Raw genomic sequence first — 55,103 nt, forward strand, 5'->3', positions numbered from 1 at the left:
GCAAGTCGAGGTTATGGGGCCTCGCCGCGTTGTTTCTTTTCCAGGACTTCCCAGCGCTCCAGCCTGTCGAGCAGGCCCAGCTCGATCGTGGCGATTCTTTCCTGCCAACTGGCGGCCTGTTTGGGGTCGTCGCGGTAGATTTGCGGGTCGAGCAGCTTTTGTTGCAGCGCGGCTTGTTCCTGCTCGAGTGCTTCGATCTCGCCGGGCAGCCGTTCGAGTTCGCGTGTTTCATTGAAGCTCAGTTTGACCGTGCGGTTGCCGCGCGAGGCCGAGGTCGGGGCCGGGGTGGCCGGTTTGGCGGCCGGGGCCTTGTCCTGGGCGGTTTTTTCCTGGGACAGCATGCGGGCGCGGGCGTTTTGCCAGTCGTCGTAGCCGCCCGGATTCTCATAAAGCCGGCCATCGCCTTCAAACACGATCACCTGGGTGACCACGTTGTCGAGGAAAGCCCGGTCGTGGCTGACCAGGAAGACCGTGCCTTCGTATTTTTCCAGCAGTTCCTCGAGCAGTTCGAGGGTTTCGATATCGAGGTCGTTGGTCGGCTCGTCCAGCACCAGCACATTGGCCGGCTGGGTAAACAGTCGTGCCAGCAGCAGGCGGGCCCGTTCGCCGCCCGAGAGCGAGCGGACCGGGCTGCGGGCGCGTTCGGACGGGAACAGGAAGTCCTCGAGATAGCTGATCACATGCTTGCGCTCGTTGCCCAGCGTCACATAGTCGCTGCCGGGGCTGATCACGTCGCAGATCGGCATTTCTTCATCGAGTGCTTCGCGGAACTGGTCGAAATAGGCCACCTGCTGCTTGCTGCCGCAGCGCACCGTGCCCTGGTCGGGGGTGATTTCGCCAAGGATCAGCTTGAGCAGGGTGGTCTTGCCGGCGCCATTGGGGCCGATCAGGCCGATCTTGTCGCCTCTGAGGATACGGGTGGTGAAGTCGCGGATCAGCGTGCGGCCGTCGTAGCCCTTGCTGACGTGTTCGAGTTCGGCCACCAGCTTGCCCGACTTGTCGCCGGCGTCGAGCGAGAACTGGACATTGCCGACCCGATCGCGCCGGGCCGCCCGCTCCTGGCGCAGCCGGGCCAGCCGTTCGATCCGGGCCTGGGCGCGGGTGCGGCGGGCTTCGACGCCCTTGCGGATCCAGACCTCTTCCTGCGCCAGCAGGCGGTCGGCCTTGCGGTTGATCACCGCTTCCATTTCCAGCATTTCGGCCTTGCGGGTCTGGTAGGCGCTGAAATTGCCCGGGAAACTTTGCAGATGGCCCCGATCGAGTTCGACGATCCGGGTGGCGACGTTATCGAGGAAGCGGCGGTCGTGGGTAATCAGCAGCACGGCGCCCGGGAAGGCGCGGATCAAGCCTTCGAGCCATTCGATGGCGCTGAAGTCGAGGTGGTTGGTGGGTTCGTCGAGCAGCAGCACATCGGGTTCGGCCACCAGGGCGCGAGCCAGCGCCACCCGCTTTTTCCAGCCGCCCGACAATTCGGCGATCTTCTTGTCGGCCGGCAGGCCCAGATGCGACAGGGTAGAGGCAATCAGCGAGTCAAAGCGCCAGCCATCGCGGGCTTCGAGTTCATGCTGCAAGGCGTTGAGCTGCTCGAGGGCCGCGGCGTCGCCCGTGCCGGCGGCCAGGGCGGCGGCGTGGTAGTCGGTCAGGAGTTGCTTCAGCTCGCCCAGCCCTTCGGCGACGGCGGCAAACACGGTTGATTCGGGGTCAAACGGTGGCTCTTGCGGCACATAGGCAATCCGGCCGCCGTGGGCGATGCGGATTTCCCCGTCGTCGAGCCGGGCTGCGCCGGCGATGGCCTTGAGCAGCGAGGACTTGCCGGCGCCGTTGCGGCCGATCAAGCCGACCCGCTCACCGGGTTCGAGCGACAGATCGGCATGGTCGAGCAGGGCGACATGACCAAAGGCGAGGCAGGCGTTTTCTACGGTAAGGACAGGCATGGGGATCGCTGCGGGGGGAAACGGAAGCGGCGATTATACCGCTTTGCCTCGGACGACCAGCCGGGCGGGGTGGGAAAAACAGCCAAACTGGCAAGCCGGATGGTGGCAATCGATACTAAAACCAAAGCGCGGCCGTGTCGGAACGTTCATCGGTCGCTATCGGTCCCATTTGGACTGCTTCTATTGCGGTATATCGGCTCAGGAAGGAGGTCATGGTGATCCGCTCGATCCATTCCTTGCAGCGGCTGCCTGCCGGCTTGGCCGGGCGGCGCTTTCACTGTCGCTCCCTGGCCTGCCCGGCCTGTCAGGCACTGCCTTGCTGCCGTCGTTTCCGGGCCGCTACCCCAGCCCCGTCGCCTCGCCGTTGGCGCGCCCCGATGGGGCGGCAATGGCGGCTTCATCCCGTCCATCTCTATATTCGTCCCGGCCCGATGGTCATGGCCCGCCTGGGTCTGCTCTATGGCCATCCGGGGACCACCGATCTGCGCGAACGCTGGCTGGTGGTGCCGATGCCCTTCGACCCCGATGGCGTGCTGACCGCCTTGCAGCAGCAGATCGGCTGGGGCTATCTCGACCGTGCCCTGACCCAGGCCGCGGTGCCTACGCTGACCAGCGGTTTCAGCTATGGCGAAGGTCGGCGCTTTGCCTGTCAGATCCGCTCGATCTTCGATCCGGTCCAGGTCTAGCGGTCCCCCGAGTCATGAAAAGTGACCCGGATCGGCGCATCGTTCTGCGCCCATCCTCTCTGGCGCCGAGCACGGACGCGTCGAAGGCAAGCGGGTCGTCCCGGACCTGAGACCAAGAGCCAGCGTCAAGCGCCTCAAGCCGCCTGGAACAGCAACTGCGGGCTGGTGGCGACTTCCTCATCGAGCGCGAGCTGGCGGCCGCTGTTGTCCCCCCAGGCCCAGACGCTGCGGGCGGCGGCCGCGAGGACGTGGGCCTGGCCGGCGGCGATCCTGACCACCCGGTCGATATCGGGCACCCGGGTCGGTGTGCGCACATCATGACGATGGGCCAGTCCCAGCTGACCCCGACTATTGCAACCCCAGGCGTAGACCCGGCCGCTGACTGACAGCGCCAGCGAGAAGAACATGCCGGCTGCCACCGCTGTCACGGGCTCGGGCAGCTTGAGCCGGACCGGGCGCACGCCAAAGGCAATCGAGGCTTGACCCAGCTGACCGTGATTATTGCTGCCCCAGGCCCAGACCTCGCCGTTGCGGTCGACGGCCAGCGAATGGCTGACGCCGGCATCGACGGTGGCAAAGCGCTGGGCACCGGCGACCTGGACCGGCACATAGGCATCGCGCAGCTCGCCATTGCCAAGCTGACCAGCGGCATTGGCGCCCCAGGCCCATAGATGGCCGTCGTCGTCGAGGGCCAGGGCATGGCCGCGTCCGGCGCTGATCGACACGATGCCGTGCAGGGTACGGATGGTATCGGGGCCGTCGTCGAGTGTGGCGCTGGGGCGACCGAGCGCGCCTTCGCCATTGAGACCCCAGGAATAGACCTGTCCCTGGCCATCGAGCGCCAGACTGAAGCATTCGCTGGCGGCGAGCTGGGTGATGTCCTTGAGCATCTCGATGGGTTGCGGCCGGTCGGGCGTGAGCGGGCGGGACAGACCGCCGGTACGATGCGTTCCCCACACATGCACCCGACCCAGTTCGATCAGCCCCAGGCTGATGCCGTAGCCGGCGGCAATCCGCACGAAGGGCTGTTCGATGCGGACATAGACGCCCTGACGGTTGCGGCCGCATGGTTCGGCCCGCAGGCTCGGGTCGCCGCCCCAACCTACGGCCTGGCCGTCGGCCAGCAGGATCAGGCTATGGTCGCGGCCGCAGGCAATATCGACGATCTGGTTCGATGACATGGTGATCTTCCTGGCATAAGACGCCCCCGCTGCGGCCGCTGGCGGCAGCAAGGAGAAGGCTGAAACGGGTGGGGCAGGGCGACCGTGGCTAGGAGGGCACGGTCCGGAGAGCGCGTGGCGGCCAGCGCTTATCCAGAGCCGGCGGGAGGGCAGGAACATGGCGGATGATTGGGCTCATGGGCTACCTCCCGATCAGGAAATTGGACACGCCGGATGGTTGGACTGCACTGCAATGACGATAGTCGATCGTTCCGGCAAAAGCGAAATTTTCCGTGGCCGGCGGTCGGGCTCGATGGTGACGGGGGTCTGGTATGATCGGAACCGAGCCCATTTCGCCCTATCCTATTTCTTATGCTTTATGTCGATCTACATAGCCATTCCAACGTCTCCGACGGCATGCTGCCGCCGCGCGAAGTGGTGGCGCGTGCTGCCGAACGCGGCTGCCGGCTGTTTGCCCTGACCGACCACGACGACCTGCGTGGTCTGGCCGCCGCCGCCGAGGAAGCCCGGGCGCGCGGCCTGCGCTTTGTCAATGGCGTCGAGATCTCCGTGTCCTGGCGCAAACACACCCTGCATATCGTCGGCCTCGATATCGACCCGGACAATCCTGTGCTCAATGCAGGTCTGGCCAGCCTGCGCGAAGGCCGTGACGGCCGGGCCGTGCGGATGGCCGAGGCGCTGGCCGAGGCCGGCATCCCCGATACCCTGGCCGGGGCACGTCGCTTTGCTGATAACCCGGAAATGATCGGTCGTGCCCATTTCGCCCGTCATCTGATCGAGCGCGGCGTTGCCAAGGATATGAAAGCGGTATTCAAGCGCTATCTGGCGCGTGGCAAGCCCGGTTATGTGGCCCACGACTGGGCCAGCCTGGCCGATGCCGTCGGCTGGATACGCGCAGCCGGTGGTATTGCCGTGATTGCCCATCCGGGCCGTTATGAATTCGGCAAGCAGACGATGTTGGAGCTGATTGCGGAATTCAAGGCTGCCGGTGGCCAGGGGATCGAAGTGGTCTCGGGCAGCCACGGGCCCGACGACTACGCCCGTTTCGCTCAACTGGCACGGGAACATGGCTTGCTGGCCTCGGTAGGATCGGACTACCACGCTACCGGCGAAGGCGCCCGCGAGCCTGGTGTGATGCCCGATCTGCCCCATGGTTGTGACCCGGTCTGGCGTGACTGGCAGGCGGTGGCCGAACTAGGCGGGCCGGCCTGAGCGTCCCGGGGCGGAAAATTCCGCGCGATTGGTATAAGCTCGCGCCCGCCCCGCTTCCGAGAACCCGATCATGGCCCAGTATTTCCTGATCCACCCCGACAATCCGCAAGCCCGTCTGATCCGGCAAGCGGTCGAGATCATCCGCGATGGCGGTGTGCTGGTCTATCCGACCGACTCCTGCTACGCCATCGGCTGCCAGCTTGGCAACAAGGAGGCGCTGGAGCGCGTCCGGCGTATCCGCCAGGTGGACGACAACCACCATTTCACCCTGGTGTGCCGCGACCTCAAGGAACTCGCCACCTATGCCCGGGTGGACAACCGCCAGTTCCGCTATCTCAAAAGCGCCACACCGGGCCGCTATACCGTGATCCTCACCGCCACCCGGGAAACCCCGCGCCGGGTGATGCACCCCAAACGCAATACCATCGGCCTGCGCGTGCCCGACCATCCGGTCGTGGCCGCGCTGCTCGAAGAGCTCGGCGAGCCGCTGCTGTCGGCCACCTTGCTGTTGCCGGGCGAGGAATGGCCGCTGACCGAAGGCTGGGAAATCCGCGAGCGGCTCGAACACGAGGTTGACCTGATCCTCGATGCAGGCAGTTGCTCGGTCGAGCCGACCACGGTGATCGATCTGACCGACGACGACCCGGTCCTGCTGCGCCGTGGTGCTGGCGATCCGGCGCTGTTTGGTCTGCAAGAATAAGCGCCATCGACAACTGGAAATAAATCGGACAATCCTCTGCAAGAAGAGGATTTTCTGATAAAGAAAAAATAAATATATGCGTCAACACTCGACCAGACTCTCCGATTTGCCGGGCACCACTCCCAACTGATCCCGACCATGGCCTTATGCGCCGGAAAGCCTTTTGCTGCCCATGCAGGAAATTCTTGAAGTCATCACCCTCTATACCCTGCCAGTGATTTTCGCCCTGACCTTCACCCAGGCCGCCCAGGCCATGGTGGCCGACCGGCTGGGCGACACCACCGCCCGCTCGATGGGGCGGCTGACCTGGAACCCGTCGGCGCATATCGACCCGCTCGGTACCATCCTGCTGCCGCTTGGCATGATCGCGCTGGCCAAGCTGTCCGGCGGCATGGTGCCGCCGATCCTGATCGGCTGGGCCAAGCCGATTCCGACCGATTACCGCATGCTGCGCAATCCACGGCGCGATATGCGCTGGATTGCCGCCGCCGTGCCCCTGACCAATCTGGCGATGGTGCTGTTCTGGGCGGTGCTGTTCAAACTGGGCGCCTGGAATCCGGACAGCTATGTGGCCGAGCCGCTGCAAAGGATGTCCTTGATCGGGGTGGTGCTGAATGCCTCGTTTGCCGTGCTGATGTGCCTGCCCATCCTGCCGTTCCCGGGCGGCATGATCACCCTGAGCCTGTTGCCGCCGCGTCTGGCCGAGCGCTATGCCCGTCATCAGCCCTGGGGCATGCTGATTCTGGTGGTGCTGTTCCTGACCGGGATACTGGGCTTTGTGATGCTGCCGTTCATCCATGCGCTGCTGGCGGTGGTATTCCTGCTGTTTGGCATTGCACCCTGACGAGCCTGCATCGGCCTTGTGTCCGACCCACTGACAAAAGCCCGCATAAGCGGGCTTTTGTTTTGCTGTCGTCAAGCTGTCCTGAGTCGGCTGGGCGTAGGCTCAGACGCTCGCGCACGCCTGGTTGGATCCGAGCCAAACGTCAGGGCGATAAAGCTGAGCGGCCGGGCCTGCTTCAGCGAGCACCTCGGTGGCCGAATCGACGGACAGGCAGGGTGCCTTAGCGCTTTTCCCCTGAAATCGGCGTCGCAGCAAGTCTGGTTGAGCGCAGGCAGCCGGCGCTTTGAGGGCCGGACACCTTGACTCCGAATCGACTGGAAATGCGCTAGCTGCAAAGCGGCGTCACCCACCATGTTTTCCGTCATGTGCGGTCGCTTGATCCTCAGCGAGAACCAAGGCAAGGGTGCGTTACGACCTTCGGTCTGGCGCACCCCTGTATGCTCGTATCCCGTAGGAGCGTTCCCTGCCGAGCCAAGACCAAATGCCGGATGCACCCGGCCAGACGCTGTGTTTTCACGCCGTTTTGGATGAGGTCTTCCCATTTCGCTGCGCTGAGCTGTCTAAGCCCGGGTTTTCCGGAAATGCATCGCCCATCACTGGCTGAGTGCTACAAAGAAAATTTCAGGAAAAACAAGCGCTAGCATTGTTGCATTCTACGAATAGAAAAAACAAAAACCCGCCGAAGCGGGTTTTTGTTGTCGATCGAGCGTGGCGGTCTCAGACAGCTTCGACCCCGGTCTCGCCGGTGCGGATCCGCACCACTTGCTCGACGGCGGTGACGAAGATCTTGCCGTCGCCGATCTTGCCGGTCCGGGCCGCCTTGACGATGGCGTCGATGGCGGCTTCGACCTTGTCGGCGGCCAGCACCACCTCGATTTTCACCTTGGGCAGGAAATCCACCACATACTCGGCGCCCCGGTACAGCTCGGTATGGCCTTTCTGACGGCCGAAGCCCTTGACCTCGGTGACGGTCAGGCCGCTGATGCCGACTTCCGCGAGCGCCTCGCGCACTTCGTCGAGTTTGAACGGCTTGATGATGGCTTCGATTTTCTTCATGTCCATCGGACGTCTCCCGGCGTAGGGCGGCGGGGCTGGCCCGCCTGACGATTACTCGATCTTGGCCTTGGCCTTCAGATCGCTGATCATCTTCTCGATTTGCTTGCCCTGGGCTTGCTGTTGCAGCTGGGGCTTCATTTCCTCGAACGACGGGCCTTGCACATCACGCATGTCTTCGAGCTTGATGATGTGGTAGCCGAACTGGGTCTTGACCGGCTCTTGCGTGATCTGGCCCTTCTTCAGCTTGCTCATGGCCTGGCCGAATTCCGGCACGAAGCTGTCAGGCACGCTCCAGCCCAGATCGCCGCCCTTGTCCTTGCTGCCCGGATCCTTGGACTTTTCCTTGGCCAGGTCTTCGAACTTCTTGCCCTTCTTCAGCGCAGCCAAGATGGCCTTGGCCTCGTCTTCCTTCTCGACCAGGATATGGCGGGCCTGGTATTCCTTGGGCGGCATCTGCGACTTCATCTTGTCGAACTCGGCCTTGAGTTCGGCGTCGGGCATCGGGTTGTTCTTTTGATAATGGGCCACGAAGGCGTTCAGCAGAGCGTTCTGCTTGGAGATTTCCATCTCCATCTGGGTATCGGCCTGCTTGTCGACACCTTGCTTCACGGCTTCCTGGGTCAGGACTTCCTTCAGCACCAGGTCATCGCGAATCTTCTGGCGCAGGTCCGGGCTGTCCTTGGCGCCGCGTTCGGCCAGCTTCTTCAGGATGAAATCCATCTTGGCCTGGGGGATGGCCACACCGTTCACGGTGGCGACCGGCTTGTCGGCAGCGAAGGCAGCGCCGGCGACCAGCGCGGCGATCAGGGTCAGGGCGAGGCGGGATTGGGTGCGCATCGATAAGTCCTTGTGGCGATTCGTTTGGTTTGGTTTGGAAATCAACACGCGGCCGGAAAGGCTGCGCTATGGGTGTTCCGTCGGTGTACGGGCATCGATGGCCAAGGCGTGGATTTCGCGCCTCATCATCTCGCCCAGGGCGTCGTACACCATACGGTGACGCGCCACACGCGACTGGCCGGCAAAGCGTTCGGAGACGATCGTCAAGAGATAGTGTCCGCCACCGCTTGCCGCACCGGCATGGCCGATATGGCGGGCGCCGTCGTCATGGAGTTCCAGGACGGTCGGCGCCAAAACCGCGAGTTTCGCACGGATTCGTTCGCTTGTGCTTGGCTCTTTCGCGTCGTTCATGCCGGTAGAACCTTCTTGAAGGGTTTGACTTCGACCTCGGCGTATACCCCGGCCGTGACATAGGGGTCGGCGTCGGCCCAGGCGCGGGCGGCGGCCAGATCGGCGAATTCCGCCACGATCAGGCTGCCGCTGAAACCGGCCGGGCCGGGGTCGGGGCTGTCGATGGCCGGGCAGGGGCCGGCCAGCAACAGCCGGCCCTGGTCTTGCAGCGCTTGCAGCCGGGCCAGATGGTCGGGCCGCGCTGCCAGTCGGCGCGCCAGGCTGTCGGGCGCGTCGCGGCCGAGAATCAGGTAGTACATCTCAGGACTCCTTATGCTGGCCGCTCTGTTCGGCCTTGTCGTCGGCCGGCAGATGGCGCGACAGATAGAGGGCCTGGAGCAGGATAAACACCGGGGTGATCACGATCACGCAGATCAACTTGAAATTGACCCAGGTGGCTTCGGGCAGACTGAACGCCACCGCCAGATTGACCACGCCCATCAGAACAAAGAACGCTGCCCATATCCACAACAAACGATCCCAGACCGGTTCGGGCAGGCTGAGTTCCTTGCCCATCACCGCTTTGAGCGGATGTTTGCCGTAGACATAGCGGCTGATGACAAAGGCCACCGCGCCTATCCAGTAGAGCACCGTGGGTTTCCAGTAAATGAATACCTGGTCATGCAAGGCGATGGTGGCACCGCCGAGCACACCGATGCTGATCAGGGCCATCCACTGCATCAGCTCGATTTTGCGGCCGCGCAGCTTGAGGTAGGCGATCTGCCCCACGGTCACCACGATCGCCAGAGCCGTGGCGAATTCGATCGGCTTATTGAGATGGAGGGCCGGCACGGTCAGGCCGGAATGAAAGCCGATAAAGAACAGCGCAATCGGCAGCAGGTCGAAGAGGAGTTTCATGGTCGCGCGATTATGCCGTCATCGTGACGACGGCACAACGCCAGCAAGTGCACTGAGGCCCGCGACAGTTGTATGAAAGTTTTGTGTCAAAAAATATTGACAGCGATAGGATGAACGCCGCACCCAATCTTGCACATATTTAAATAAATAAAAATTTGTGCCCGGATGGTATTTTTTCTCCGCCATCGATCAGGCGGCCAGGGCAGCCTGGCCCCGGGCGAGACCATGCTGCCGTCGCATCAACCCGCTTCGCCGATCGCCATCTGCCACTGGCCATCGCCGCCGCGCCACAGCGCAAGCGGCCAGCCATAGACGGCGCTGAGCCGCTCGCGCGTCAGCACCTCGGCGGCCCGGCCGCAGCCCAGCAGCCGGCCGTCACCCAGCAACGCCACCTGATCCGCCCAGCGCGCCGCCTGTGGCAGGTCGTGCAGCACTGCCACGATGGTGCGGCCGCGGTCGGCTTCCTGGCGGAGCCGGCGTAACAGCAGCGCCTGATGTTTGAGGTCGAGGTGGTTGGTCGGCTCGTCCAGCAGCCAGATCGGCGCAGCCTGGGCCAGCAGGCGGGCAAAGCCCGCGCGCTGACGCTCGCCACCTGAAAGCCGTGCCCACGGCCGCTCGGCGAGTGCGGTCAGTTCGCAGTCATCGATGGCGCTGGTCACCGCGGCCAGATCGTCTGCATCGGGTCGGCCGAACTGGCCCAGCGCCGGACGGCGGCCAAGCAGCACATAGTCATGCAGGGTGAAGGGCAGCGCAGTCGGGGCGAATTGCCCGAGCCAGCCAAGCCGACGCGCCCGTTCGCGGTCGGGGTAGCTGGAGAGCGTCTGACCGTCGAGCAATACCTGACCGGCCGAGGGCTGCGCCAGACCTGCCAGCAGCCGCAACAGGCTGGTCTTGCCCGCCCCGTTGGGCCCGACCAGCGCGGTCAGGCTGCCGGCGGGCAGGGCCAAGTCGATGCCTTCGAGCAGGACCCGGCCATGGCGATAGAGCGCGGCAGCCTGGGTACTCAGTACCGCGTTCATCGCTCACCTCGCCGGCGCAGAAACAGCCATAGAAAGAATGGCGGCCCGACCAGGGCAGCCAGCAGGCCGACCGGCAGGTCAACCGGGTAGACCGCGCCGCGCGCCAGCGTGTCCATACCCAACAAGAAGACCGCCCCGACCACGGCCGAGATGCCGATCAGCCGGCGTCGGCTACCTCCCAGCCACAGCGCGCAGGCATTGGGCACCATCATGCCGACAAAGCCGACCAGTCCGGCCAGCGTCACCGCACCGCCGACGGCCAGTGCGGCGCCCAGCGCCGTCCAGCGCCGCAGTGCGGGCAGATCGATGCCCAGGCTGATCGCCTCGTCCTCGCCCAGCAACAGACAGTCGAGATCGCGGCCTTGCCACCACAGGATCAGTAGACCGGCAATCGACACGGGTGCCGCCAGCCAGAGCGGTGCGGCGGCGGAATTGCCCAGATGGCCCGACAGCCAGGTGGTGGCGCCGCGCAGTGTCAAATCATCCGAGAGAAACAGCACCAGACCGCATACCGCACTGGCAAAGCTGCCGATGACCAGACCCAGCACCAGCAGGCCCAGTTCGCCGCCGTCGAGCAGCCGGTTGAACAGCAAGAGCAGCCAGGTAACGGCGAGGCCGCCGACAAAGGCGGCAAAGGGCATTCCCATGCTGTCCCAGCCCAGCGCCATCACGCCGATGGCCCCCAGCATCGCACCGCTCGAAGTTCCGATCATGCCGGGGTCTACCAGGGGATTGCGAAACAGCGCCTGGAGCGCGGCACCGGCGCCGGCCAGCGCCGCGCCGACCAGCAGGGCTGACAGAAGACGCGGCAGGCGCAGGCCGTTGAACAGCGGATCGTTCAGATCGGGCCATTGCCAGCCGTCGCCGTGAAAGCCGAAGGCAAAGCCGATCAGGCCAAGACCTGCCAGCAGCATCAGCCATGGGCCGCTGCCGGAGAACACTTGATAGACCGGTGGACGGGTCAGGCGCGGCGCTGCGGTCACGACGCCCCCAGTTCGCGCAGCCGCTTCACCACCGCCGGACTGTTCAGATTGATATTGAACAGTTCATGCACCGGCCATTCATAGACGCGGCCACGGCGGCCAGCCGGGGTGGCGGCGATATCGGGGCGGACACGCAATTGCTCCAGACTGCCGTAGACCGCCCGATTATGGCCGGCCACCAGGATCAGGTCGGGGGCGAGCCGGGCGATGGCCTCAGGTTCGAGCGGCTTGTGGCCCTCGACCTCTGCTGCGACATTGATGGCGCCCGCTGCCCGGATCAGCAGATCGGACGGCGTATCGCGCCCGGCCACCGTGCGGCCTTCGTAGCTGATCAGGATGCGGCGACCGCTGGCGGCCGCCGGGGTCATGCCTTGTTGCCATTGCTGCGCCAGCCGGTCGGCGGCCGGCGTGGCGCCCAGCAGAGAGCCGACGGTGCGGATCGCTTCGGCGTAGTCGCGGCCGTCGCCATGGGCCGACACCTGGACGGCACGGATGCCGACGCGGCGGAACTGTTCCCAGATGCTCGATGGCTGGGCGGCGGCGCTGCCCAGCACCAGGGTCGGTTGCAGCCGCGCCACCGGTTCGACCGAGAGCGCGCGCGACAGGCCGATCACCTTGGCGTGGCTGAGTTCGGGCTGGCGCGCCATCTGGTCGCGCCCGATCACGTCGCTGGCGCGGCCGAGCGCCACGGCAATCTCGGCCACATCGGCCGTCAAGGCGACCACACGCTCGGCTGCGCCTGCCGGCACGAACAGGCTCAGCGCCAGCAGGGGACTAAGCCAGCGTCGCATCGTCCGCCTCCGCATTGGCCAGTTCATGGGCCAGCCGAGTCCAGGCTGCCAGTTCCGGCTTGCCCGGCTTGCGGGCACCGAAGAACTGCACGATCAGTTCGCCCGCTTCATCGAAGCATTCGAGCGAAGTCACCATGCCGTCGCTGGTGGGCTTGCTGACCACCCAGACCCGGGCGAACAGGTCCATGCGCAGATGCAGATTAAAGCCCGGATCGAGCACATTGAGCCACGGCCCCATCGGCTCGATCCGCTTGACCGGGCCGGTATGGATCTGGATGCAGCCGGGGCTGCCGACAAAGGCCATGATGGGCAGGCCAGTATGGGCGGCTTCGCGCAGCATGGTTTCGACCGCGTCGGTACCGACCGGCCGCGCCAGCCCGTCGGGCGCCAGCCGCAGCGCCTGTTCGCGGGCAACACCAAAGCGGCGCAGCAGTGGGAAGAACTCGTGGGTGTCCTGTAGGGCAAGCCAACCGGCACGGAAGCCTGCCACATCGATTTCCGCATCGCGCACCACACTGGGCTGCGGCCGTTCGCGGTCGGGACTCAACGCTGCCGGCTGGCTGGCGTAATGGGCGACCAGCTGCTCGAACGCGGCCTGATCGCTGTCGCCGGTCAGAAACACCTTATGCACGGCGTCGCCGAAGCGGTCGAAGAACTGCAAGGAACAGCGCTCGCCGCGCAAGGCAAAGCCATAGCGCCACTGGCTGAGGAAAAAGCGCAGGTCGATCTCGTCGTTGAGGGCAAGTCCGATATGGCCGTCGATGCTGACATTGCCGTAGATGCCGGTCTTTTCGTGGACCGCGGCTTCGTTGCGGGTCAGGGTCATCACCGGGCCGAGCGGTTCGAGTGCACCCAGCAGTTCGGCGAATTTGGGAAACAGCGTCACTGCCAGCGGGTCGGCAGCGACCAGTTCGGCTTCGCTCACCCCGAGTTCACGGGCGGCGTCACGGGCACGCAGGCGTGGCTGATGGCGCTTGAGCGCTTGATAGGATTGCCACAGATCGGTCGCGTTCATCGCTTCTCCTGAGGGGAAAGTGCGCGTTTAGAAGCGCAGTTCGAGATTCGCCGCCACATTGCGGCCCGGTTGGCTATAGCGGTCGAGCGGCGCGCCGGTGGCGGCCAGGCCACGGGTATCGCTCCACAGCCAGTGCTTGCGGTCGCCCAGGTTGTAGACGCCGATATGCAGGCTGCCGGCGCGACCGAAACGCCATTCGGCGGTCAGGTCTAGCGTGCCCCAGCCCGGGGTGCGGAAGCCGTCAGGACGGCTGACCCGTTTCTTGCGCGCAGCGCCACGGGCAAGCAGGCCCACCTGCCACTGTTCGAAACGGTAATCGGCGCGCAGATGGCCGCTCAGCGGGTCGACGCTGTCGAGCGGCACTTGGTCGCTAGTGATATCGCCGCGAGCGATCGCCAGGGCGCCGCTCAGGGTCAGACGGGGCAGGGCCAGCCAGGCCGCCTTGAGTTCCAGTCCGCTGATGCGCACGCGGTCGAGGTTCTGGGCCTGGTATTCGAGCGCCACGCCGTTGTGGTTGGTGTCGCGCGGCGAGACCAGCACCTGCTCGATAAAGTCGCGGTAACGGTTGTGGTAGGCCGTGGCTGACCATTCGAAACCCTGGCTGCGGTAGCGGGTGCCGAGTTCGAGACTGCGGCTCTTTTCCGCCTTCAGCTGGGGGTTGGGCAGCACTTCGTAGCCGAACAGCGGGTTGGCGAACACCAGCATGGCGTCGTCAAAGCCCGGGGTGCGAAAACCGCTGCCGAGCTGGGCAAAACCGGTCCAGCCGCTGCCCAGCGGCAGGCTCAGTGCGAGACGGGGCGACCAGGCCGAGTCGCTGTAGTCGCTGACCAGATGATTGAACGGGTTGCTCAGCGCGAACAGGGCATCGGGGCTGGGATTCAGCTCGTAGTGGTCGTAGCGCAGCGAAGGCGTCACGGTCATCCCCGAGGCCCAGGCCAGCTCATCCTGTACAAACAGGCCCCAGCGGGTATTGCGGTTATCGGGGAAGGTCTTGTGCGGGAACTGTTCGCCGCCGACGCGCTTATTGGGCGGGATGCCGGGACGGTATTCGGTGCGGTCGCGCCAGCGTTCGGTCTGGCTGCGGGTGTATTCGCCGCCCCAGACGATGCTGTGGACCAGGTCGCCGCCGTCGAGCCGGTGGGTGAGCTGGGCATCGAAGGCATCGAGCTCCTGGTCGAAACGACCTTCGCTGACCCGGCGCACGGCGCCCGGGCGCCATTCGTCAACCAGCTCGCTCGAATCGAGGGTCTGGTGCGACCAGCTCAGGCGGGCGGCGCTAAACGGGCCGCTGCCACGGTAGTCGTAGGCCAGCGTGCTGCGGCGACGCTGGCTCTGGTCGTGGCTGTCCTGGGCCAGCACACTGGCGCTCAGATTGGACAGCAGACGGCCATCGACTTCGCGCTCGAATTGTTCGTGCGTGAGGCTGAGCCGCTGGTCCGGGAGCAACTGCCATTCGAGCTTGGCCAGTGCGTTATGGCTGTTCCAGTCAAGCGGGTTGGGGGTGGTGCGGCTGGCACCGATCGAGTCGTTGCTGCCCTGGTTATCCAGATTGTGCCCCCGGCGTGCGGTCAGGCTCAGCAGCGCGGCGAAGTTGCCGCTGCGCAGGGCCATCTGGCCGCCGAGCTTGCTGCTTTCATCGGCACCATGATAGGCCAGGCTGGCGCGGCCGCCGAAACGGGCGTTCGGTTCGAGCAGATCCTGCGGCGACAGTGTGCGATAGGCGACCACCCCGCCGATGGCGTCGGCGCCATAGAGGCCGGAGTAGGGGCCTTTGACGATCTCGACCGCCGCCAGGCTGTCGAGCTCGACCAGATCGCGACTGGAAATGGCGGCGCCGCCGCCTTGATACAGATCGGGCAGACGCACGCCGTCCACGGTCATCAGGAGCCGGTTGCCATCGATGCCACGGATGGTAAAGCCGGCATTTCCGCGCCGGTTCGGGTCACGGGCGACCGAGACGCCGGGCTCATCGGCCACCAGCGATTGGATATCGCGCACACGCGAGCGGTCGGTGCCTTCAGGCGCGAGGACGGCGACATTGGGGGCGGTCTCTTCGGTTTTCTTTTCCAGGCGGCTTGCCGTCACCGACACGGTGGGCAGGGCGGCGGCAGCGGCGGTCGGGGTATCGGCGAAGGCCGGCAGCACCGGCAAGGTGGCCAGCAAGGCGGCCAAGGGACGCAGGCGTGCGCCAGTCATAACGGGAAAGCTCCAAGCAGATCGGTCAGGCGCGGCAGCGCCACAGGACGGCAAAAAAATCGCCCCGAGCGGCGACACCGCTTCGGCCGTCGCTCGGGGCAAGGGCTTGGCTGGCTATCCCGACCGCACGAACCCTGCGAGGAAGGCGCGGCTAACGGAACTGGCTGGCTACATCGTCATGGATCGGGTGAATCCACCCGGCCACCCTCACTTGGTGAGAATGAGCTTTCCGTTGCGGGTCATCCGCAGGCGGTACAGCTCGCCCTGGTGGGTGATCAGCAACTCCGGCTGACCTCGCAACAGGGTGCGCGCTTCAATGATCGTTGGGAGCGGGCGGGCAGGTTTGGGGGGGTGGGCGGCATTCATGTTGCGAATGATAATGATTCTCGTTTTTTATGGCAAGCGTCCAGTTGAGAGAAAAAGGAGGAGGATCAATCCAGCGGAGGACGGGTGAGTCAGGCAGAAGAAGGCACGACGTAGCGATCGGTTACTGCGCCTTGGGATTCTGGCGCAGCAACCGGACGATAAGCTTGACTCACCGCTCCGGCGCCCGCCCAAAAAACGGCAGGGCCCGCTGCGGTGGGGCGGAGAAGTGCAGCGTGGTAGGCTGGGTCAGCCATTCGTCGCGCCAGATCACCACCACCCGGCCGTTTTTCGGGTCGACCGCAAGCGGTGTGCGCCGACCTGCGCTCTCCAGCTCAGCACGCGCGCCAGTCGGCAGCACGAACACGGCGCCTTCTTCCTGACTGAACAGATTGGACAGCTTCATCCAGGCCCGCTGATACCAGGGCGTCATCGACTTGAGTTGCGCGGCCGAGCGGTTGAGCGCGGCGCGTAGCGTGGTGGCGGGCAGTTCGGTCTGGGGCAGGTTGAGCCAGAACGAGGCCAGCAGCACCAATTCGCCCGGCGCCCGGTTGCTGTGCAGCTCAGCCTTGTCGGCCAACGCGGCGGGGCGCAGCGGGATGTCGATTTCGCCATGCGGGCCGATCGGGATCGCCTCCTGAAACGTCGGCCCGAGCAGATAGAGCCTGACTCCGACCAGATTGCCGTCCGGCCGTGCCGGCAATAGACGCATCTCCAGCCGCAGCGGACCGGCTTCGCGCTGAAAGCGGCTCAGCCATTCATAGGTCTTGGCATAAGGCAGAAAGCCGGGATCGCGTTGCAAGCCTTGTTGGGCGGCGATCGCCGTGACGGGCCGGGTCGGCGCCGGTGCGGGATTGGCCAGCACGGTGCAAGTCAGCAGCAAAGGCAGGCAGAGGCGGGCGAAACGGGGCAAGGCGGTCTCCTGATAAACGGTCGGTCGGATTATAGGGGAGGGCAGACGCTTGCCCGCAGCGCCAGGCCGGCCTAGCATCGCTGGATCGTCTGCGGAGTCCCACCATGTTGAAGATCGGCGAACTTGCCCAACGCACCGGCTGCCAGGTCGAAACCGTGCGTTACTACGAACGCGAAGGTCTGCTGCCGCCGCCCGGCCGCAGCCAGGGCAACTACCGGATGTATGGCGAGAGCCATGTCGAGCGTCTGCAATTCATCCGCCATTGCCGTGCACTCGATATGACCCTCGATGAAATCCGGGTACTGCTGGCCAGCCGCGACGCTCCCGACCAGAGCTGCGCCGAAGCCAATGCGCTGCTCGATGCCCATATCGGCCATGTGGCTGCCCGTATCGAAGAACTACGCCGGCTCGAAGCCCAACTGCTCGATCTGCGCCACCGCTGCGGCGCCGCCCAGGCCGCGCGCGACTGCGGCATTCTGCGCGAACTGGCCGAACCCGGGCCGTTGCCGATCCGTGAAGAAGGCTGCCGGGTCGGCGGTACGCACAAGCACTGAGCCGGCTGCCGTCAAGACCGGCGTTTCATGCACAGGGCCGCGATGGCCTCGGACGCACTGTGTCCGGGAAAAGATCGGCGAAAAACCTCTTGCCGCCTTGATGGCGCTCACTGAGCGTCGGACCCGACCGAACCTGCTCGGGATGCTCTCAAAGATCCGGCAGTTCGAGGCGCTAGAGCATTTCCAGCCAATGCGGAGTCAGCGTGGCCGGACCTCAAAGCGCAGGCTCAACCAGGCTTGGTGGTGATGCCGACTTAAACGAAAATGCGCCAGCGGTCGTTTCCGGTAGACAGGGAAACAAGTGCTCAACCCATTTCCGTCTGTTAAATATACAATTACCTGCCATTTACATATAAGTCAGATGCCATTTATATGGGCATTCTCTATGTGAATGGAAAAATTTCTGCACCATCAATATAAAGTCGCCCGGTAGAATGGCGACTTCGTCAATGCCTGGGTATCCAAGCCCGGGCATTCGTTTCCGTGCTGTATTGATTTGTCCGGGAGTCCCATGTCTATCGCGCCGCCGCCTGTTTCCCTTGACCAGCCGATCTATGCCCTGGCGCTGCCCTTGCTCGCCGAGGCGCTCGAAAGTGCCGCGCGGCTGTTGCGCAAAGCGGCAGCGGCGCCGGCCGGTCAGGCAGCGGCGGATTTGCTGCGTCAGCGTCTGGCACCCGATATGTTCTGTCTGGCCCATCAGGTCGTGGTGCTGACTGACAGCCTGGAAGGCGCAGCGGCGCTGCTGGCGGGCGAGACGGACGAGCCCTTGGCCAGTCTGATCTTCAATCGCGGCGATGAAACGGCACTGGGGGAAATCGACCAGCAGCTCGAACAGAGCCTGGCCCGGCTCGAACGTGCCCGCGCCCGGCTGGCGGCCTTGCCGCGCGGCACTTACCGGCTGCGGCCCGGCGAAGTGGTGACGGTGGCGCGGCCCGGCCATGTGCGGCGCTTTGAAGCGCTCGATTTTGTCTGGCGTTATCTGCTGCCCAACGCCTATTTCCATGTCTCGATGATTTACGCCTTGCTGCGACAGGCTGGCGTGGAAGTCGGCAAGGCGGATTTTCAGGGGCCGGCACCCTATTCGATCGTTTAGTGTCTTGCCCGATAGTCGGACCTCAAAGCGCAGGCAGGCTCGGCAGCGACTCCGATTTGAACGGACATGCCGCAGGGCGCCGGACGCCCAAAGCGGCCCGGACAACGCAGCCGCTCTGGTCCGATACGACCGCGCCGGTCGAAACCGGCGCGGCAAGCGCTTAACACATATGTTGACCGCCGTTGATGGCGATATTGGCGCCGGTGATGAAGCCGGCGTTTTCACTGGCCAGGAAGACCACCAGCTCGGCCACTTCCTCGGGGCTGCCGAGTCGGCCGACCGGGATACCGGCGATGATGGCGTGACGAACTTCTTCCTTGACCGCCATCACCATCTCAGTCGCGATATAACCCGGGCTGATGGTGTTGACGGTGACGCCTTTTTTCGCGACTTCCTGGGCCAGCGACTTGGTAAAGCCGTGCATGCCGGCTTTGGCGGCCGAGTAGTTGGTCTGGCCGAACTGGCCTTTCTGGCCGTTGATCGACGAGATATTGATGATCCGGCCGAAGTTGCGGTCCATCATCAGCTCGACAAACGGTTTGGTGACATTGAAGACCGAATCGAGGTCGGTGCGCAGTACCAGATCCCAGTCGAGCTTACTCATCTTGCGGAAGGTGGTGTCCTTGGTGATACCAGCGTTGTTGACCAGGATATCCACCTCTCCCACATCGCGGCGCACCTGCTCTGCCATCGCCTGACAGGCATCGAAATCGGCGACGTCGCACTGATAGGCATGAAAGGCATAGCCCTGTTCCTGCTGGTCGGCCAGCCATTGTTGCTCCCGGCCCGGCCGGCTGTAGGTCGTGACCACGGTGTAGCCCGCTTTGGCGAGACGCTGGCAGATGGCGGTGCCGATGCCTCCCATGCCCCCGGTCACTAGTGCGATTCTGGCCATGTTGCTGACTCCTTTGTTGTGTCGAATGAGAGACTCAGTATGGTCGCTTGTGCAGGTTTCTTTGTTATGGCGACGCGACCGCCAATATAGACCACTGCGGCGCTGGTAATAAACTGTAGCAAAACTACGAAATGACTGACGGTCGCCACGGCGCAACAGAGCCGGCAGCAAGGCAAGGGGCAGGTATAATCGGCGGGCCTTTGCTACCGCCATTTGCCATGTCCCAACACGCCTTTACCGCCCATATCCAGCCTGGAACCCCGCCGCGCCACTGGTATGACGAAGCGCTGTGCCAGCCCGGTTTCCAGCGCGATCCTGCCCAGGCGCTGGCCATCGACCATTTGCAGCGACTCTACGACGAGCTGGTCGAATTCAAACGCAAGCGCGACCGGCTGTTCGGCCGCAGCCTGCTGCCCAGCCCGCCGGTGCCGCGCGGTCTGTATTTCTGGGGCGGGGTCGGCCGGGGCAAAAGTTTTCTGATGGATGGCTTCTTTGCCTGCGTCCCCTACAAGCGCAAGCGGCGGCTGCATTTCCACCACTTTATGCGCGAGGTCCACAATGGTCTGCGCCGCCATCAGCGCGAAGCCGACCCGCTGGCCGAAGTCGCAGCCGAGATCGCCCGGGCCGCCCGCTTGTTGTGTTTCGATGAATTCCATGTGTCCGATATCGCCGATGCCATGATCCTCGGCCGCCTGCTGGAGCGGCTGTTCGAGGCAGGCGTGGTGCTGGTCGCGACCTCGAACTACGAGCCGGACGGGCTCTACCCCAACGGTCTGCAACGCGCCAATTTCCTGCCCACCATCGCCCTGATCAAGTCGCGGCTCGACGTGGTCAATATCGATGGCGGCAACGACTACCGGATGCGCACGCTCGAAAACGCCGGCACCTATCTTTGCCCGATCACTACCGATACAGACGAGCGACTCGACCGGATTTTCTCCCAATTGGCCACCGGCCCCGATCTGTCGTCCGAGCTGATCGTCGAAGACCGTCCCTTGCAGGCACGCCGCCATGCTGCCGGGGTGGTCTGGTTCGACTTTCCCGAACTGTGCATGGGGCCACGTTCGCAGAACGACTATCTGAGCCTGGCCCAGCAGTATCACAGCGTGATCGTGTCCAATCTGCCCAGGCTCGCCTCGCGCCAATCGGCCGAGGCCCGGCGGCTGACCTGGCTGGTCGATGTGTTCTACGACCATCGGGTCAATCTGATCATTTCGGCCGAGGCGCCGGTGGAGGAGATCTACACCGAAGGCACCTTTGCCAATGAATTCTTCCGTACCGCCAGCCGGCTGACTGAAATGCAGTCGCGCGAATACCTGGCCCTGGCGCACCAGTCTGCCCCGACCAAAGATCCAGCCATGACGATGGCTTTGACCTAATAGATTCATTTATAAATTATTGGCGCTCTGCTTCTTGCAGTGTTTTTGCCGTTTATTTGATTCACTGCCTGAAGGAGCGTGTTGTGCATTGGATTTACCTATTGATCGCCGGGGCGATGGAAGTGGCGTGGATGGTCGGCATGAAATACAGCGCCGGCTTCAGCCGTCCGGGCTGGAGCGCCTTTACCCTGGCGGCGATGGGCGTGAGCTTTTTCTGTCTGGCCAAGGCGATCAAGGTATTGCCGCTTGGCACGGCCTATGCGATCTGGACCGGCATCGGCGCAGTCGGCGGGGTAGTGGTGGGCGTGGTGCTGTTCAACGAGCCGCGCGATTGGCCACGGCTGCTGTGCGTCAGTCTGGTGGTGATAGGCATTGTCGGGCTGAAGCTGACCCACGCCGACTAGAACATCTCCAGACAGTTGGGAGCCAGCGTGTCCGGACTGCAAGGCGCAGGTCGTGACATTCAACCAGGCTTGGTGATGATTTCGCCTTAAACGGAAAGACGCTGGGCGTCCATTGCACGAGGAGGACACGATGAACACGATGCATGGCTGGCAGCAGACCGGCCCAGGTGGCACCGATACCCTGTTCTGGGGCGAACTGCCCCGGCCGCGCCCAGGACGGGGCGAGTTGCTGGTCCGGGTCAAGGCTGCCGGGATCAACCGGGCCGATATCGTCCAGCGCGAGGGACGCTACCCGGCGCCCGCCGGTGTCACGCCGGTGCTGGGGCTCGAAGTCGCCGGCGAGGTGGTGGAGGTCGGCGAGGGTGCCGGTACCTGGCAGGTGGGCGATGCGGTGTTCGGGCTGGTGGCAGGTGGGGCGTATGCCGAGTACGTCCTGCTTGAGGCCGAACTGGCGCTTGCCAAGCCCGAATCGCTCGATTGGGCCGAAGCGGCCAGCCTGCCCGAAGCCTGGATGACCGCCTGGCTCAATCTGGTCGTGCTGGGCGGCCTGACGGCGGGAACCCGGCTATTGATCCACGCTGGCGCCAGCGGCGTCGGCGCGGCGGCGATCCAGCTTGGTCGGCTGTTCGGCGCCGAAGCGGTCTATGCCACGGCCGGTGGGCCGCATAAAACCGACTTCTGCAGGCAACTGGGCGCCACGCTCGCCCTCGACTACCGTACCGAGCCGGATTTCGGTGCCCGCCTCAAGGCGCTGGGTGGGGTCGACCTGATCCTTGACCCTGTCGGTGCCGACTATCTCGAGCGCAATCTGAGCGCTCTGCGGCCTGACGGCCGACTGGTGCTGATCGGCCTGATGGGTGGCGCCAACAGCACCATTTCGCTTGGGACAATGCTGGTCAAGCGGCTGTCGCTGCTCGGATCGACCCTGCGCGCCCTGCCAGTCGAGCGCAAGATGCCGCTGGCCCAGGCGCTGCGCGAGCGGGTGCTGCCCTGGCTGCTGGCCGGACAAGCCAGACTGACCATCGATCGCCGCTTCGGCTTCGGCGAGCTGGCCGCAGCCCATCGATACATGGAAGACAACGCCAATCTGGGCAAGCTGGTGCTGGTGGCGCCGTAGAAGGCACCTCATCCGGCTGTCCTATCCCTCTGCGCCGGACTGCTCGCTAGTCCGGCGCGCTGGAGCCTTTCCGACCAAGTCGGCGTCGGCGCGTCCGGACCTCAGTAACCCTCATGGCGACGCCGGGTTGAACGGACAGGCTGTCACGACCCGACTTCAAGGCGGATCTTTCCTCATCGCCTGACAAATCAATCGCTTGCCGCGCAGGCCGTGGCAGCCGCTTGCCCGAGCCTTGGCGCTGTCATTACCATGCGCAAGCGCCATGGCCGAGCTGAGCGTCATGGTGGATTTCCGATTTGTTACCTGGGGCCGATGCGACGGCCCGGAAAGAACCGTCGATGAGTGTTGGTCGATTCGTCGCCGTGGTGGTTGCGTTGAGCGCGCTGACTGCCGGGGCGGCGCCCAGCGATCCGTTCTATCCACAGCAATGGGCCTTGCATGATCCGCTGGTCGGCATCCGGGCCGAGCAAGCCTGGACCATGGCCACGGGTCGCGGAGTGCGGGTCGCGGTGCTCGATACCGGAACCCGGCCCCATGCGGAACTGGTGGGCAAGCTGCTGCCGGGCTACGACTTTCTCGACGCCAAGAGCAGCGGCGATGGTGACGGTCCCGACCGCGATGCGACCGATATGGGCGACGGCGACAGCCGTGAATGTCTGGTCAAGCGCATCCGTCTCAGCACCTGGCATGGCACCAAGGTCGCCGGCGTTATCGCTGCCAGCCGCGACGATGGCCTGGGATTGGTCGGGGCAGCGCCCGATGCGGCCATCGTCCCGGTCCGGGTACTTGGCCGCTGCGGCGGCGACCTCGATCAGATTCTCCATGGCATGTTATGGGCCGCAGGCGTGCATCCGACCGTGCCCAATCCGTATCCGGCCCGGGTGCTCAATCTGAGTTTCGGCGAGAACCATGCGCCGTGTGCCGGTACGGCTTACGGCCGGCGCTATCAGGCAGTGCTCGACCGGCTCAAGTCGGCCGGGGTGGTGGTGGTGGCGGCGGCAATGAATTATGGCCAGCCGGTGGAACAGGTCAGCCCGGCCAGTTGCCGTGGCGTGATTGCGGTAGGGGCGGTACGGCGTGATGGCAGCAGGCCCGGTTATTCCGACTATGGCCGCGCAGTCGCCCTGTCGGCGCCGGGCGGTGAAACCGGGCAGTGGAATGGCCGTGGCGTCGACCCGGCGGCCGGGCTGTGGCTGCTGAGCGACCGCGGTGGCAGCTATCCGGCCGGCGACGGTTATCTGAGCGACGAAGGTACCAGTTTCGCTGCCCCGCTGGTGGCGGCGACAGTGGCCATGATGCTGGAGCTCAAACCCGAGCTGCGGCCAGGTCAGGTACGTCATGTTTTGCTGAAAACGGCCCGACCTTTCCCACAGCCGTGCCAGGGTTGTGGCGCAGGAATGCTAGATGCCGAGGCGGCGTTAAAAAGGGTACTTGACCCGACGCCGATTCCGGAGGACGCTTTCTGAGTCACGACCTGCCGGTCGTGACTCCGTTGAGGGGAGATTGCCGCCCGCCTAGTCGGGCGGTTTTTTCTGCCCCGGTCGAAGTTCTCGCAAAGGATGGTTTATGCGCGCTTACTTGCTGTTGGGGCTGTTGTTGCTCTGCCCCGGTTGCGCGGTGGTCTCGGTCGCCACCACGGCGGTCGGAGTGGGGGTAACAGCCGTGGGTGTCGGCGTCGATGTGGCGGTCGGCGCCGGCAAAGCCGCCGTCAAAGTCGGCGGCGCCGTGGTCGATGCAGTCAGCGACGATGACGAGGACGAGGAAAAACCCGCCAAAGGCAAATAAGCCGGTCAGGTTTTCGCAAGCAGTGTCTCCGGACACTGCTTTTTTGTTGCCAAGTAAAATATCCTGCAAACTATATGCAAGACTAGACGTGGAAAAAATAGAAAAATAAATATTTTATCTAAGAATTTCCTCTAGTCGAGAGCGCCTGGGCATCGAGCCTGTAGCGTGTTTCCATTTTCTGCCTGAAAGGTATTTCCATGCGCCCATCCACTCAATCGAGCGGCAACGACGCCTTGGCTTTGCTCAATCCGCCCGGCCTGTACGATCCGGCCCCCAACGGCTATTCCCACCTTGCCCTGATCGCCGCCGGCTCACGGCTGGTCTTCGTCGCCGGCCAGGGCGGCGAGAGCGAGGACGGCCAGCTGTCGCCCGACTTTGCAACCCAGGTGCGGCAGGCATTTGCCAATCTGCGCATCGCGCTGACGGCCGCTGGTGCCGACGTCGGCGATGTGGCCAAGCTGACTGTCCTGATCGTCGATCATCGTGAAGAACGGCTTGCGGTACTCAGCAACGAGGTCAAGCGGGTATGGGAAGGCCGGATGGCACCGACCTGCTCCTTGATCCCGGTTCCACGGCTTGCGCTGGACGCGATGTTGTTTGAGGTCGAGGCCGTGGCAGTGCTGCCGGCTTAAGCCGTGCAGGACGGTCCGTTGCCACCTTGCAACGGGCTGTCTTTTCCTCGGTCAGGCAGGGGGCGCAATAGCCAGCGTGGCAGATCATAAAATTGAAATCGTCCAGTTGTACCTGTCGGATGAGGACAGCTGATCGATCCTAGGCACTGAACCCCAAATGCAATAGCCAGCGCTGCCCATCGGCGCTGACGATGGCGAAATCCTGCCAGTGGCTGTCATACCAGATCGGTGGGGTGACGAATATCTCGTGCAATTCGCACGGGCCGAAGCAGTCGAGCAGCCGTTCGATAAAGCGGGTGACGACCAGGGCCTGGCCGTTGCTGTGCTGGATAGGCAGTGGCGAGAAGTGCTGTTCGAAGAACCAGTGTTTGAGGATGGGCCGCAGGATATTGGGCCAGTTGCGATCGAGCGCGCTATGGCGGATATGCCAGGATACCTCGAGCGAGGCCGCTTCGGTACCTGGATGGCGAGCGGCGAAATATTGCTTTAGGGCCAGCCGCAGATCGAGCGCCGGGGGCAGGGGCTCGACCCGGTAATTCGAGCGATGGCCGCTGGCATCGTTGAGCAGGGCCAGGGCGTCCAGAAAACCGTTGAGGCCCTCAAGAAGAGGCGGGGTCGGTGCATCCAACATACTGGCTCCGCGACAGGGGAAACGGGACAGCTGGTCAGTCGACCGGCCGCTGATTCAGTACCAGCCAATAGAAGCCGGCATGGCGGGCCAGTTCGGTCAGATCGTCGAACTCGACCGGCTTGACCACATAGCTGTTCACGCCAAGGTCGTAGCTTCTCACCATATCCTGCTCTTCATGCGATGAAGTCATCACCACCACCGGAATGCGCCGGGTCGATTCGTTGGCTTTGAGCTGGGTCAGCACTTCCATGCCATCGACGCGCGGCATTTTCAGATCGAGCAGGATCACTCCGGGGTCCGGACCATCGCGGTCGGCATAGCTGCCGCGCCGCAGCAGATAGTCGAGTGCCAGATCGCCGTCGTTGAGCCAGATCACCTTGTTGCAGACCTTGGCACTCTCCAGGCCGCGCATGGTCAGCTCGGCGTCGAGCGGGTTGTCCTCGACCAGCAGAATCTCGACATGCTTAAGTTGTTCCATTCTGAGTTTCCCTAGGCAGCGTGAAATAGAAGGTGGCGCCCTGGTCTAGCGCGCCTTCGGCCCATACCCGGCCACCATGCCGGGTGATGATGCGGTGGACCAGAGCAAGCCCCACTCCGGTACCGCCGAATTCGGTGCTGTCATGCAGACGCTGAAATACGCCAAACAGTTTCATCTTGTAGCGGGCGTCGAAACCGGCGCCGTTGTCGCGCACAAAGTAGACATGCTCGTGTTCGTCGCTGATCGCCCCGATCTCGATCAGGGGCTGTTCGCGCCGTGCGCTGAATTTGAAGGCGTTGGACAGCAGATTGGTCCAGACCTGAGTAATCAGCGCCCGATCGCCATGGGCAACCGGCAAGGTGCCCAGCCGGATTTCGGGGGTGGGGCCATTGTGCTGGGCCAAGAGTGCCTGACAGGACAGATCGACCAATTCGCGCATATCGAGCCGGACCGGCTGCAAGGCCTTGCGCCCGAGCCGTGAGAAGGCCAGCAGATCGTCGATCAGCGTGCCCATGCGCAGCGCTTCGCTCTGGATGATGTCGAGCTGCCGCATCGCATTGGGCGGCAGGCTCGCGCCGTGATCCTGGGCCAGCAAGCGGGCAAAGCCGACCACTGCCCGCACCGGGGCCCGCAGATCGTGCGATACCGAATAGCTGAAGCTCTCCAGCTCCTTGTTGGCTTCCTCGAGCTGGGTGGTGCGCTCGGCAACGCGCCGCTCCAGCTCGGTGGCCAGCGTCCGCACCGATTCCTCGGCCCGGCGGCGGTCGTCGATATCGGTGATCGAACCGATCCATTCGATGACTTCGCCGCTCTGTTCATCGAGCAGCGGCAAGGCTTTGAGGCTGACATAGCGGTAGGATTCGCTGGCGGCATGCCAGAGCCGCAATTCCAGCTCGAATGGCGCCGAGTTGCCGATGCCGCCGGCCCAGGCCAGGCCCAGGCGCGGCTGGTCGTCCGGGTGGAAGACATCGCGCCAGCCCAGACCGTGACTTGCCGAGTCGTGCTGGCCGGTATAGCGCTCCCAGGCTGGCGCGGGCTCGATAAACGCGCCCTTGGTGTCGGCCACCCACAGCACGGCGGCCATGGCCGATACCAGGGTACGGTTGCGCCGTTCGCTGATCTGGAGCGCCTTCTGCACGCTGGCCCGCTCGGCTGCCTCATGGGCCAGCGAGCGGTTGCTGGCCTCGACCTCCTCGCTGCGCCGGCCCAGCTCGGCCAGCATGCTGTTGAAGGCATCGACCAGATAACCGACCTCGTCATGGCTGGTCTTGTTGGCGCGCAGGCTGAAATCGCGCTCGGTCATCACCCGCTGGGCCACTTCGGTGATCGACAGCAAGGGCCGGGTCAGGGCGCGCTGCAACCAGCTCGACAGAAAGAAAGCCACCAGAAGGCTCAGCACCGTGACCGCGCTCAGCAGCGCCAGATAATCGATCAGGCGCTGCGACGGGTCGTAGCTGGCGCGCAGATGGATGGTGCCGAGAATGCCACGCTGGTCGATCACCCGCTTGAACAACACCATATGGCCGCCGCTGGTGTGCACACCGTCGAGTTCGGGCAGCGCCGGCAATTCGGCCCGTGTTGTGCCGCGTCGGTAGGTGGCAAACAGCTCGCCGCGGGCAGTGTAGAGCGCGGCGGCTTCGATGCTGGGCTTGGCCTTGAGCAGCAGCAGGGTTTCCTGGGCGGCCTTGGGGTCGTTGAAGTCGAGCGCGGCCGACGAGGCGAGGCCGACGATATCGGCCTGGGTGGTCAGCTCGGCCGCCAGTGCCGCCCGGTAGTCACGCAGATCATTGAACAGCAGCGCCACCCCGGCCACGATCAGCGCCGACAGGGTAGTGACTAACACTACCAGCAGAATCTGACGGCGGATCGAGTGACGGACCCAGTCGAGCGTCATGGCGCCGATCCCGTCTGCACCTGGCGCGCCACCGACAGCAGGCGCGAGCTGATCTTGAGATGACGTTGTTCGGCCGCCGGCAGCGAGATCTCGAAGCGGACATGCTGCTCGGCCAGCACGAAATTGATCACGCTGCCCTGGGTCAGTGCACCTTCGGTTTCGGTGACGACCAGGACCGGCTGGCCTCGCACATTGTCGATCCAGGTCTTGAGCGCTGCGCCAGTGCTCTGGCCGACAAACAGCATCTGGACGCCGTTGGGGCTGTCGCCGGTCTTCAGCCGGCGCACCACCAGCGGCCGCCGGCCGATATGCCGCCCAGGTGCCAGCAGCTGTAGGGCGGCGGCGATCTGGTCCGATTCGACGATTCCCACCACAAAGGGCGCTTCGCTTTGCCCGGCGTCGGGCCACTCGACATAGGTGGCGAATTTATAAAGGAAAGCGGCCTTGACCCGGGCTTCCAGGTTGGGGTCGGTAATGGCGGCGGCGTTGCAGGCCAGCAGGGCCAGCAGCAGCCAGCGGATCGTCGGAGCAAGAAGGGAGTGAAAGCGTGGCTGCATCAGAACTCCGCACTCAGCTTGAGATCGATACCGCGTCGTGCGACACGCACGCCGTTGCCGTTGAATTCGCGGTAGCGGCGGTCAAGCAGATTGGTGCTGCTCAGGGCAAGTTCGAGGCCAGGTCTTGGCCGCCAGCCCAGCCGCAGGTCGAGTGCGCCATAGCCCGGCACGGCCGGCTGCGGCAGGCGGCCGACCTGGCGCCAGGCCAGATCGAGTTCGAGCCCGGCCGCCAGATTGTGCGAAGAGCGCAACTGGGCCTGATAGCTCGGATCGTTGCCGAGTATCGAAGGCGAGCGGAAGCTGTCCGGGTCGGCCCGGTAGTGCTGATGCAGCCGCAGCGTGCCCAGGCCCAGCCGCCAGCCCGGGCTTACCCGATAGTTGCCCCAGGCTTCCATGCCCCAGGTGCGGCCATGGATGCCGTTATCGATCACAAAGTAGCGCGGGCCGAGCTGCTTGATGGTGCGCAGGTCGCGGTAGCGCTGGTGGAACAGCGTGACCGAGTAACTGAAGTCCTGACCGCCGCCGCGAAAGCCCAATTCGGCCGAGCGCGAGATTTCGGAATCGAAATCCGGCCCGCCCTGGAGCTGGGCATTGACCCCGGGTGAGTGGAAATCGCGGTCGATCCGGCTGGGCGACCGTACCGAGCGCGACAGCGCTGCCCACCAGGTACTGTTGTCGTCGGTCCTGCCGCTCAGTCTGAGCGTGGGCAGGAATTCCCAGCCGGTATAGCTGTTGCGCTCGAGCCGGGCGCCCAGGGTCAGGTCGAGCTGGCGGGTCAGGGTGATTTCGTCCTCGATATACAGATTGATCCATTGCAGATCACGGTGGGCCGGCAGAAAGGCCAGGGTGCTGCTGCTGCCCACCCGGTCGCGCGCCAGCCGGTAACCGCCGCCCCAGGCGACACGGTGTTGTTCGCTGAGCGGCAGGCTGTGTTGCAGATCGAGATCGATCAGATCGAGCCGTTCCGAATAGGCATTGGGGAAGTTGCGTTTGGTGCGGTCGTAATAGCCATGCAGCCGCAGCAGACCGCCGTTGCTCAGATGCTGGGTCCAGCGCGCCAGCAGATTGGCGCCGGCGATCTGTGCCCGTCCCGGGCCGGTCTGTTCGAGACTGCCGTCGTACAGGTCGCCCTGGAGTTGCAGCGGTGTGCCGCGTCCACCGCCATCGAAGCGGAACCCTGCCTGGAGCTTGCGCCAGGCATCGCGTACTGGGGCGCCGTCCAGGCGCTCGCCACCGAGATAGCCATCCCATTTGAGATAGGTCCGGTAGGCACCCAGCTCGCCGAGCCGGTTGCTATAACGCAGGCTGCCATAGCGCTGCTGGTCGCCGCCGCCCGCTGTCAGGCGCAGGCCACGGCTGCTGCCGGCAGCACGGGTGATCACATTGATCACGCCATTGACGGCATTGCTGCCCCAAAGCGTGCTGCCTGGGCCGCTGATCACTTCGATATGCTCGACTTCTTCGAGCGGCACATCCTGGGCATCCCAGAATACGCCCGAATAGAGCGGGGTATAGACGGTGCGGCCGTCGAGCAGGACCAGCAGTTTATTGGCAGTGGTGGAGTTGAAGCCGCGTGCGGTGATGGCGTACTGCATGGTGCTGAGTCGCGCCACCTGGAGGTTGGGCGCGAGCCGCAAGGCTTCAGGCAGGGTACGCACGCCTGCGCGGCGAATATCTTCGGCGCCGATCACATAGATCGAGGCCGCCGCGTCGGCCAGTCGCTCGCTATGTTTCGAGACCGAGGTGATCAGGATATCGCCAAGCTGTTCCAGACTCAGATCTGCGAGCCCATCGTCACCCGCTTCGGCATCGGCGCCAGCACCGGAAGCCAGCACGGGCAGGGTCAGCGCCAGGGCCAACAGGGCGCACAGAGAACGGCGAGGGGAACGTAGCCCGGCCGGGATGGGGGCGGCACAGCGCGACATGGACACTCCTCTGGGTGACCGCGCTCTGAGGCGGGTCACTTCTTCTCGGTGACGGGACAGTAGATGTTTTCTGGCTTACCCAGTCTGTATAGCAAGGCCACATCAGGCTACGAAACGCGGTAGCGGCGACGGTTGGGCAAAGCGCCCGAAGTTCTTACTAATAGAAAATATTAGGAAATAACGTCGCAAGCTACAAAGCGGCCTGCGAGAAAAATAGAATAAAATATTTTATTTATTGCGGGAATGCCTGGACCAGTGCTCACGAGGCGGATACGGCAGGGCGGTGGCAGGCCGGACGGTCGGGTATAAAAACGCAACGGCAAGCCGCTGGGCGCCACTTTGCTTTATTTAGACTATCGTAATTTTTACACCAATTGTCAGTTTAAATAACACATTCGACGCGACCAGGCCATGTTCCTCCGCTATTTCTCTGCACGCTGGCGCCGTTGCTTGCTGGGCGGCGCGGTACTGCTGGTGCTGCTGTCGCTGCTGGGCTATCGCGCCTGGCAGGCACGGCAGCGGCTGGCCGAGCCGATTGCGGTGGAGCTGGTCGAGATCGCACCGATCCGGCTTGCCCGTCCGGACGCGCTGCTGGTCTCGGTCAGTCCACGCGATCTGCCGCGCGATGTGCGGCGGGTAGCGCTGCTCAAGGCCGTGCTGAGCGAGGATTTTCTATTCCCTGCCGAAGACCCTGACCGGCTCGGCCTGCTGGGCAGCCTGCGCCGGATCGCGTACGAGCATCAGCTCGATTTCGCCGACCGGGCACTGGCCTGGGTGCTCGATGCGCCGTTCGACATGGCGCTGTGGCGCGGCGAGGATGGCCGGCTGGAACACTGGCTGATCAATGCCCGTCGCAGCGGCACGCGCCAGTTGATCGAATGGGCGGCGCGCGTGGCGCTGAACGACCGCCAGTTGCGCCAGGTAGGCGAGCTGCCGCTTTCCGACGGCGGCACCACGCCGCTATACGAATTCCACTATCGCCGTGATGCGCGGCTGTTCTTTGCCGGGGCTGGCGACAAGCTGGTGCTGTTTTCCGATCCGACACTGTGGCGCGACACCGGCGAGCCGGCTCAGCGGGTATGGCAGGCGCTGCTCGATCCGCGCTGGACGGCCAGCCCCCTGCGGCGACGTTTTGGCTTGGAAAACTTCAGCGGCCGCCATGCCTTGGTGGTCGAGGCGGGCGTGCTGTCGTTTGGCTATCAACGGTTCTTTCCGACCCTGGAAGCGCTGCGTTTCGATTTCGACGGCCGCACCTGGCGCAACTATGTGCGGCTCGCTCCCGACCTCAACAGCGAAACCCGGTTCGACAGCCAGGCACTGTGGCGCGCCGTGCCGGCAGCGGCCAGCCTGTGCGCCGCGCTGCCGGTCGATTGGCGCACGCTGGCGCCGGTCTTTGCGCGTCTGCCCTCGGCCGATCCGGCCTTGCTGGCGCGATTGCGGGCGCCGGCGGCTGTATGCTGGTATCCCGATGGGGGGCTGCATGCGCCGCTTTTATTGGCCGGGGTGGCGCAGGAGCCGCCACCTGATGCGATGCTGGAGCGGCTGTTTGCCGTCAGTGTCGGCAAGCGCGCCGGTCCGATCCGCGCCGAGCGTCGTGGCAGCAGCCGGCTATGGCGTTTGCCGATCGATACCGGATTCGGCCGCTATGGCGTCACCTTGGCCTATCACGATGACTGGGTGCTGTTCTCGGTCGATGGCCGGCTGGTGGAAAACGGTCTGGCCGTGCTGGCGCGCAACCGGCCGGCGCTGGCCGACAGCCTGCCTGGCGATCAGCGCTATATCGCTGCCGTCCTGACACCGCGTACCCTGGCCCAACTGCTATTGCGCTCGATCCACGCCGATCTGCCACGCGAACGTGAGCCGGTGCTGCGCGATGCGGCTGACCGTCATCTGTTGCCCCGTCTCCAGGCGCTGGCAGCCTTTCCGTCCTATGCGCTGCTGCTGCCCGACCCGCTCTACACCGAACAACGCGCCTGGCAGCCCGTGCGCTGGCAAGCATTGGCCGATGTGCCTTGAGAGAAGGGGACGGCTCTGTGTCCTTGTGCTGAAGGCGCAGTCGGAGGGACAGGGCGGAGCAGCTATCTTGTTTGGATTCTCTTTAGGAAAGGCAATGACAAAGTGTCAGTTCCGCTGCCTTGTGATGGGTTGTTTTTATCCTTTCCTATTGTCAAGGACGCACTGTTCTATGGACGGAATTGGTGGATTTTGGACGGCAAATTGAAAGAGAATTCCACTGAATCAAGGTTCAGGTAGCCAACCGGCAGCAAGGTGCAAACGGGAGCAGATGGTGAGGCTGAGCACGCAGCGGCAATCCGAACTCCGTCGCCGGGCGACGGTACTGCTTTTCGTGCTGCTGGGGCTGTTGACGACGGTCTTCGGTGCCGAACCGGCCTGGCCGCCCAGCCGTTATCAGCCGCTCTATGGCCAGCCGTTTCTGCTGTTCAGTGAAGGCGGATTTTCCAGCCGTGACGAGGCGCGGGTGCAGCTTGAAAGCGTGGCTGACGACCTGCTTGCTTACCAGGGCGTCGATATTGCGCTCTATCGGATAGCCAAACCGCTCGATTTTCTGCGGCAACAGCCCGATCCGCACCGTCCGCAGCTCGACGGCGACTACCAGGGCGAAGGGCTGAGCAATGCCCTGAGTTTTCTGTGGGATAAGGCATTCAAGAAGTCGCGTCAGCTATTGCAGCGGATTTTCACGGTCGAGGCCCGCCGTTCGGTGGTCGAAACCGCGCCTGAACTGAAACAGAAGCCGGCGGCGCAACGGCCGCTCAATCTGGAACAGCCGCCGCAATACCGGCCGCTTGCCGGGTTCGAGCTGGTGCGGCGTTTCCGCTATCCGGCCCATCTGCTGCAAGCCGCACCACGGGTCGAGAGCAATGGTGAGGTGCGGCCGGCGCGCTGGCCTATTCCGCTTGGGCGCTTGCGACCCGGGCTTTATCTGGTCGAAGTGATGCTGGGCGCCCAGCGGGCGCTGGCCCTGGTGTTTGTGTCCGACAGCCTGGCGGTCAGCAAGCTGTCGGCAGGCGAGCTATCGGTCTGGACCGCCAGTCGCCAGCAGGGCCGGCCGGTGGCCGAGGTGGCGCTGCTGTGGAGCGACGGCCGGGGTGTGGTAAAGCAGGCGGAGAGCGACCGCGACGGTTTTGCTGTGCTGAAGCATGCGTCGCCCGAAAAAAGCTATCTGTTCGGTCAGGACCGCCAGGGTGGGGTGTTTGTCTCGGAGAACTTCTACGATGCCCGCGCACGCCAGCCCAACCGGCTCTATCTGTTCACCGACCGGCTGCACTATCGGCCCGGCGAATGGCTGCATTTCAAGGTCTTCAGCCGGCCTGTGGCCGACCTGCCGGCGTCGCCAGGACCGAGTACCCTGTCCTTGCTCGATCCGGCGGGACGGACCCTGGTGAGCATGCCGCTGACGCTGCACCCGCTCGAAGGCGGCGATGGCAGCCTACCGCTGCCCGAAGGGGCGCCGGCAGGGGAATATGGGTTGAGGCTGGAGGATCGGGGCGAGCGCTATACGCTGAATTTCCGACTGGCCGAGGCTTCCCCGCCACCTATCGAGATGGCCCTGGAGCTTGATCGCGACGATTTCCGGGTCGGCGAGCCCGTGACAGGCCGGCTCAGGCTGTCCTATCGCGACGGCCGCCCGCTTGCCGGCGCGCCGGTGACGCTGGTGCTGCAAAGCCAGGCATTGCCGCGCGGCGACGAGCCCGCTGGCTTGCCGGTCGAATGGGGCAAGATGCCGCATCAGTCCGATGCCGAGGGCATCGTGCGCTTCAGCCTGCCTGCGGCGGTCGAGCCGAGCCGTTATCTGCTTCGGGTGATAGCCAGCGAATATGGGGTGTTTTCGGTCAGTACCCGTCATGAATGGCTGGTGCAGCCGGCCAAGCCGCGCTATCGGATCGAAACCGCCATCGAGGACCAACGGCTCGACCTGACGCTGCACCCGCTGACTGCGGGTGCCCCGCCAGCAACGCGCTGGGAAGCGGTACGTCTCACGGATCACAGCCGGCGTGAAGGAGAGGTGGTGGCAGGACGCTTCAGCGTGGCATTCACCGAGCCCGGCGATTACCGGCTGTTTGTGCGCGACGAGCGTGGCGTCATGCTGGCGCAGGCCAATCACCGGGTAACGGGACCCGATGCCAAGGCGCCGCCCTTGCTGATCCGGGCTGACCGGGCACGCTACGCACCGGGCGAGACGGCGCGGCTGACGCTGTCGTTTGCAGAGCCTGCCGACGACGCGCTGCTGACGCTTGAACGCGACCGGGTCGAACGTCATGCCCTGCTGAGTTCGCCCAAACGCTGGCTGCGACTACGCCGGCTCGATCCGACCACCTGGCAGATCGATCTGCCGATCGAAGCGGACTATGGGCCGACGGCACTGTTCTCGGTTCTCCAGGTGAAAAACGGCCGCGTGCAGCTGCAAAACCAGCGGATCGAAGTGACCCTGCCGCAGCTGGCACTGGCGATCCGCCATGATCGCGCCGTCTACCGGCCAGGCGACCGGGTCGATGTGGAGATCGCGGCCCAGCTCGATGGCAAGCCCGTGCAGGCCGTGTTGGCAGCGGCTGTGGTGGAGGAGAGGGCGTATAGGCTGCAAGCCGAGTCCCCGCCTTCCATCTCCGATTTCTTCCTGCTGCCGCCGCATCAGGTATCAGTCACGACCAGCCTGGATTTCCGTCCTCACCAGGCGGCCGCAATCAATGCCAGCCTGCCTGGCCGGCTGCGCCGCGATGTCGAGCCTGCACCGCCACCGCGTCAGCCACTTCCCCAAACAGCCGCTTGGGTGCCCTTGTTGCGCACCGACGAGCAGGGGCAAGCCCGTTTCAGCTTCACGCTGCCCACCGTTTCGGCCCGCTGGCGCGTCATGGTGCGGGCGGTCAGCACTGAAGGCCTGGTCGGGCAGGCCAGTCCTGAGTTGATTTCGGCCAGCCCGGTGACGCTGCGCTCGATAAGTCCGCTGCGCTACCGGGTGGGCGACGAGCCACGTATCGGCCTGCGGATTGAGAGCGATCAGGCACGGGAGGCGTCGCTCAGTGTGAAGGGGTTGGTGGAAGCCAACCGGTCCTTGCGGCTCCACGCCGGCGTCAATACGGTCGAGCTGCCGCTTAGGCTGGAACACAGCGGCATGCTCGAACTGCAACTCGATGAAGACCAGCGCCGGCTCGATCAGCTGACCCTGCCCGTGACGGTCGAGCCGCTTGCCTGGCGCGCTCCTTATAGTCGGCTGATCCAGAGCGATACGCCGCTCGCGTTGCCCACGGACGCCGCAGCGCTGCGGCTGACGCCGTTGGGACGCGGCCAGTCGCCCTGGAGCGGATGGCTCGATGATCTGACCGGGCAGCCAGCGGGCACGGTGGAGCAGACTGCCAGCCGGCTGCTGGCACTGGCGCTTGCCTACGAAGCGCTACCGGAGGGGGTGGCGGCTGCCCGCACCCGGCTTGGCCGTCAGTTGCAGCTGACGCGGGGGCGCCTGCTTGGCTTGTCTGGGTCCGACGGAACCTTTCCCTGGGCGTCGGGAACCGGCGAGGCCGACCCCTTCCTCACGCTCTATGCCCACCATGTCGATTGGCACGCTAGCCGGGCACTTGGCATGCAGGTGCCGTCTGAGCATTGGCAGCGGCTGTTCGATGTCTACCAGCGTGGAGTGGCGCAAATGGTGCCGCTACAGCGACTGGTTGCCCTGTCGCTGCTGGAGCGGATGGGTTTGCCGGTGCGGACGCCTTTTGCCGGAGTGGAAGCGGCGCTGCGCGAAGAGGTGCCGACCGGCCCTGCCACCCAGCACGACAGCCTGGTGCTCGGCGCTCCGCAATCGGCCGAGGGACGGCAACTGGCATTGCTGGTCTGGCGCGACCTGGGCCGCCGGCTTGGCCTGGCTGCCGATCCGACGCTGACTGCGCGTGCCGAAGCCGCCGAGGTGGCCTGGCGCGAGCGTGGCGGGGCGCTGCGGCAGATACTGGTCGAGGCACTGTCTGGTCGGCCCGATCCCGTCCGGCTGGGGCGTTTACTGCCCGAGGTCGAGGCCACGGCGCCGGCACTGGAGCGGAGTCTGGTCCTCATCTGGCTGCGACCGGCCTTGCAAGGCGCTGCAACGCCCGCTTGGCGCCCACGCGGCGAGTGGCGGGCGGAGCATGTCGGAGCTGGGGTGGTATGGCGCCATAACGGCTCCGCGCCGCCAACACGGATCGACAGCGCCGACAGCCGGCCGCGCGCGCTGCGGCTCAGCTACCAGACCAGCGAGCCGGGAGGCCGCCCGCTGCCAGTGACACTGAGCCGCACGCTGTATCGGCTCGAACCGGGCCGGCCGGGGCGCTTTCGGGCCGTCCGCAGCGGGGCTGAGCTGGAGGCCAATTCGCTCTATGTCGACGAACTGGTGCTGACCCCGAGATCGGGGCGGACGGTCCGTTTCGGGCTGGCCGAAGTCCCGCTGCCACCCGGGGCCGTGCTGGAAACGCAGCGAACCGGTTTCGCCATCGATGGCCTCAAGCCGCTGGCAGGTGCCGAGGCCGGGAAGACCAATGCCGAGGCAACGCTCGGCCCGGCACGCGCCCAGGTCTTCGAGCGCCATTACACCGTGCCGCTCGCCAAACTGGGCCGTCGCACCGTGCTGCGGCAACTGGTGCGGTTCGGCCAAAGTGGCCGCTTTGTGCTGCCAGCGGCGCGTTTCTACCCGGTCTACGCTCCGTCCGAGCGAGCCGACGAAGCGGCGCTGCGACCGGTGTGGACGATACGATGAGTGCGGTGGGATGGGGCGGAGTTGGCGAAGGGTGGGAGAAGGGCGGTGCGGACAGTGAAAGCCGGCTCTTTTCGGCCAGAATGGGCTGATGAAAAGGACCATTCAGGCTGTTCCTGACGTCTGTCGGCTCGATGTGGATCAGCGCTTGCCGATAGAGCCTGATGGGGTATGATTTAACAATAAAAATAACTGCTTACCTTCCCTTGGCGTGATATTCCTGGAGGTTGCTGTCATGGCGATCAGTCTGCTTGACTCGGTACTTTCCTACCAGTTGACTTCGCGTGGTTTGCCAGAACAAGCCATCGCGCCTGTAGGCACCAGTACACAACCTCCAGCCGACAGCAACTACGGCGCCAGTAGCGACAAAGTCACCACGCTGTCGGGTTATGGCCAGCTTCTCTCGGCCGCTTCCACCTTCGATGACAACCTTGCCGCCGCCAGCATCAGCGGGCGGGCGGTGCAAAGCACCAATGCCTCGGTGGCGACCGGCAGTGCGGCGTCCGATTCGAGCCTGGGTAGCCTTTCCCTGTCGGTCGGTCAGGTAGCGAAGTCGCGCAGCCTGCAAAGCGCCTATTTCACCGACCCGGCCGCCGATATATTCAACCCGGGCAGGCTGTCGATCCAGGTTGGCAGCAATACGGCAGTCAACGTCAATATCAGCTCGGGTTCGCTCAATGGCATCGCTTCGGCGATCAATAGTGCCAATGCCGGCGTTACCGCCTCGGTCAGCCAGGACAGCAACTACGGCTACAAGCTCGTGCTGAGCGGCAATACCACAGGTACTTCAAGCAGCTTTACGGTGTCGGCGACGCAGAGCGACGACCCGCTCAACGGCGGCAAGATCAACCTGAACCTGCTTGGCCTGACCCAGACCCAGGCCGCCCAGAATGCCAGCTACAGCGTCAACGGCCAGGCGGCCACCAGCGAAAGCAATACCGTCACGGTCGCCAGCGGCGTGACGGCCACCTTGCAAGGGGCTGGTAATGCCGACCTCACCGTCAGCCAGAGCTATAGCGATCTGCTCGCCACGGCTCAAAAGCTGGTCGGCAGCTATAACGCGCTGCAAGGCAATATCTCCTTGCTGACCGGCAGCAACGGCGCACTGGCAGGCAATGCCAACGCCACCAGCACTGCCAACGGCCTCTCCACGGCGCTCTATAACAAGGCGCAAGACAGTTTCACCATCTCCGGCTCGTCACTGACCCAACTGTCGCAGATCGGTATCAGCTTCGGCGGCGGCAGTACCGCCAGCAGCCCACTCCAGCTCGATACCACCGCTTTGCAGAATGCCTTCAACAGCGATTCCACCGGTACGGTCTCGCTGCTCTCGACGGCTTTGCAGGGTCTGCGCGATGTCACGGGCGGCTATACCCAGTCGGGCGGCACCATCCTGACTCAGGCCGGCGTGGTCAAAGATGAAATCAAGCAAGGCATCAACACCACCCTGGCCCAGGGCTCCTCACCCGTGCCGACCTGGGTGTCGGATGTCCTGCTGCAACGTGCCATCGACTCCAGCGGCTCTATCGTCCTGCCGGGCTTCTCGACCTACGCCTGAAGCTAGCCGAACCGTTCGGCGGCCATCGCCTTATTCTTCTCTGGCCGAACTAGGCTGAAGAGAGGCCCCGGTTTCGCGGTGCCGAGTGGAATGAGGCCATGTTCGACCGCAGCAATAAGACCCTGATTTGCAGTGTTGTTTTCCTCGATCTTGTCGCCTACTCCAAACAGGCGGTGGCCGAGCAGATCCGGCTGAAAGAGCAGTTCAACAACCTCCTCAGCAATGCCCTGCACGACATTGCCGCCAATGACCGCATCGTGCTCGATACAGGCGATGGCGCGGCCATCAATTTCCTGGGCGACCCCGAAGACGCACTGTTCGTTGCCATCAATCTGCGCGATGCCGCGGCTGAGATGGGCTTGAAGATTCGCATCGGCATCAATCTCGGCCCGGTCAAGCTGGTCAAGGATGTCAACGGCCGCCTGACCCCACTGGGCGACGGCATCAATGTGGCCCAGCGCATCATGGGATTTGCCGAGCCAGGCGCGATCCTGGTGTCGCGCTCGTATCACGAGGTGGTGTCCTGCCTGTCCGATGTCTACGCCGAGCTATTCCAGTTCGAAGGCTCGCGTACCGACAAGCATGTGCGTGAACACGCGGTCTATGCGGTGGGGCCGGTGGCGGCCGATTTCCACCCGCGTCACCATATCAAGCGCCATCACGACCTCGAAGGTCTGCTCAACGAACCGATGCGCCTCAACAAACAGCGCCGCTGGCCTTTTCCCTTGCTGGCCGCTGGCGTGGCGATGCTGCTGTCAGCAGGTGGGCTGGTGTGGTGGAACACCGCGCCGCGCACGCCTGAACTCAGCCTGCCGCCGGTTGCGCAGTCGCAGCCTATCCCCAAGGCGGAACCCATGCCGATCCAGCCTGCGGTAGCCAGTCGGCCCGACAGCGTGGCGTCTCAGCCTGCTGTTCCGCCCGAGCTGGCTGCCCCGCTTGCGCGGTCAGCCGCCAAACCGGTGTCCGAGCCCCAAGAGCCGGACCTGCCAGCGGCCAAGCCGCCTGCGCCGGTGGTCAAGACCACGGTGGCCAGTTTGAGCCCGCTGCCGCCCAAGCCCGCGCCGGTCCGCCCCAAGCCCTCAGCGCCACCGCCGCCCAAGGCAACGGCCGATCACGAGTGCACGCCTTACCATCCGTGCTCGCCCAATCCCCGCTGGGTGCCGCGCGATCATTGAGCCGGATCTTGATCGGGGACTAATCAGGACATGCCTTTAAAAGACAAAAGCCGCTACTGGAGCGGCATTTGAGCTTCTATAGGACCGATTGGGACATCAACTCTTCTTCTGTGCAGCGAACAGCTCATTCAAGGTCCGGGCGATCCGGGCGCCGCCTTTGACCAGTTGTACCCGCACCAATGCATTGGCACGCTCGACGTAAGCCGCATCGAGAACAAATTCACGATCCTTGGTCTTCAGTTGGCAGAAGGGATTAGCCTCTCTGATGTCCTTGATGTCCTTGATGTCCTTGATGTCCTTGATGTCCTTGATGTCCTTGATGTCCTTGGTGTCCTTGACTTCGCCATTGAGCAAGCCGCCATAGACCGTGGCGCGGGCAAGCTGGTGGGATTGGGCAATCCACTGCGCCACCTGGCCTTGCTGGAATTCGCCGATTCTCTCTTTGTGCTGATTCAGCAGTTCGGCAGCAAAGGCGGGTTCGGACTGGCCGCGCAGGTTATGGCGGACAAACAGGGTATCCCAGGCGTAATGGAGCTTGGCCGGCCGCTCGACGCCGGGCAGCGTCACCATGGCGTCGTTGCCGCCCCGGTCGTCGTTGTCGGCGGCGTGCAGCGGCTGCTGCAGGTCGCCGACCATATGGATGATGAAACGCAGCGCATCGGCTTTCTTCTCCTTGTCGACGGCCGGGTCCTGGATCAGCTTGGAAAACGCTTCGATGCGCTGACTGGCGCAGTGACCCTCGGGGCAGAAGCGGGCCGCGTCGGCGGTGCCGCATAGCGGCAGGTCGTCGTAATGCCATTCGGCCGAGCGCGGATAGCGATTATCGAGTGCCTTGCGCTGATCGTCGGCCCAGGTGGCAGCGCTGGCCAGGTCGTCGTTGCCCAGCAGATCACGCACGGCCGCCCGGCTCTGGGCATTCATCAACTCGTAGGCGATCAGGCCGGTGAGGCGATGACCTTCGCGACCCCAGGCATGCGCGGCAGTGACGGGCAGCAAGGACAGAGTCAGCAGGGTGGCAGTGAACAGGCTGCGGGTGGGGAACATGGACGAACCTTCTGAAACGGCGATGGAAAAGGCGGCGATTATCGCATGGGGCCAAGACGGGACAGAGCGATAGAGCACGCTGGCGACAGGATGAAACCCGACTGCCTGGATTATCTTTGCCTGCTGATTTACATAATCAAATGGAGGGGAAGCAAATGCGAAAAACCGGTCAGCAAGAAGAGGAGGGTTGGCTCGTGGCTACAGCCGCTGTATGACAGGGTCGGGATTGGGAGTGGTGGAGGCAGAAAGAAGAAAGGTGAGCTTCTGGCGACAATCAAAGCGTGTTACCAGAATCTGCGCCGGTGTCTGAGGCAGGAGCATTTCCAGCCAGTTCGGAGTCAGCGTATCCGGACTTCAAAGCACTGGCACTGAGCATTCAACCAGGCTTGGCGGCGACGCCGGTTTACATGGATAGGTACAAGAGAAGGTGAGCCTTGGAGGAGAAGGGGACAGATTGGGACAATGTGGAAATGCTTTAATACGTCATCCAGTGCGGCATTCAGTTATGGAGAGGACAAATCGGGACATGGTGGACTCCCGATTCCCTGTCCAGACAGAACAGATTTGGGCATTCCCTGACAGCAGCGCTGATCTATTCTGCGGAGAGATTGGTACGGCATCCTCAATCCAGGCTTCTTGCCTCTGAAAAAAACCATGTCCACCACACCTGACTCCCCTCCGAGCATCTGGCGCCGTCTGCGCCTGCCGTATTCCCATGAACCCAATGCATGGCTGTTGCTTGCCCTGGTCACGCTGGTCATCTCCTATCCATTCCTCGACGACTATGACGGCGGCCGCGCAGCGATTGCGATTTTCGATCTGGCGATCCTGATGCTGGCGCTGCGCGCGGTGCAGGCCGATGGAGGGGAGAAAAAAATCGGCTATCTGCTGGTGATCCCGGCCGTTGTGCTGCATGTCTCCGCCGCGCTGGTGGCCCTCCCTGCGCTGCTGCTGGCGAGCTATGGTGCGCAGGCGGCGTTCCATGGCTTTGTCGTGATTTGCCTGCTGCGCTATATGCTGCGCGACGACATCATGACGCTCGACGAACTGTTCGCCGCCGCCGCGTTTTACGTGCTGCTGGCGTTCGTGTTTGCCTATCTGTACGCCTGCATCGAACAGTTGGTGCCGGGCGCCTTCTTTATCAACGAAGCCAATCGTGCGCCCGATTCGGTGCGCTGGTGGGATTTGCTGTATTTCAGCTTCACTTGCCTGACCAGCGTTGGTTTCGGCGATATCACCCCGGTCAGCGACTATGCCCGCTCGCTGGTGATGATCCAGCAGATGGTCGGCGTGCTGTATTTCGCCCTGATCGTGTCGCGGCTGGTGTCGCTACAGACCAAAGGGAAAAAGCGTGACTAGGTGCGCCATGGACGAGCTGGAAATCGAGCTGTGTTGACGTTGTCCACGACCTCGGCAACCACGATGACCGGTCCGCTGCTCCCACCGCACGGTTGACGCTGCTAGACGCCTTTGGCCCCACGCAGCAACACGATCACCGCCCCGGCACCGCCTTCGGCTGCGCGGGCCTGGGTGAAAGCCAGTACTTCCTGCCGCTGCCACAGCCAGTTGCGCAGCTTGTTCTTCAGCACCGGTTCCTGATCGCGCGAGCCATAGCCTTTGCCGTGAATGATGCGAAGACAGCGCCGTCCGCGCTGCATCGCCCGATGGAGGAATTCGCCCACTGCCACCCGTGCCTCGTCACTGCCCAGTCCATGCAGATCGAGTTCGGCCTGCACCAGCCAATGGCCGCGCCGCAGCTTGCGCAGCGTGTCGAGCTTCTGGCCGGGGCGCAGAAACATCAGTTCTTCGTCGGCGGAGAGTTCATCCCACGGCCAGGCATCAGTCATGGCGTCGTGTACCACCCGTTCGATCTCGACGATCTGGCGGCGCGGCATGCTCGACGGCTTCTGCGGCGGATGCGGGTAAGGCAGTGGATGGTCGAGCGGAATCACATCCCGGGTCGCCTGGCGAAACAGGGTGGACGGATCGTCGGGCGGCGGCGGAGGAGGCGGCGGGGGCGGTGCGGGCGACGTTTTCAGCCGGGCTTTGAGCGCCCGCAGCATGCGCTCGGTATCGGGTTTCATGCACAAAAAGCCGCCGTCCAGGCTGGACGGCGGCGGCGGGCTTACTTGAGGGTATCGAGGTACTTGTCGGCGTCGAGTGCGGCCATGCAACCGGTCGCGGCGCTGGTGACGGCCTGACGGTAGATATGATCCTGCACATCGCCGGCAGCGAAGACGCCCGGCACGCTGGTGGCGGTGGCATTGCCGTCGCGGCCGCCACGGGTGATCAGGTAGCCGGTCGAATCCATCTCCAGCTGACCCTTGAACAGATCGGTATTGGGCTTGTGGCCGATGGCGATAAAGGCGCCTGTCACATCGAGCTGCTTGGTGGCACCGGTCTTCTGGTGCTTGATCCGGACACCGGTGACACCGGCATCGTCGCCCAGCACTTCATCGAGCACATGGTCGAGTTCAAGGCTGATCTTGCCGCTGGCGACCTTTTCCATCAGATGATCGACCATGATCTTCTCGGCGCGGAAGGTGTCACGACGGTGGATCAGGGTGACATGGCTGGCGATATTGGCCAGATAGAGCGCTTCTTCGACGGCGGTATTGCCGCCACCGACCACGCAGACCTTCTGGTTGCGATAGAAGAAGCCATCACAGGTGGCGCAGCCCGACACGCCCCGGCCCATGAATGCCTGTTCCGATTCCAGCCCCAGATATTGGGCCGATGCACCAGTGGCGATGATCAGGGCATCGCAAGTATATTCGCCGCTATCGCCGATCAGCCGCAGCGGGCGCTGGTCGAGTTTGACCGTATGGATCTGGTCGAAAATCATCTCGGTGCCAAAGCGGGTGGCGTGCTTCTCGAAGCGCTGCATCAGCTCCGGGCCCTGTACGCCGTCGGCGTCGGCCGGCCAGTTGTCCACGTCGGTGGTGGTCATCAGTTGGCCACCTTGGGCCAGACCGGTGATCAGCACCGGCTTGAGGTTGGCACGGGCGGCATAGACGGCGGCCGTGTAGCCGGCAGGACCGGAACCCAGGATGATAAGACGGCTGTGCTTGACTTCGGACATGATGGCTATCCTTGAGCGAAGGCGGAAAAAGAGAGGGCGGGTTTCCCCGGCTGCCACGGTAGGCAAAAATCGGCGATAGTATAAGCCGGTATGGCTAAAGGTATTAAATTGATTATATCTATCTCCCCTATAGAACCCCAGGGGTCGGACGCATGAACAAGATGGTGAAGCGATGCGTCTGCTGCGTCTGACGCTGGCCGTACTGGCCGCGCTGCCCAGTCTGCGACGCTGGCCAGTGCAGCGGGTGCTGTGGAAGCAGATCTACTTTTCCGGCATCGAAGCGATGCCGCTGCTGCTGTTTATTGCGGTGGCGGTCGGCGGCATCGTGGTGGCGCAGCTTCACTATCAGATTGGTCAGAGCGCCGAAGGCAGCCTGCGCTTATTGGCCTCGATTTCCCTGTCCGAACTCTCTCCCTTGTTGACCGCCATCGTGCTGACCGCCCGGTCCAGCTCGGCGATGGCCAGTGAACTGGCACTGATGCGCGCCCATGGCGAACTGAGCGCCCTGGAGCGCAGTGGCGTGCCGCTGGTCGATTATCTGATCCTGCCGCGCGTGCTGGGCATGACTTGCGCCGCGGCCCTCACCACCTTCTATTTTGCGCTGGCCAGTGTGCTGGCAGGCGCTGTTGGTGTCGCCGGCTTCAACTGGTTCTATGAACTGTCACGGCTGCCCGAGAGTCTGTCGATCCAGGTGCTCGCCTGGTGTCTGATCAAAAGCCTCGGCTTTGGCGCCGTGATGGCGCTGGTGGCCTGCTCGCGTGGGCTCGCAGCCAGCGGGAATGCGGTCGAAGTGCCGATTGCGGCGAGCAATGCGGTGATCCGCGCCATGCTGGCGCTGTTTGCGCTCGATCTGCTGTTCATCGGGCTGGGGAAGATGGCATGAGCCAGCCACCGTCGCCGACCGATGTGCTGCCGCTGATCCAGCGTCTGCTGCAAGGCGAGCGGCTATGGCGCCCGGCCAATGGCGCCGAGCGCGAGAGCTTGTTCGATGCGGTGGCTGAGTTGCTGCCCGGGCCGATCGGCTGGCTGCCGGCCGAAAACGGCCTGTTGGCCAATCTGCGGGCCTGGGAGAATCTGGTCCTGCCGCTTTGCTACCATCGCGGCGACGGACCGGACCCGCTGCTCGAGCGCCGGCTCAACCACTTGCTGGGTCAACTGGGTTTTGAGACCGACGAGATCGAGCGCTTGTGCGCCAGTCCGATCGGTCAGCTGAGCCATCGTCGCCGCCGTCTGCTGTGCGGAGTGCGGGCGATGCTGTCGGGTTGCCGGGTGCTGCTGATCGAAGCCGAATGGCTGCAACGGCTCGACGACGATGAGGCGCCGCTGTGGCAGGCGCTGTTCGAACAGGAACTCCCCGGCGCCGGCTGGCTGGTGGTCGGCCACAAGGCCCCGGCCTCGCTATGGCGCTGTAGTGCGGATTGAGCCATGACGCTGAAGTTGTTACGCGATAACGATGCCCGTTTCCGCGCCTTGCCGTGGAAGCTGGCCGCCTTTGTGCTGACCGCCATGGCGGGCGCCGGGCTGGTGCTGCTGTTTTTTGCCCATAAGCAGGGCATGTTCGAGGCCAAGACGCCGCTTAGCTTCATCAGCGACAACGGTACCGATCTGCGGGTCGGAATGGCTGTGAAATTCTCCGGCTTCAAGATCGGCGAAGTGCGCGATCTGGTGCTAGATGACCGCGGTCGGGTCGAAATCCGGGTCGAGGTCGAGGACCGCCATCTCAAATGGATCAAGAGCGACTCGGTCGGCCGGGTCGGCAAGGATGGTCCGATCGGCGACAGTTATATCGATGTCGGCCTGGGCGACCAGAAGCTGCCCCCGGTCAAGCGCGATACGGTGCTCGAATTCATTCCGGCCAAGAGCTTCGACGATATGCTGCGCGAAGTGCGCGACCGGGTGGTGCCGATGCTCGACGAGGCCGAGACCCTGGTGCGCCGCGTCAACGATCCGCAAGGCGATCTGTCGCAGACGCTGGCCAATCTGCGCCGCTTCTCCGAAGGCCTCGAAGATACCCGTGCCCGCCTCAATCAGGCGCTGGAGAGCATCGACCGCGTCGCCAGCCACGACACCCCCAAAACCCTGGAAAGCACCCGCCAGGCCCTACAGCGCGCCGACCGTGCGCTCGCTGAAGTGGAAAGCCGGCTGCCGACGCTGCTGGAGCGGGCCGACCGCACGCTTGGCAATGCCGAAGCCGTGAGCGGCAAGGTCAAACAGACGCTCGACCAGGCGGCACCTGACGCTGTCGGCCTGATCCGCGATGGACGCGACCTGGTACGCAAGGCCGACGACAGTGTCGATGCCGTCACGGGCGCCTGGCCGCTCAACCAGATCATCGCGCCGCCGGCGACCCGGCCGCCGCGCGTGGACAGTCAGGAGTGAGGCGGCCGATGACCTATTTCCCTTTTCCCTCGCGTTGTGCTGGCGTGGATCAATCGGCGCGGACGCCCGGTGGCCGCAGTGCGCCAAAGTCCATCCTGCTCGCTTTGTCCGTCCTGGCCCTGGCCGCCTGTTCCACCCCCAAACCTGTCGAAGCCGAGCCGATCCATCAGGCCGAAGCCCGCCGTCTGGCCAAGGCGGCGGCGCGGGCCAGCCATGAACAGCAATGGCAGTCCGCCGCCGCCCTGTGGCAGAAGACTGCCCAACACTACGGCGCTCTCGATAACTGGCAGGAAGCCGGCTATGCCCGACTTGGCGAGGCACAGGCCTGGGCCAAGTGGGATCGCCAGCAGTCCTATCTGCTGTTGCAGGAATTGGTGGACGCGGCGTTCTACCCCGCCTTGGTGCGTGCCGAGGCTTTGTATCAGCAGGCCTTGCTCGCGCTCGGCAATACGGACTGGGACCGTGGGCTGGCCCGGTTGGACGACGCCGATCGGCTCTGCACCACACCTTGTGCTCTGGCCGGTGCCATCGCCAATGCCCGCGCCAGGGCTGCGGCCGGGCAGGGGCAATGGCAGGCCGCACACGACCATGCAGCGGCGGCCCTGCGCCTGCCTGATCTCGATCCTGCTGAGCGCGCCAACGGCTTGCGACGGCAAGGTGAAGCGCTGATCCGGCTGGGACAGCCAGCCGCCGCCCGTCCCTTGCTCGAAGCCGCCCTGGAAATCGACCGCCGCCTGGCCCGCCCTGCGGCCATCGTGGCCGATCTGGCCTTGCGCGCCGAAGCGGCTGAAGTGCATGAGGCGCCACTCTGGGTGGGGCGTGCCAAACAGGCGTGTCAGGATGCTGGGCCGGAGGATTGTCCGGCGAAGAAGGCCAAATAAATAAATACTGAAAAACGTCTGCAAGACTGGGTGCCGGTTTTGTCTGGTATTTAAAATATCATCCAAACCGGCTGCTATTGGGCCGAAGGCCGTCATGCCTCGTCGTTTCCGTCCACGCCAGAGCATTTCCATTCATTTCCCTTTAAGTCGAAGTCGCCGCTAACTCTGGGGGAGCGCTGTATGTCTGCGCGGTGAGGTTCGGACACGCTGACTCCGATTGGGCTGGAAATGTTCTGACGATCGAGCGACAGCATCTGGCCAAAGCCAGGCGCGAACCTCCTGCTGCTCGGCTGATTCGGACACCGATGTGCTCGATAAGGCTGAGCCGGTCCTCCGCTTTATCGTCGCTGTGCTTGGCTCGAATTCAACCGGACGTAAGTCAACCGCTATCTCGCTTCGCCTTTATTGGTCGCCTGGCTCTCCCGCCGCAACATCTCGCGTTCGAGCGCCGAGAACTGCAATGACACCTGTTCCCTGACGGCCGCGTCGCCGATCAGGCCGGCGAGCCAGCCGTTGGGCTCCCAATAGGCTTGGTAGGACAGCTTGGTGCGGCCATCTTGCTCAGTCAGCATGGCCCGGCTGCCGAACTGGCGCACATGGTCGTCGCTGCCTTTGATCTCGATGGTGGTATAGGGAGTGAGGCTGACTTCGCGCACCGAGGCATAGCCGAATCTGAGCCAGCCATAGCGGGCCACGCCGCGCTGCCGGACCTGGAGTCGCTCACCCTGGCGGCCGACGATGCGGCTTTCTTCCAGATTGGGCAGGAATTCGCTCATCCGGTCGAAATCGGTCATGACTTCCCAGGCCCGTTGCAGCGGCACTGGCAGTAGCATATCGACCGCGACTTCACGCAGATCGCCCTGCCGGCTGGTACGGATGCTGATTTTCTCCTCGGCGGCCGCTATCGGCCAGGCCAATAGCAGGACCGTCAAGGCGATGCGCATCAGCGTGCTTCCAGTTCGGCCACCACCGCACGGATCAGCCGGCCGGCAATCGACAGGCTGGGTGGCATCGTCGGCAGGGTTTCCGGGGTAAACCAACGGGCGTCTTCGATTTCTTCGGGCTGCGGCACGATATCGCCGCTCTCCCAGTCGGCCACGAAGGCCAGCATCAGCGAATGCGGAAACGGCCAGCTCTGGCTGCCGAAATAGCGCGGTCGGTTGATGCGCAGACCCACTTCCTCGGCCACTTCACGCGCCACGCATTCCTCGACCGATTCACCGGGCTCGACAAAGCCGGCCAGCGCGCTATACACCCCGGGCGGGAAATGCGGCGAGCGGGCCAGCAGCAGCTCGCGTCCGCGCACTACCAGCGCCATCATGGCAGGACTGAGCCGTGGATAGGCTAATTGCCCGCAAGCCGGACACAGCCGCGCCCGCTCGCCCACCTTGAGCTGGGTCGGCGTGGCGCAGGTACCGCAGAAACGATGGCTGCGATCCCACTCAAGCACCTGGGCGGCCCGACCCGCCAGCGCTGCCAGTTCGGCCGGCAGCTTCATCATTGCTGCCCGCAGCGCAGTGGCCTGTAGGCCGGCGGGCACTTCGGTCATCTGGCAGGCCCAGCAATCATGTTCGCCGAGACGGCCCAGATAATGGGCGTCCGCCAGATCCAACCCGGCAGCCAGAATAGGCGCCAGCCGACCTTCCTCATCGAGCAGAAGACGACCGTCGATAAAGGCGAAACGGTAGAGCTGCAACGAAGGGGTGGCCGGGATAATGACAGCGGGCTGGAAGTCAGGCATGGGATAAGGGGGAGGATGGGAATACCGCCAGTATAGCGGGATTCGACTGCACGCCTTTGCTTGGCCGGGGGAAGTCTGATGGAGGCCAGTATTAAAATTTTAGGAAATATCACTGCAAGGCATGGTCTATATATCATCCATTAATGAATAAAATATATATCCCTCTATTTCCTGGCCACCGCCAGGCTTTCCAACAGGCTGTAGAACAGACTTATGCATAAGGAATAAACCGTACTACTATCAGGGCAGTATTCCGACGATGACCGCTCATCTCAAGGAGGCACCGGTGCTCGATCTGCGTAGCTGGTCACTCAAGACCAAGCTGATGGCAATGTTTCTGGTCGCCAACTTGATTACCGGACTGCTCTATACGGGCTATGTCTACTGGCTCAAATCCAAGGCCATCGTCGCGGCCATCGACGGCCGACTATACGGCGCCGCCTTCGCCGCGCCCGAATTGGTGGGCGAGGGCTATATCCAGCGCGCCAACGCCGCCGAGTCGATCTCCGACACCGAATACAGCCGGATCGGCACCAAGCTGTACGACTACGGCAATAAGGTCGGCCTGTCTTACCTGTATATCCTCACCAGCCACCAGGGACGCATCGTCTACCTGGCCGACGCCTTCAGCGCCGAAGAGAAAAAGGCCGGGCGCTATTCCAAACATTTCACCTCCTATGAAGACGCCAGCGGCGGACTTAAGCGCGCCGTCGCGACCCGCAGCACCACCGTGGACGAGTATGTGGACAAATACGGCCACTTCCGCAGCGTGTTCGTGCCGATGAAGACCAGTCAGGGACTCGAATATATGATCGGGGCCGATATCTCGATCGCCCACGTCGAGGCCGAATTGCGCGGCACCTTGTTCGAAGCGTTGGGGGTGGGGCTGTTCGGTTTTCTGGTCGGGATGCTGATTTCCTACTTATTGGCCGGTCTGGTGGTCAGGCTGGTGCAGAACATCAGCTCGACCCTGGCCCATATCACCCGCGATAAGGACTTGACCCAACTGGTGCCGGCCGGCTCAGGCGACGAACTGGGCCGGATGGCGCACGACCTCAACCAGCTATTGCAGGCACTGCGCCAAGCCCTGGCCGAAGCGCATCAGACCGCCGTCGGCAATAGCGCCTTGGCGGGTGAATTCGTCAGTCTCAGTGGGGCGGTGGCGGGCAATATCGTGGACGCTGCCGACGGGCTCGATGGAATGACGCGCCAGGTGCAGGAAATCGGCGATGTGGCCGGCCGCTCGGCTGAGCGGGCCGGTGGGCTGAAGCGCGATATCGCGGCGGTGGAGGGCAAACTGAGCGAGGCCCGTGCCCAGATCGAGGCGATGACCACCCAGATCGAAGCCGGTGCCCAGGCCAACCGCGAATTCACCACGGCCTTCCGTGGCATGGCCGACAATGTGCGGGAAATCACCTCGATTCTGCAAACCATCGCGGCCATTTCTGAACAGACCAATCTGCTGGCGCTCAACGCCGCCATCGAAGCGGCGCGGGCCGGCGAGATGGGACGCGGTTTTGCGGTGGTGGCCGATGAAGTCCGCAAGCTCGCCGGTCAGACCCAGGAAACGCTGGGCAGGACCAATGCCTTTGTCGAACGCATCCTGAGCACCATCGACGGTACCAATCGCCAGGTCGAAGCCCAGGCGCGGCAGATCGAAGTGCTGGTGCAGGCATCGGGCACGGTCGATGCCGCCATCGATTCGACCGCCGTCCTGATGCGCCAGACCAGCAGCGTCGTGGCCGATACGGCCGGCGACGCCCAGTCGGTGCGCCAGGCCGTCGAGTCGATCCGCCACGCCCTGCACGAGCTCAACGATACGATGCGGGTCAATCGCCACAAGATCGAAGCCATGGGCGAAGACGCCAGCCGCCTGGGCGACACTTCGCTGCGCCTGGCGACCACCTTGGCGGCTTTCCGGACTTGAGGCCGAGCTGGTCTTTAAGTGGCGTTGGCGACTGTCCTTCAGGTGCCTGGGACTGTGCCTTATGCGTCCTGCCGATTCTCCCTGAAAGCGGCATCAAAGCTCACCAGGCTGTGGGTGGCGAATGCGGTAAGGCATTATTGCTGTTGCCTGGAATAAAGAGCAGAGTGGACAGCCTGGCTCGGGCTGGACCGCCGACGAGCCTGGGCGCCATATTGAAAGCGAATCGAGAGAAAGGAAACGGCCTGCTTGTGGACAGGCCGTGGTGGGACGGGGATGGCTCAGGACAGGATTTTGAGAATCTCGACCCCGATCTCATAACATTTACCGCGTTCAATCTCATGACAGCGCCGCACCTTGACCCGGGCATTCATCGGTACCGGGGCAAGCCCCGGGCCGCGTGGCGGCATGACGGTGATATCGAGTTCCTCGTCGGGGCGCGGTACAAAGCTGCTCTGTAGCGTCATTCCCGATACCGACAATTCGGTGCAGGTGCCGTAATGGGTGGGTCCGGCCTCGATCGTGCGGATCCGGGCCGGGCATTCGATCGGCACCCGTTTGGCGTTGCGCATTTCCCGGCTCACCGGCGCGCCTCCTGTGGCTCATGCATTGTGTTCTCCCAAGCGGTTCGGCTATATCAGCATAATCTGAAAATCCCTGCTGGCTCCAGCGTTTGGTTTTACCTTACACGCTGCCTAGACTGGTTGCTGGAAGCCGCGGCACCATCGACCGTGGCCAGTGGGAGGACGGCAATGCTGCATCATCTGAGCCTGAGGGCGAAGTTGCGTGTGATCAATCTGACCGCCTTGATCGCGGTCCTGCTGGTCGGAATGGCCGCGCTCTACACCAAGCGCGAAACCATGCTCGATGGGGTGCGGCAGCAATTGCGTGACCAGACCTCGATGGTGCTCACCGTTATCGAGCACTACCACCGCCAGTCGGCAAGCCTTGGCGAAGCCGAAGCCAAAAAGCGGGCGCTTGAGGCGATTCGTGCCATCCGTTACCAGAAAGTCGAGTATTTCAGCGTCAGCGACCTGCAACCAGTGATGCTGATGCACCCCATCAAGCCTGAGCTGGAAGGCAAGCCCATGGGTGGGCTGAAGGATAAGCGAGGCAAGCCCATCATAGGCGATATGGTCGAACTGGTGAAAAGCCAGGGCGGCGGCTACACGACTTATTGGTGGCCCAAACCCGGCGAAGAGGAGCCGGTGCTGAAGATGGCCTACTGCCAGGGTTTTGCGCCATGGGGCTGGCTGATCAACACCGGAGTGTATATCGACAATATCGATCGGCAGTTCCTGCACGATACCGCCCGTTTCCTAGGCACGCTGGCTCTGATCGGCTTTCTGGTGACGCTGCTGTCCGGGGCGATCGGGCGCAGCATTCTGCGGCCCTTGCATGAGATTCAGCGCCTGATGCATCGGGTGGTCGAGGAGCGCGATCTGACGCCGCGTTTCGAGATCGACCGTCGTGACGAGATCGGGGCCCTGGGGCGTGGCTTTGCCAGTTTTCTCGGGGCATTGCGCCAGACCATGTCCGAAGTGGGCGGCCGTGCCCAGATGCTCGACCATCTGGCCACCGATGTGGCCGGCGACGCCCGGGTGGTGTCGCACAGCGCGGGCGAACAGTCGGAAGCGGCCCAGGCGGCGGCTGCCGCCTTGCAGGAAGTGTCGGTCAGCGTGTCGCATGTGGCCGAGCGTACTGCCGAGATCGCGGCGCTGGCCGACCGTAACCGCACCAATACGGAACGCGGCAGCGAAAGTCTGGCGCTGCTGGCCCAGAAGGTCAGCCGGGTCGATCAGGTGCTCGCTGGCGATATTGCCCGCTCGGTCGAAGCCTTTGCCCAGAGCATGAACCAGATCAGCCAGATCACCGGCCACGTCAAGGAAATCGCCGAGCAGACCAATCTGCTGGCGCTCAACGCCGCCATCGAAGCCGCCCGAGCGGGCGAAGCCGGAAGGGGTTTTGCGGTGGTGGCCGATGAGGTCAGAAAGCTGGCCGAGAAATCGGCCCAGTCGGCCAACCAGATCGATGGCATCGCCCGGCAGCTCAACGAGCAGTCGAGCGCCGTGCGGCACAATATCGATATCGGGCAGGCGCTATTGCAGGAGAGCACCGCCGCCACCGATGAGCTGGTCGCCGTCCTGACCCAGACCCGCGAAACCGCCGAGGCGGCCAATGCCGGCATTGCCGAGATCACCGGTTCGCTGGCCGAGCAGCGCACCGCCCTGGAAGAGCTGGCGCGCCATACCGAAGTGGTGTCGGAAATGGCCGAAAAGAACCACAGCGCCGTGGTGCATTCGGCCGAAGCCGCTCGTCGGCTCGAAGGACTGTCGAACGATCTGGCGGGCTTGATGCGGCAATATCGTTACGGCGATTGACTACCTTGCGGTCTATAATTGCACCACAGTACGGTAATGCACGGAGTCATCATGGCTGGGCTGAATGCGATCAGGAACTTCAACGCCAATATGGCCATGTCCATGCAGGAAGCGACCCGTCTCACCATGCAGGACGTGCAGAAAAACGCCGATCGGGTCGACCGCCGCAAGGAAGTCATCGCCCAGGCAGGTCTGGAACGGGTGCAGCAGAACAACCGGACCCAGCAGGCGCTGTCGGAGAGTCGGCAGAAAATCGACGTTTACGCTTGATTCCAACCCTGACGCCAGTTCGATTGAACTGGCGTTATTCATTTCTTTTCATAAAATTCCGGCTATCTGTCTTGCAAAGGATTGTCCGGAAGTTTTCCATTAATACATGCACTTCCGAGTCTCAGACCCCGGCCGGGCCACGCAGCGCCGGAATCAGCTGGGTCAGGCCATCGGTCATGAACTCGACCGCGATCGCGGCCAGCAGCAGCCCCATCAGACGGGTGGCGATATTGATGCCGGTCTGGCCGAGGATGCGGGCGATGGGCGCGGCCAGATTGAGCGCACCCCAGGTAATCAGGCCGATCAGTAGGCCGTCGGCGACCAGATAGAGGTATTCATACCAATGGGTGGCCTTCTGGGCGTGAATAATCACGGTACTCATGGCGCCGGGCCCGGTCAGCAGGGGAATGGCCAGCGGCACCACGGCGATATTGGGTTTATGTTCGGCCTCGACCTGTTCCTGCTGGGTGGTCTTGGACGGCGCCACCTGGGCGTTCAGCATCGAAATGGCCACCAGCAGCACCAGAATGCCGCCGCCGACCTGGAAGCTCGCGATGCTGATGCCGAAAAAGCGGATCAGCCAGTCACCGACCAGCGCCGATACGATCAGCACCATGGCCACGGCCATGGCAGCGATACGGATGGTGCGCTTGGTGTCGCGGGGGTCGTGGTTGGCGGTCAGGCTGACAAACAGGGGAATGGCGCCGATCGGGTTGACGATGACCAGCAGAGAGATAAGCGTTTTGAGCGCGTCCATGCAGCAATCCTGGCGAAAGCATACCCTTCAGCCTAGCACAGCCGTTCACTGCGGCCGCCGCGTTATAATGCGCGCGCCATGAGCCAAGACTACGCCGTCGATCATTACGAGAATTTTCCGGTCGGATCGTTGCTGCTGCCCCGGGCAATGCGCCGACCCATCGCCATCGTCTACCGTTTCGCCCGCAGTGCCGATGATTTCGCCGACGAGGGTGATTTCCCGGCCGAAGAGCGACTGCGCCGGCTCGATGGCTACCGCGCCGAGCTTGGTCGGATCGAGCGCGGCGAGTCAGCCGAGACGCCTCTGTTCCGCGATCTGGCCGCCGAGGTGATCCACGGCCGCGGCGTGCCGCTCCAGCTGTTTCGTGACCTGCTCGATGCCTTCTCGCAGGATGTGGTCAAGACCCGTTATCAGGATTTCGGCGAGCTGATGCAGTATTGCCGCCGCTCGGCCAATCCGGTCGGGCGCATCGTGCTGCATCTGGCCGGACAGGCCAGCGAACGCAATCTGGCGCTGTCCGACGGTATCTGCGCCGCTTTGCAGCTGATCAACTTCTGGCAGGACGTGGCGATCGACTGGCAGAAAGGCCGGGTCTATCTGCCACAGGAAGACCTGCAACGCTTTGGCGTCAGCGAAGACCAGATCGCCGCCGGCAATAGCGGCGGCAACTGGTGGCCGCTGATGCAGTTCGAAATCGAGCGGGCCCGTAAGCTGCTGCAAGCCGGTGCGCCGCTGGGGCTGCAACTGCCGGGGCGGCTGGGGTTGGAAATCCGTTTGACCGTGCTGGGTGGCGAAACCATATTGCGCAAGCTCCATGGCGAGCGTGGCGATATGTTCCGCCATCGTCCCAAGCTGG

At 63.7% G+C, this 55,103-nt stretch carries 53 protein-coding genes (1 of these 53 only partly in view); 25 read left to right on the plus strand and 28 right to left on the minus strand.

The features are described 5' to 3' along the window. Positions 1 to 11: 11 nt before the first annotated feature. The gene (locus tag ACFOW7_RS00210) at positions 12 to 1,934 is read right to left on the minus strand and encodes an ATP-binding cassette domain-containing protein (RefSeq protein ID WP_378159749.1); all 1,923 of its coding nucleotides are present in this window, start codon (positions 1,932 to 1,934) and stop codon (positions 12 to 14) included. Positions 1,935 to 2,146: 212 nt separating this feature from the next. On the opposite strand from ACFOW7_RS00210, the gene ACFOW7_RS00215 reads away from it, so the two are divergent. Beyond that, positions 2,147 to 2,620, plus strand: a complete 474-nt coding sequence (locus ACFOW7_RS00215; protein WP_378159751.1) for a hypothetical protein — start codon at positions 2,147 to 2,149, stop codon at positions 2,618 to 2,620. A gap of 134 nt (positions 2,621 to 2,754) precedes the next feature. On the opposite strand, the gene ACFOW7_RS00220 is transcribed toward ACFOW7_RS00215, so the two are convergent. Continuing rightward, positions 2,755 to 3,801, minus strand: coding sequence for an RCC1 domain-containing protein (locus ACFOW7_RS00220; RefSeq protein WP_378159753.1), 1,047 nt, complete (start codon positions 3,799 to 3,801; stop codon positions 2,755 to 2,757). Positions 3,802 to 4,152: 351 nt separating this feature from the next. Here ACFOW7_RS00220 and ACFOW7_RS00225 point away from each other — a divergent pair, with 351 nt between their 5' ends. The 3 genes from ACFOW7_RS00225 (at position 4,153) to ACFOW7_RS00235 (ending at position 6,557) form a co-directional block, all read left to right on the plus strand. Continuing rightward, positions 4,153 to 5,013, plus strand: coding sequence for a 3',5'-nucleoside bisphosphate phosphatase (locus ACFOW7_RS00225; RefSeq protein WP_378159755.1), 861 nt, complete (start codon positions 4,153 to 4,155; stop codon positions 5,011 to 5,013). 70 nt (positions 5,014 to 5,083) lie between these two features. Then, positions 5,084 to 5,713, plus strand: a complete 630-nt coding sequence (locus tag ACFOW7_RS00230) for an L-threonylcarbamoyladenylate synthase (RefSeq protein WP_378159757.1) — start codon at positions 5,084 to 5,086, stop codon at positions 5,711 to 5,713. A gap of 172 nt (positions 5,714 to 5,885) precedes the next feature. Beyond that, entirely contained in the window at positions 5,886 to 6,557 is a 672-nt protein-coding gene (locus tag ACFOW7_RS00235; RefSeq protein ID WP_378159760.1) for a site-2 protease family protein, read from the plus strand. Positions 6,558 to 7,274: 717 nt separating this feature from the next. Here ACFOW7_RS00235 and ACFOW7_RS00240 read toward each other — a convergent pair. The 12 genes from ACFOW7_RS00240 to ACFOW7_RS00295 all read right to left on the minus strand — a co-directional run bounded on the left by ACFOW7_RS00240 (position 7,275) and on the right by ACFOW7_RS00295 (position 16,978). Further along, a complete protein-coding gene (locus tag ACFOW7_RS00240; protein WP_378167958.1) occupies positions 7,275 to 7,613 on the minus strand; it encodes a P-II family nitrogen regulator in 339 nt (112 codons plus the stop codon). Between the two features lie 51 nt (positions 7,614 to 7,664). Beyond that, positions 7,665 to 8,450 carry a peptidylprolyl isomerase gene (locus tag ACFOW7_RS00245; RefSeq protein WP_378159762.1) on the minus strand — a complete coding sequence of 262 codons (786 nt, stop codon included), beginning with the start codon at positions 8,448 to 8,450 and terminating at the stop codon, positions 7,665 to 7,667. A 66-nt stretch (positions 8,451 to 8,516) separates the two neighbouring features. Further along, positions 8,517 to 8,744 (minus strand): BolA family protein, encoded by a 228-nt coding sequence (locus ACFOW7_RS00250; RefSeq protein ID WP_378159764.1) that lies wholly within the window; start codon positions 8,742 to 8,744, stop codon positions 8,517 to 8,519. A 53-nt stretch (positions 8,745 to 8,797) separates the two neighbouring features. After that, positions 8,798 to 9,100, minus strand: a complete 303-nt coding sequence (locus tag ACFOW7_RS00255) for a YciI family protein (RefSeq protein ID WP_378159766.1) — start codon at positions 9,098 to 9,100, stop codon at positions 8,798 to 8,800. Between the two features lies 1 nt (position 9,101). Next, positions 9,102 to 9,698: a septation protein A gene (locus tag ACFOW7_RS00260; RefSeq protein ID WP_378159768.1), complete on the minus strand. Its 597-nt coding sequence runs from the start codon at positions 9,696 to 9,698 to the stop codon at positions 9,102 to 9,104. 239 nt (positions 9,699 to 9,937) lie between these two features. Continuing rightward, positions 9,938 to 10,717: an ABC transporter ATP-binding protein gene (locus tag ACFOW7_RS00265; RefSeq protein ID WP_378159770.1), complete on the minus strand. Its 780-nt coding sequence runs from the start codon at positions 10,715 to 10,717 to the stop codon at positions 9,938 to 9,940. After that, positions 10,714 to 11,700 (minus strand): FecCD family ABC transporter permease, encoded by a 987-nt coding sequence (locus tag ACFOW7_RS00270; protein ID WP_378159772.1) that lies wholly within the window; start codon positions 11,698 to 11,700, stop codon positions 10,714 to 10,716. Before ACFOW7_RS00270 ends, ACFOW7_RS00265 begins: the two co-directional genes overlap by 4 nt. Continuing rightward, positions 11,697 to 12,491, minus strand: a complete 795-nt coding sequence (locus tag ACFOW7_RS00275) for a heme/hemin ABC transporter substrate-binding protein (RefSeq protein WP_378159774.1) — start codon at positions 12,489 to 12,491, stop codon at positions 11,697 to 11,699. The genes ACFOW7_RS00270 and ACFOW7_RS00275 overlap by 4 nt, the downstream gene beginning before the upstream one ends. Continuing rightward, complete coding sequence (locus ACFOW7_RS00280) at positions 12,475 to 13,506, minus strand: hemin-degrading factor (protein WP_378159776.1); 1,032 nt, start codon at positions 13,504 to 13,506, stop codon at positions 12,475 to 12,477. Before ACFOW7_RS00280 ends, ACFOW7_RS00275 begins: the two co-directional genes overlap by 17 nt. A 27-nt stretch (positions 13,507 to 13,533) precedes the next feature. Beyond that, a complete protein-coding gene (locus ACFOW7_RS00285) occupies positions 13,534 to 15,702 on the minus strand; it encodes a TonB-dependent hemoglobin/transferrin/lactoferrin family receptor (protein ID WP_378159778.1) in 2,169 nt (722 codons plus the stop codon). Positions 15,703 to 15,909: 207 nt separating this feature from the next. Next, positions 15,910 to 16,068 (minus strand): hemin uptake protein HemP, encoded by a 159-nt coding sequence (hemP, locus tag ACFOW7_RS00290; protein ID WP_378159780.1) that lies wholly within the window; start codon positions 16,066 to 16,068, stop codon positions 15,910 to 15,912. Between the two features lie 169 nt (positions 16,069 to 16,237). After that, the gene (locus tag ACFOW7_RS00295) at positions 16,238 to 16,978 is read right to left on the minus strand and encodes a hypothetical protein (RefSeq protein ID WP_378159782.1); all 741 of its coding nucleotides are present in this window, start codon (positions 16,976 to 16,978) and stop codon (positions 16,238 to 16,240) included. A gap of 104 nt (positions 16,979 to 17,082) precedes the next feature. On the opposite strand from ACFOW7_RS00295, the gene cadR reads away from it, so the two are divergent. Both cadR and ACFOW7_RS00305 read left to right on the plus strand, forming a co-directional pair. Continuing rightward, the gene (gene cadR, locus ACFOW7_RS00300) at positions 17,083 to 17,532 is read left to right on the plus strand and encodes a Cd(II)/Pb(II)-responsive transcriptional regulator (protein WP_449252207.1); all 450 of its coding nucleotides are present in this window, start codon (positions 17,083 to 17,085) and stop codon (positions 17,530 to 17,532) included. Positions 17,533 to 18,043: 511 nt separating this feature from the next. Beyond that, a complete protein-coding gene (locus ACFOW7_RS00305) occupies positions 18,044 to 18,625 on the plus strand; it encodes a DUF1993 family protein (RefSeq protein ID WP_378159784.1) in 582 nt (193 codons plus the stop codon). A 160-nt stretch (positions 18,626 to 18,785) separates the two neighbouring features. Here the strand turns inward: ACFOW7_RS00305 and phbB are convergent, their stop codons facing one another. Further along, the gene (gene phbB, locus ACFOW7_RS00310; RefSeq protein WP_378159787.1) at positions 18,786 to 19,520 is read right to left on the minus strand and encodes an acetoacetyl-CoA reductase; all 735 of its coding nucleotides are present in this window, start codon (positions 19,518 to 19,520) and stop codon (positions 18,786 to 18,788) included. A gap of 218 nt (positions 19,521 to 19,738) precedes the next feature. On the opposite strand from phbB, the gene zapE reads away from it, so the two are divergent. The 3 genes from zapE to ACFOW7_RS00325 all read left to right on the plus strand — a co-directional run bounded on the left by zapE (position 19,739) and on the right by ACFOW7_RS00325 (position 22,420). Continuing rightward, positions 19,739 to 20,899: a cell division protein ZapE gene (gene zapE, locus ACFOW7_RS00315; protein WP_378159789.1), complete on the plus strand. Its 1,161-nt coding sequence runs from the start codon at positions 19,739 to 19,741 to the stop codon at positions 20,897 to 20,899. A gap of 83 nt (positions 20,900 to 20,982) precedes the next feature. Continuing rightward, a complete protein-coding gene (locus tag ACFOW7_RS00320; RefSeq protein WP_378159791.1) occupies positions 20,983 to 21,303 on the plus strand; it encodes a DMT family transporter in 321 nt (106 codons plus the stop codon). Positions 21,304 to 21,433: 130 nt separating this feature from the next. Next, positions 21,434 to 22,420: an NAD(P)H-quinone oxidoreductase gene (locus ACFOW7_RS00325; RefSeq protein ID WP_378159793.1), complete on the plus strand. Its 987-nt coding sequence runs from the start codon at positions 21,434 to 21,436 to the stop codon at positions 22,418 to 22,420. 156 nt (positions 22,421 to 22,576) lie between these two features. Here ACFOW7_RS00325 and ACFOW7_RS00330 read toward each other — a convergent pair whose 3' ends face one another. Next, positions 22,577 to 22,702, minus strand: a complete 126-nt coding sequence (locus ACFOW7_RS00330; RefSeq protein WP_378159796.1) for a hypothetical protein — start codon at positions 22,700 to 22,702, stop codon at positions 22,577 to 22,579. 56 nt (positions 22,703 to 22,758) lie between these two features. On the opposite strand from ACFOW7_RS00330, the gene ACFOW7_RS00335 reads away from it, so the two are divergent. The 3 genes from ACFOW7_RS00335 (at position 22,759) to ACFOW7_RS00345 (ending at position 24,837) form a co-directional block, all read left to right on the plus strand. Continuing rightward, complete coding sequence (locus ACFOW7_RS00335; protein WP_378159799.1) at positions 22,759 to 23,886, plus strand: S8 family serine peptidase; 1,128 nt, start codon at positions 22,759 to 22,761, stop codon at positions 23,884 to 23,886. A 100-nt stretch (positions 23,887 to 23,986) separates the two neighbouring features. Beyond that, positions 23,987 to 24,205 carry a hypothetical protein gene (locus ACFOW7_RS00340; protein ID WP_378159801.1) on the plus strand — a complete coding sequence of 73 codons (219 nt, stop codon included), beginning with the start codon at positions 23,987 to 23,989 and terminating at the stop codon, positions 24,203 to 24,205. A gap of 197 nt (positions 24,206 to 24,402) precedes the next feature. Beyond that, the gene (locus ACFOW7_RS00345) at positions 24,403 to 24,837 is read left to right on the plus strand and encodes a RidA family protein (RefSeq protein ID WP_378159803.1); all 435 of its coding nucleotides are present in this window, start codon (positions 24,403 to 24,405) and stop codon (positions 24,835 to 24,837) included. A gap of 139 nt (positions 24,838 to 24,976) precedes the next feature. Here ACFOW7_RS00345 and ACFOW7_RS00350 read toward each other — a convergent pair whose 3' ends face one another. Genes ACFOW7_RS00350 through ACFOW7_RS00370 form a run of 5 tightly spaced genes read right to left on the minus strand, consistent with a single transcriptional unit; the run spans position 24,977 to position 30,322 of the window. After that, positions 24,977 to 25,468 carry a hypothetical protein gene (locus ACFOW7_RS00350; protein ID WP_378159805.1) on the minus strand — a complete coding sequence of 164 codons (492 nt, stop codon included), beginning with the start codon at positions 25,466 to 25,468 and terminating at the stop codon, positions 24,977 to 24,979. Positions 25,469 to 25,502: 34 nt separating this feature from the next. Further along, a complete protein-coding gene (locus ACFOW7_RS00355; protein WP_378159807.1) occupies positions 25,503 to 25,946 on the minus strand; it encodes a response regulator in 444 nt (147 codons plus the stop codon). Beyond that, positions 25,933 to 27,840 carry an ATP-binding protein gene (locus tag ACFOW7_RS00360; protein WP_378159809.1) on the minus strand — a complete coding sequence of 636 codons (1,908 nt, stop codon included), beginning with the start codon at positions 27,838 to 27,840 and terminating at the stop codon, positions 25,933 to 25,935. The genes ACFOW7_RS00355 and ACFOW7_RS00360 overlap by 14 nt, the downstream gene beginning before the upstream one ends. Continuing rightward, positions 27,837 to 28,397, minus strand: a complete 561-nt coding sequence (locus tag ACFOW7_RS00365; RefSeq protein WP_378159811.1) for a YfiR family protein — start codon at positions 28,395 to 28,397, stop codon at positions 27,837 to 27,839. The genes ACFOW7_RS00360 and ACFOW7_RS00365 overlap by 4 nt, the downstream gene beginning before the upstream one ends. Continuing rightward, entirely contained in the window at positions 28,397 to 30,322 is a 1,926-nt protein-coding gene (locus ACFOW7_RS00370; protein WP_378159813.1) for a TonB-dependent receptor plug domain-containing protein, read from the minus strand. Before ACFOW7_RS00370 ends, ACFOW7_RS00365 begins: the two co-directional genes overlap by 1 nt. A 411-nt stretch (positions 30,323 to 30,733) precedes the next feature. Here ACFOW7_RS00370 and ACFOW7_RS00375 point away from each other — a divergent pair, with 411 nt between their 5' ends. From ACFOW7_RS00375 to ACFOW7_RS00390, 4 genes are all read left to right on the plus strand, one after another. After that, the gene (locus tag ACFOW7_RS00375) at positions 30,734 to 32,338 is read left to right on the plus strand and encodes a DUF2138 family protein (RefSeq protein WP_378159815.1); all 1,605 of its coding nucleotides are present in this window, start codon (positions 30,734 to 30,736) and stop codon (positions 32,336 to 32,338) included. Between the two features lie 271 nt (positions 32,339 to 32,609). Then, positions 32,610 to 37,058 (plus strand): MG2 domain-containing protein, encoded by a 4,449-nt coding sequence (locus ACFOW7_RS00380; protein ID WP_378159817.1) that lies wholly within the window; start codon positions 32,610 to 32,612, stop codon positions 37,056 to 37,058. A 232-nt stretch (positions 37,059 to 37,290) separates the two neighbouring features. Then, positions 37,291 to 38,613, plus strand: a complete 1,323-nt coding sequence (gene fliD, locus ACFOW7_RS00385) for a flagellar filament capping protein FliD (RefSeq protein ID WP_378159819.1) — start codon at positions 37,291 to 37,293, stop codon at positions 38,611 to 38,613. Between the two features lie 98 nt (positions 38,614 to 38,711). Beyond that, on the plus strand, positions 38,712 to 39,788 hold the full coding sequence (locus tag ACFOW7_RS00390; RefSeq protein ID WP_378159821.1) for an adenylate/guanylate cyclase domain-containing protein: 1,077 nt from the start codon (positions 38,712 to 38,714) through the stop codon (positions 39,786 to 39,788). A gap of 96 nt (positions 39,789 to 39,884) precedes the next feature. Here ACFOW7_RS00390 and ACFOW7_RS00395 read toward each other — a convergent pair whose 3' ends face one another. Beyond that, on the minus strand, positions 39,885 to 40,832 hold the full coding sequence (locus tag ACFOW7_RS00395; RefSeq protein WP_378159823.1) for a S1/P1 nuclease: 948 nt from the start codon (positions 40,830 to 40,832) through the stop codon (positions 39,885 to 39,887). 654 nt (positions 40,833 to 41,486) lie between these two features. Between ACFOW7_RS00395 and ACFOW7_RS00400 the strand changes: the two genes are divergently transcribed. Continuing rightward, positions 41,487 to 42,191: a potassium channel family protein gene (locus tag ACFOW7_RS00400; protein WP_378159825.1), complete on the plus strand. Its 705-nt coding sequence runs from the start codon at positions 41,487 to 41,489 to the stop codon at positions 42,189 to 42,191. Positions 42,192 to 42,292: 101 nt separating this feature from the next. Here ACFOW7_RS00400 and ACFOW7_RS00405 read toward each other — a convergent pair whose 3' ends face one another. Beyond that, a complete protein-coding gene (locus tag ACFOW7_RS00405; RefSeq protein WP_378159827.1) occupies positions 42,293 to 42,916 on the minus strand; it encodes a Smr/MutS family protein in 624 nt (207 codons plus the stop codon). A 41-nt stretch (positions 42,917 to 42,957) separates the two neighbouring features. Then, a complete protein-coding gene (gene trxB, locus ACFOW7_RS00410) occupies positions 42,958 to 43,914 on the minus strand; it encodes a thioredoxin-disulfide reductase (protein ID WP_378159830.1) in 957 nt (318 codons plus the stop codon). A 172-nt stretch (positions 43,915 to 44,086) separates the two neighbouring features. On the opposite strand from trxB, the gene ACFOW7_RS00415 reads away from it, so the two are divergent. The 4 genes from ACFOW7_RS00415 to ACFOW7_RS00430 are packed head-to-tail and all read left to right on the plus strand — an operon-like array spanning position 44,087 to position 47,174. Beyond that, the gene (locus ACFOW7_RS00415) at positions 44,087 to 44,797 is read left to right on the plus strand and encodes an MlaE family ABC transporter permease (protein WP_378159833.1); all 711 of its coding nucleotides are present in this window, start codon (positions 44,087 to 44,089) and stop codon (positions 44,795 to 44,797) included. After that, positions 44,794 to 45,336 (plus strand): hypothetical protein, encoded by a 543-nt coding sequence (locus ACFOW7_RS00420; protein ID WP_378159836.1) that lies wholly within the window; start codon positions 44,794 to 44,796, stop codon positions 45,334 to 45,336. Before ACFOW7_RS00415 ends, ACFOW7_RS00420 begins: the two co-directional genes overlap by 4 nt. A gap of 3 nt (positions 45,337 to 45,339) precedes the next feature. Further along, the gene (locus ACFOW7_RS00425; RefSeq protein WP_378159838.1) at positions 45,340 to 46,293 is read left to right on the plus strand and encodes an MlaD family protein; all 954 of its coding nucleotides are present in this window, start codon (positions 45,340 to 45,342) and stop codon (positions 46,291 to 46,293) included. Positions 46,294 to 46,301: 8 nt separating this feature from the next. Continuing rightward, positions 46,302 to 47,174 carry a hypothetical protein gene (locus ACFOW7_RS00430; RefSeq protein WP_378159840.1) on the plus strand — a complete coding sequence of 291 codons (873 nt, stop codon included), beginning with the start codon at positions 46,302 to 46,304 and terminating at the stop codon, positions 47,172 to 47,174. A 386-nt stretch (positions 47,175 to 47,560) separates the two neighbouring features. On the opposite strand, the gene ACFOW7_RS00435 is transcribed toward ACFOW7_RS00430, so the two are convergent. Both ACFOW7_RS00435 and nudC read right to left on the minus strand, forming a co-directional pair. Next, a complete protein-coding gene (locus ACFOW7_RS00435) occupies positions 47,561 to 48,118 on the minus strand; it encodes an SRPBCC family protein (protein ID WP_378159842.1) in 558 nt (185 codons plus the stop codon). Next, on the minus strand, positions 48,118 to 48,915 hold the full coding sequence (gene nudC, locus ACFOW7_RS00440; protein WP_378159844.1) for an NAD(+) diphosphatase: 798 nt from the start codon (positions 48,913 to 48,915) through the stop codon (positions 48,118 to 48,120). Before nudC ends, ACFOW7_RS00435 begins: the two co-directional genes overlap by 1 nt. A gap of 259 nt (positions 48,916 to 49,174) precedes the next feature. On the opposite strand from nudC, the gene ACFOW7_RS00445 reads away from it, so the two are divergent. After that, entirely contained in the window at positions 49,175 to 50,842 is a 1,668-nt protein-coding gene (locus tag ACFOW7_RS00445; protein WP_378159846.1) for a methyl-accepting chemotaxis protein, read from the plus strand. Positions 50,843 to 51,120: 278 nt separating this feature from the next. Here the strand turns inward: ACFOW7_RS00445 and ACFOW7_RS00450 are convergent, their stop codons facing one another. Further along, entirely contained in the window at positions 51,121 to 51,423 is a 303-nt protein-coding gene (locus ACFOW7_RS00450) for a PilZ domain-containing protein (RefSeq protein ID WP_378159849.1), read from the minus strand. Positions 51,424 to 51,591: 168 nt separating this feature from the next. On the opposite strand from ACFOW7_RS00450, the gene ACFOW7_RS00455 reads away from it, so the two are divergent. Beyond that, complete coding sequence (locus tag ACFOW7_RS00455; RefSeq protein WP_378159851.1) at positions 51,592 to 53,220, plus strand: methyl-accepting chemotaxis protein; 1,629 nt, start codon at positions 51,592 to 51,594, stop codon at positions 53,218 to 53,220. A gap of 51 nt (positions 53,221 to 53,271) precedes the next feature. Continuing rightward, positions 53,272 to 53,490: a hypothetical protein gene (locus ACFOW7_RS00460; RefSeq protein WP_378159853.1), complete on the plus strand. Its 219-nt coding sequence runs from the start codon at positions 53,272 to 53,274 to the stop codon at positions 53,488 to 53,490. 121 nt (positions 53,491 to 53,611) lie between these two features. On the opposite strand, the gene ACFOW7_RS00465 is transcribed toward ACFOW7_RS00460, so the two are convergent. After that, positions 53,612 to 54,247: a MarC family protein gene (locus tag ACFOW7_RS00465; RefSeq protein ID WP_378159855.1), complete on the minus strand. Its 636-nt coding sequence runs from the start codon at positions 54,245 to 54,247 to the stop codon at positions 53,612 to 53,614. Between the two features lie 78 nt (positions 54,248 to 54,325). Here ACFOW7_RS00465 and hpnC point away from each other — a divergent pair, with 78 nt between their 5' ends. Beyond that, positions 54,326 to 55,103: the 5' portion of a squalene synthase HpnC gene (gene hpnC, locus ACFOW7_RS00470; protein WP_378159857.1), read on the plus strand. 59 nt of this gene lie beyond the right edge of the window; 778 of the gene's 837 nt are visible here — the first part of the coding sequence; it begins with the start codon at positions 54,326 to 54,328; its stop codon lies off the right edge, out of view.

The sequence above is a fragment of the Chitinimonas lacunae genome, assembly GCF_042650885.1.
GTDB classification, from domain to species: domain Bacteria; phylum Pseudomonadota; class Gammaproteobacteria; order Burkholderiales; family Chitinimonadaceae; genus Chitinimonas_A; species Chitinimonas_A lacunae.

What these genes read in the sequence shown, in the direction of transcription:
- ACFOW7_RS00210 (WP_378159749.1), bottom strand. Translation starts at nt 1,934, where the DNA reads ATGCCTGTCCTTACCGTAGAAAACGCCTGCCTCGCCTTTGGTCATGTC.
- ACFOW7_RS00215 (WP_378159751.1), top strand. Translation starts at nt 2,147, where the DNA reads ATGGTGATCCGCTCGATCCATTCCTTGCAGCGGCTGCCTGCCGGCTTG.
- ACFOW7_RS00220 (WP_378159753.1), bottom strand. Translation starts at nt 3,801, where the DNA reads ATGTCATCGAACCAGATCGTCGATATTGCCTGCGGCCGCGACCATAGC.
- ACFOW7_RS00225 (WP_378159755.1), top strand. Translation starts at nt 4,153, where the DNA reads ATGCTTTATGTCGATCTACATAGCCATTCCAACGTCTCCGACGGCATG.
- ACFOW7_RS00230 (WP_378159757.1), top strand. Translation starts at nt 5,084, where the DNA reads ATGGCCCAGTATTTCCTGATCCACCCCGACAATCCGCAAGCCCGTCTG.
- ACFOW7_RS00235 (WP_378159760.1), top strand. Translation starts at nt 5,886, where the DNA reads ATGCAGGAAATTCTTGAAGTCATCACCCTCTATACCCTGCCAGTGATT.
- ACFOW7_RS00240 (WP_378167958.1), bottom strand. Translation starts at nt 7,613, where the DNA reads ATGAAGAAAATCGAAGCCATCATCAAGCCGTTCAAACTCGACGAAGTG.
- ACFOW7_RS00245 (WP_378159762.1), bottom strand. Translation starts at nt 8,450, where the DNA reads ATGCGCACCCAATCCCGCCTCGCCCTGACCCTGATCGCCGCGCTGGTC.
- ACFOW7_RS00255 (WP_378159766.1), bottom strand. Translation starts at nt 9,100, where the DNA reads ATGTACTACCTGATTCTCGGCCGCGACGCGCCCGACAGCCTGGCGCGC.
- ACFOW7_RS00260 (WP_378159768.1), bottom strand. Translation starts at nt 9,698, where the DNA reads ATGAAACTCCTCTTCGACCTGCTGCCGATTGCGCTGTTCTTTATCGGC.
- ACFOW7_RS00265 (WP_378159770.1), bottom strand. Translation starts at nt 10,717, where the DNA reads ATGAACGCGGTACTGAGTACCCAGGCTGCCGCGCTCTATCGCCATGGC.
- ACFOW7_RS00275 (WP_378159774.1), bottom strand. Translation starts at nt 12,491, where the DNA reads ATGCGACGCTGGCTTAGTCCCCTGCTGGCGCTGAGCCTGTTCGTGCCG.
- ACFOW7_RS00280 (WP_378159776.1), bottom strand. Translation starts at nt 13,506, where the DNA reads ATGAACGCGACCGATCTGTGGCAATCCTATCAAGCGCTCAAGCGCCAT.
- ACFOW7_RS00285 (WP_378159778.1), bottom strand. Translation starts at nt 15,702, where the DNA reads ATGACTGGCGCACGCCTGCGTCCCTTGGCCGCCTTGCTGGCCACCTTG.
- hemP (WP_378159780.1), bottom strand. Translation starts at nt 16,068, where the DNA reads ATGAATGCCGCCCACCCCCCCAAACCTGCCCGCCCGCTCCCAACGATC.
- cadR (WP_449252207.1), top strand. Translation starts at nt 17,083, where the DNA reads ATGTTGAAGATCGGCGAACTTGCCCAACGCACCGGCTGCCAGGTCGAA.
- ACFOW7_RS00305 (WP_378159784.1), top strand. Translation starts at nt 18,044, where the DNA reads ATGTCTATCGCGCCGCCGCCTGTTTCCCTTGACCAGCCGATCTATGCC.
- phbB (WP_378159787.1), bottom strand. Translation starts at nt 19,520, where the DNA reads ATGGCCAGAATCGCACTAGTGACCGGGGGCATGGGAGGCATCGGCACC.
- zapE (WP_378159789.1), top strand. Translation starts at nt 19,739, where the DNA reads ATGTCCCAACACGCCTTTACCGCCCATATCCAGCCTGGAACCCCGCCG.
- ACFOW7_RS00325 (WP_378159793.1), top strand. Translation starts at nt 21,434, where the DNA reads ATGAACACGATGCATGGCTGGCAGCAGACCGGCCCAGGTGGCACCGAT.
- ACFOW7_RS00330 (WP_378159796.1), bottom strand. Translation starts at nt 22,702, where the DNA reads ATGACGCTCAGCTCGGCCATGGCGCTTGCGCATGGTAATGACAGCGCC.
- ACFOW7_RS00335 (WP_378159799.1), top strand. Translation starts at nt 22,759, where the DNA reads ATGAGTGTTGGTCGATTCGTCGCCGTGGTGGTTGCGTTGAGCGCGCTG.
- ACFOW7_RS00340 (WP_378159801.1), top strand. Translation starts at nt 23,987, where the DNA reads ATGCGCGCTTACTTGCTGTTGGGGCTGTTGTTGCTCTGCCCCGGTTGC.
- ACFOW7_RS00345 (WP_378159803.1), top strand. Translation starts at nt 24,403, where the DNA reads ATGCGCCCATCCACTCAATCGAGCGGCAACGACGCCTTGGCTTTGCTC.
- ACFOW7_RS00350 (WP_378159805.1), bottom strand. Translation starts at nt 25,468, where the DNA reads ATGTTGGATGCACCGACCCCGCCTCTTCTTGAGGGCCTCAACGGTTTT.
- ACFOW7_RS00355 (WP_378159807.1), bottom strand. Translation starts at nt 25,946, where the DNA reads ATGGAACAACTTAAGCATGTCGAGATTCTGCTGGTCGAGGACAACCCG.
- ACFOW7_RS00360 (WP_378159809.1), bottom strand. Translation starts at nt 27,840, where the DNA reads ATGACGCTCGACTGGGTCCGTCACTCGATCCGCCGTCAGATTCTGCTG.
- ACFOW7_RS00365 (WP_378159811.1), bottom strand. Translation starts at nt 28,397, where the DNA reads ATGCAGCCACGCTTTCACTCCCTTCTTGCTCCGACGATCCGCTGGCTG.
- ACFOW7_RS00370 (WP_378159813.1), bottom strand. Translation starts at nt 30,322, where the DNA reads ATGTCGCGCTGTGCCGCCCCCATCCCGGCCGGGCTACGTTCCCCTCGC.
- ACFOW7_RS00375 (WP_378159815.1), top strand. Translation starts at nt 30,734, where the DNA reads ATGTTCCTCCGCTATTTCTCTGCACGCTGGCGCCGTTGCTTGCTGGGC.
- fliD (WP_378159819.1), top strand. Translation starts at nt 37,291, where the DNA reads ATGGCGATCAGTCTGCTTGACTCGGTACTTTCCTACCAGTTGACTTCG.
- ACFOW7_RS00390 (WP_378159821.1), top strand. Translation starts at nt 38,712, where the DNA reads ATGTTCGACCGCAGCAATAAGACCCTGATTTGCAGTGTTGTTTTCCTC.
- ACFOW7_RS00395 (WP_378159823.1), bottom strand. Translation starts at nt 40,832, where the DNA reads ATGTTCCCCACCCGCAGCCTGTTCACTGCCACCCTGCTGACTCTGTCC.
- ACFOW7_RS00400 (WP_378159825.1), top strand. Translation starts at nt 41,487, where the DNA reads ATGTCCACCACACCTGACTCCCCTCCGAGCATCTGGCGCCGTCTGCGC.
- ACFOW7_RS00405 (WP_378159827.1), bottom strand. Translation starts at nt 42,916, where the DNA reads ATGAAACCCGATACCGAGCGCATGCTGCGGGCGCTCAAAGCCCGGCTG.
- trxB (WP_378159830.1), bottom strand. Translation starts at nt 43,914, where the DNA reads ATGTCCGAAGTCAAGCACAGCCGTCTTATCATCCTGGGTTCCGGTCCT.
- ACFOW7_RS00415 (WP_378159833.1), top strand. Translation starts at nt 44,087, where the DNA reads ATGCGTCTGCTGCGTCTGACGCTGGCCGTACTGGCCGCGCTGCCCAGT.
- ACFOW7_RS00420 (WP_378159836.1), top strand. Translation starts at nt 44,794, where the DNA reads ATGAGCCAGCCACCGTCGCCGACCGATGTGCTGCCGCTGATCCAGCGT.
- ACFOW7_RS00425 (WP_378159838.1), top strand. Translation starts at nt 45,340, where the DNA reads ATGACGCTGAAGTTGTTACGCGATAACGATGCCCGTTTCCGCGCCTTG.
- ACFOW7_RS00430 (WP_378159840.1), top strand. Translation starts at nt 46,302, where the DNA reads ATGACCTATTTCCCTTTTCCCTCGCGTTGTGCTGGCGTGGATCAATCG.
- ACFOW7_RS00435 (WP_378159842.1), bottom strand. Translation starts at nt 48,118, where the DNA reads ATGCGCATCGCCTTGACGGTCCTGCTATTGGCCTGGCCGATAGCGGCC.
- nudC (WP_378159844.1), bottom strand. Translation starts at nt 48,915, where the DNA reads ATGCCTGACTTCCAGCCCGCTGTCATTATCCCGGCCACCCCTTCGTTG.
- ACFOW7_RS00445 (WP_378159846.1), top strand. Translation starts at nt 49,175, where the DNA reads ATGACCGCTCATCTCAAGGAGGCACCGGTGCTCGATCTGCGTAGCTGG.
- ACFOW7_RS00455 (WP_378159851.1), top strand. Translation starts at nt 51,592, where the DNA reads ATGCTGCATCATCTGAGCCTGAGGGCGAAGTTGCGTGTGATCAATCTG.
- ACFOW7_RS00460 (WP_378159853.1), top strand. Translation starts at nt 53,272, where the DNA reads ATGGCTGGGCTGAATGCGATCAGGAACTTCAACGCCAATATGGCCATG.
- ACFOW7_RS00465 (WP_378159855.1), bottom strand. Translation starts at nt 54,247, where the DNA reads ATGGACGCGCTCAAAACGCTTATCTCTCTGCTGGTCATCGTCAACCCG.